Annotated in this window: 51 protein-coding genes (1 of these 51 running past the window's edge); 26 read left to right on the top strand and 25 right to left on the bottom strand. The window is 41.3% G+C overall.

Annotated elements, in window-relative coordinates:
* From H6G08_RS16550 to H6G08_RS16535, 4 genes are all read right to left on the bottom strand, one after another.
* On the bottom strand, positions 1-346 hold the start of the coding sequence (locus H6G08_RS16550) for a serine/threonine protein kinase (protein WP_190544759.1). The gene continues 362 nt to the left of window position 1, outside the view; the window shows 346 of its 708 coding nt (coding positions 1-346); its start codon is at positions 344-346; its stop codon lies off the left edge, out of view.
* Positions 347-562: 216 nt separating this feature from the next.
* Positions 563-811 (bottom strand): type II toxin-antitoxin system Phd/YefM family antitoxin, encoded by a 249-nt coding sequence (locus H6G08_RS16545; protein WP_190544755.1) that lies wholly within the window; start codon positions 809-811, stop codon positions 563-565.
* 208 nt (positions 812-1,019) lie between these two features.
* Positions 1,020-1,895: a metal ABC transporter permease gene (locus tag H6G08_RS16540; protein ID WP_190544754.1), complete on the bottom strand. Its 876-nt coding sequence runs from the start codon at positions 1,893-1,895 to the stop codon at positions 1,020-1,022.
* 131 nt (positions 1,896-2,026) lie between these two features.
* Positions 2,027-2,854, bottom strand: a complete 828-nt coding sequence (locus H6G08_RS16535) for a metal ABC transporter ATP-binding protein (RefSeq protein WP_190544751.1) — start codon at positions 2,852-2,854, stop codon at positions 2,027-2,029.
* Between the two features lie 291 nt (positions 2,855-3,145).
* Between H6G08_RS16535 and H6G08_RS16530 the strand changes: the two genes are divergently transcribed.
* From H6G08_RS16530 to H6G08_RS16520, 3 genes are all read left to right on the top strand, one after another.
* Positions 3,146-4,066, top strand: coding sequence for a metal ABC transporter substrate-binding protein (locus tag H6G08_RS16530; RefSeq protein WP_190544868.1), 921 nt, complete (start codon positions 3,146-3,148; stop codon positions 4,064-4,066).
* Between the two features lie 526 nt (positions 4,067-4,592).
* Entirely contained in the window at positions 4,593-5,207 is a 615-nt protein-coding gene (locus H6G08_RS16525; RefSeq protein WP_190544748.1) for a hypothetical protein, read from the top strand.
* A 290-nt stretch (positions 5,208-5,497) separates the two neighbouring features.
* Complete coding sequence (locus H6G08_RS16520; protein WP_190544745.1) at positions 5,498-5,968, top strand: hypothetical protein; 471 nt, start codon at positions 5,498-5,500, stop codon at positions 5,966-5,968.
* An 85-nt stretch (positions 5,969-6,053) separates the two neighbouring features.
* Here the strand turns inward: H6G08_RS16520 and H6G08_RS16515 are convergent, their stop codons facing one another.
* Positions 6,054-7,475 carry an MFS transporter gene (locus H6G08_RS16515; protein WP_190544742.1) on the bottom strand — a complete coding sequence of 474 codons (1,422 nt, stop codon included), beginning with the start codon at positions 7,473-7,475 and terminating at the stop codon, positions 6,054-6,056.
* Positions 7,476-7,544: 69 nt separating this feature from the next.
* On the opposite strand from H6G08_RS16515, the gene H6G08_RS16510 reads away from it, so the two are divergent.
* Entirely contained in the window at positions 7,545-8,081 is a 537-nt protein-coding gene (locus tag H6G08_RS16510; protein ID WP_190544739.1) for a phosphoribosyltransferase, read from the top strand.
* A gap of 88 nt (positions 8,082-8,169) precedes the next feature.
* Here the strand turns inward: H6G08_RS16510 and H6G08_RS16505 are convergent, their stop codons facing one another.
* Positions 8,170-9,087 carry an AEC family transporter gene (locus H6G08_RS16505; RefSeq protein WP_190544736.1) on the bottom strand — a complete coding sequence of 306 codons (918 nt, stop codon included), beginning with the start codon at positions 9,085-9,087 and terminating at the stop codon, positions 8,170-8,172.
* Between the two features lie 210 nt (positions 9,088-9,297).
* On the opposite strand from H6G08_RS16505, the gene H6G08_RS16500 reads away from it, so the two are divergent.
* Positions 9,298-10,140, top strand: a complete 843-nt coding sequence (locus H6G08_RS16500; protein ID WP_190544733.1) for a M15 family metallopeptidase — start codon at positions 9,298-9,300, stop codon at positions 10,138-10,140.
* Between the two features lie 684 nt (positions 10,141-10,824).
* Here H6G08_RS16500 and H6G08_RS16495 read toward each other — a convergent pair.
* Positions 10,825-11,217 (bottom strand): carboxymuconolactone decarboxylase family protein, encoded by a 393-nt coding sequence (locus H6G08_RS16495; protein WP_190544730.1) that lies wholly within the window; start codon positions 11,215-11,217, stop codon positions 10,825-10,827.
* Positions 11,218-11,379: 162 nt separating this feature from the next.
* A complete protein-coding gene (gene shc / locus H6G08_RS16490) occupies positions 11,380-13,299 on the bottom strand; it encodes a squalene--hopene cyclase (RefSeq protein WP_190544727.1) in 1,920 nt (639 codons plus the stop codon).
* A 241-nt stretch (positions 13,300-13,540) separates the two neighbouring features.
* Between shc and H6G08_RS16485 the strand changes: the two genes are divergently transcribed.
* Entirely contained in the window at positions 13,541-14,707 is a 1,167-nt protein-coding gene (locus H6G08_RS16485; RefSeq protein ID WP_190544724.1) for a glycosyltransferase, read from the top strand.
* 488 nt (positions 14,708-15,195) lie between these two features.
* Here H6G08_RS16485 and H6G08_RS16480 read toward each other — a convergent pair whose 3' ends face one another.
* Positions 15,196-17,991 (bottom strand): CHAT domain-containing tetratricopeptide repeat protein, encoded by a 2,796-nt coding sequence (locus tag H6G08_RS16480; protein WP_190544721.1) that lies wholly within the window; start codon positions 17,989-17,991, stop codon positions 15,196-15,198.
* Positions 17,992-18,098: 107 nt separating this feature from the next.
* On the opposite strand from H6G08_RS16480, the gene H6G08_RS16475 reads away from it, so the two are divergent.
* From H6G08_RS16475 to H6G08_RS16465, 3 genes are all read left to right on the top strand, one after another.
* A complete protein-coding gene (locus H6G08_RS16475; protein ID WP_190544718.1) occupies positions 18,099-18,275 on the top strand; it encodes a hypothetical protein in 177 nt (58 codons plus the stop codon).
* 1,156 nt (positions 18,276-19,431) lie between these two features.
* A complete protein-coding gene (locus H6G08_RS16470; protein ID WP_190544715.1) occupies positions 19,432-20,169 on the top strand; it encodes a 2-phosphosulfolactate phosphatase family protein in 738 nt (245 codons plus the stop codon).
* Positions 20,170-20,797: 628 nt separating this feature from the next.
* Complete coding sequence (locus H6G08_RS16465) at positions 20,798-21,124, top strand: hypothetical protein (protein WP_190544712.1); 327 nt, start codon at positions 20,798-20,800, stop codon at positions 21,122-21,124.
* A 72-nt stretch (positions 21,125-21,196) separates the two neighbouring features.
* On the opposite strand, the gene H6G08_RS16460 is transcribed toward H6G08_RS16465, so the two are convergent.
* Positions 21,197-22,819, bottom strand: coding sequence for a cyclic peptide export ABC transporter (locus H6G08_RS16460; protein ID WP_190544708.1), 1,623 nt, complete (start codon positions 22,817-22,819; stop codon positions 21,197-21,199).
* 304 nt (positions 22,820-23,123) lie between these two features.
* Between H6G08_RS16460 and hpnI the strand changes: the two genes are divergently transcribed.
* The 8 genes from hpnI to H6G08_RS16420 all read left to right on the top strand — a co-directional run bounded on the left by hpnI (position 23,124) and on the right by H6G08_RS16420 (position 36,907).
* The gene (gene hpnI / locus H6G08_RS16455; protein ID WP_199322619.1) at positions 23,124-24,272 is read left to right on the top strand and encodes a bacteriohopanetetrol glucosamine biosynthesis glycosyltransferase HpnI; all 1,149 of its coding nucleotides are present in this window, start codon (positions 23,124-23,126) and stop codon (positions 24,270-24,272) included.
* Between the two features lie 801 nt (positions 24,273-25,073).
* Positions 25,074-27,602, top strand: a complete 2,529-nt coding sequence (locus H6G08_RS16450; RefSeq protein ID WP_190544703.1) for a GTPase family protein — start codon at positions 25,074-25,076, stop codon at positions 27,600-27,602.
* Positions 27,603-27,708: 106 nt separating this feature from the next.
* Positions 27,709-30,666, top strand: coding sequence for an acetate and sugar kinases/Hsc70/actin family protein (locus H6G08_RS16445; RefSeq protein WP_190544700.1), 2,958 nt, complete (start codon positions 27,709-27,711; stop codon positions 30,664-30,666).
* Between the two features lie 208 nt (positions 30,667-30,874).
* Complete coding sequence (locus H6G08_RS16440; protein ID WP_190544697.1) at positions 30,875-31,960, top strand: hypothetical protein; 1,086 nt, start codon at positions 30,875-30,877, stop codon at positions 31,958-31,960.
* A 318-nt stretch (positions 31,961-32,278) separates the two neighbouring features.
* Positions 32,279-32,623: a hypothetical protein gene (locus tag H6G08_RS16435; RefSeq protein ID WP_190544694.1), complete on the top strand. Its 345-nt coding sequence runs from the start codon at positions 32,279-32,281 to the stop codon at positions 32,621-32,623.
* Positions 32,624-32,639: 16 nt separating this feature from the next.
* The gene (locus H6G08_RS16430) at positions 32,640-34,841 is read left to right on the top strand and encodes a hypothetical protein (RefSeq protein ID WP_190544690.1); all 2,202 of its coding nucleotides are present in this window, start codon (positions 32,640-32,642) and stop codon (positions 34,839-34,841) included.
* On the top strand, positions 34,834-35,484 hold the full coding sequence (locus tag H6G08_RS16425; RefSeq protein WP_190544686.1) for an OmpA/MotB family protein: 651 nt from the start codon (positions 34,834-34,836) through the stop codon (positions 35,482-35,484). The genes H6G08_RS16430 and H6G08_RS16425 overlap by 8 nt, the downstream gene beginning before the upstream one ends.
* A 13-nt stretch (positions 35,485-35,497) precedes the next feature.
* Entirely contained in the window at positions 35,498-36,907 is a 1,410-nt protein-coding gene (locus H6G08_RS16420) for an EH signature domain-containing protein (protein WP_190544683.1), read from the top strand.
* A 215-nt stretch (positions 36,908-37,122) separates the two neighbouring features.
* Here H6G08_RS16420 and H6G08_RS16415 read toward each other — a convergent pair whose 3' ends face one another.
* Positions 37,123-37,302: a CAB/ELIP/HLIP family chlorophyll-binding protein gene (locus tag H6G08_RS16415; protein WP_190544681.1), complete on the bottom strand. Its 180-nt coding sequence runs from the start codon at positions 37,300-37,302 to the stop codon at positions 37,123-37,125.
* Positions 37,303-37,516: 214 nt separating this feature from the next.
* Here H6G08_RS16415 and H6G08_RS16410 point away from each other — a divergent pair, with 214 nt between their 5' ends.
* Together H6G08_RS16410 and trpD are read left to right on the top strand one after the other, a co-directional pair.
* Entirely contained in the window at positions 37,517-38,332 is an 816-nt protein-coding gene (locus H6G08_RS16410) for a DNA adenine methylase (protein ID WP_190544677.1), read from the top strand.
* A gap of 303 nt (positions 38,333-38,635) precedes the next feature.
* The gene (gene trpD / locus H6G08_RS16405; protein WP_190544673.1) at positions 38,636-39,727 is read left to right on the top strand and encodes an anthranilate phosphoribosyltransferase; all 1,092 of its coding nucleotides are present in this window, start codon (positions 38,636-38,638) and stop codon (positions 39,725-39,727) included.
* Here trpD and H6G08_RS16400 read toward each other — a convergent pair.
* Positions 39,657-40,712 carry a retropepsin-like aspartic protease family protein gene (locus tag H6G08_RS16400; protein WP_190544669.1) on the bottom strand — a complete coding sequence of 352 codons (1,056 nt, stop codon included), beginning with the start codon at positions 40,710-40,712 and terminating at the stop codon, positions 39,657-39,659. The genes trpD and H6G08_RS16400 overlap by 71 nt on opposite strands.
* A 309-nt stretch (positions 40,713-41,021) precedes the next feature.
* Here H6G08_RS16400 and carA point away from each other — a divergent pair, with 309 nt between their 5' ends.
* The 5 genes from carA to H6G08_RS16375 all read left to right on the top strand — a co-directional run bounded on the left by carA (position 41,022) and on the right by H6G08_RS16375 (position 45,156).
* Positions 41,022-42,188, top strand: a complete 1,167-nt coding sequence (gene carA / locus H6G08_RS16395; RefSeq protein WP_190544665.1) for a glutamine-hydrolyzing carbamoyl-phosphate synthase small subunit — start codon at positions 41,022-41,024, stop codon at positions 42,186-42,188.
* Positions 42,189-42,295: 107 nt separating this feature from the next.
* Positions 42,296-42,754 (top strand): STAS domain-containing protein, encoded by a 459-nt coding sequence (locus H6G08_RS16390; RefSeq protein ID WP_242046175.1) that lies wholly within the window; start codon positions 42,296-42,298, stop codon positions 42,752-42,754.
* Between the two features lie 360 nt (positions 42,755-43,114).
* Positions 43,115-43,594: a Mini-ribonuclease 3 gene (locus tag H6G08_RS16385; RefSeq protein WP_190544661.1), complete on the top strand. Its 480-nt coding sequence runs from the start codon at positions 43,115-43,117 to the stop codon at positions 43,592-43,594.
* A gap of 98 nt (positions 43,595-43,692) precedes the next feature.
* Positions 43,693-44,757 carry a 23S rRNA (guanosine(2251)-2'-O)-methyltransferase RlmB gene (gene rlmB, locus H6G08_RS16380; protein ID WP_190544657.1) on the top strand — a complete coding sequence of 355 codons (1,065 nt, stop codon included), beginning with the start codon at positions 43,693-43,695 and terminating at the stop codon, positions 44,755-44,757.
* 96 nt (positions 44,758-44,853) lie between these two features.
* The gene (locus H6G08_RS16375; RefSeq protein ID WP_190544654.1) at positions 44,854-45,156 is read left to right on the top strand and encodes a DUF1816 domain-containing protein; all 303 of its coding nucleotides are present in this window, start codon (positions 44,854-44,856) and stop codon (positions 45,154-45,156) included.
* Between the two features lie 327 nt (positions 45,157-45,483).
* On the opposite strand, the gene H6G08_RS16370 is transcribed toward H6G08_RS16375, so the two are convergent.
* The 4 genes from H6G08_RS16370 to H6G08_RS16355 all read right to left on the bottom strand — a co-directional run bounded on the left by H6G08_RS16370 (position 45,484) and on the right by H6G08_RS16355 (position 48,874).
* Positions 45,484-46,326 (bottom strand): alpha/beta fold hydrolase, encoded by an 843-nt coding sequence (locus H6G08_RS16370; RefSeq protein WP_190544863.1) that lies wholly within the window; start codon positions 46,324-46,326, stop codon positions 45,484-45,486.
* A 44-nt stretch (positions 46,327-46,370) separates the two neighbouring features.
* Positions 46,371-46,943: a CAP domain-containing protein gene (locus H6G08_RS16365; protein ID WP_190544651.1), complete on the bottom strand. Its 573-nt coding sequence runs from the start codon at positions 46,941-46,943 to the stop codon at positions 46,371-46,373.
* Between the two features lie 117 nt (positions 46,944-47,060).
* A complete protein-coding gene (locus tag H6G08_RS16360; RefSeq protein WP_190544647.1) occupies positions 47,061-47,768 on the bottom strand; it encodes a CAP domain-containing protein in 708 nt (235 codons plus the stop codon).
* A 347-nt stretch (positions 47,769-48,115) separates the two neighbouring features.
* Positions 48,116-48,874, bottom strand: coding sequence for a DsbA family protein (locus tag H6G08_RS16355; RefSeq protein WP_190544644.1), 759 nt, complete (start codon positions 48,872-48,874; stop codon positions 48,116-48,118).
* Positions 48,875-49,927: 1,053 nt separating this feature from the next.
* On the opposite strand from H6G08_RS16355, the gene H6G08_RS16350 reads away from it, so the two are divergent.
* On the top strand, positions 49,928-50,779 hold the full coding sequence (locus tag H6G08_RS16350) for a universal stress protein (protein WP_190544860.1): 852 nt from the start codon (positions 49,928-49,930) through the stop codon (positions 50,777-50,779).
* 78 nt (positions 50,780-50,857) lie between these two features.
* Here the strand turns inward: H6G08_RS16350 and psbM are convergent, their stop codons facing one another.
* The 5 genes from psbM to H6G08_RS16325 all read right to left on the bottom strand — a co-directional run bounded on the left by psbM (position 50,858) and on the right by H6G08_RS16325 (position 53,662).
* On the bottom strand, positions 50,858-50,974 hold the full coding sequence (gene psbM, locus H6G08_RS16345; RefSeq protein WP_096604004.1) for a photosystem II reaction center protein PsbM: 117 nt from the start codon (positions 50,972-50,974) through the stop codon (positions 50,858-50,860).
* A 121-nt stretch (positions 50,975-51,095) separates the two neighbouring features.
* A complete protein-coding gene (locus H6G08_RS16340) occupies positions 51,096-51,392 on the bottom strand; it encodes a 2Fe-2S iron-sulfur cluster-binding protein (RefSeq protein ID WP_096641834.1) in 297 nt (98 codons plus the stop codon).
* A gap of 183 nt (positions 51,393-51,575) precedes the next feature.
* Entirely contained in the window at positions 51,576-51,713 is a 138-nt protein-coding gene (locus H6G08_RS16335) for a photosystem II reaction center protein K (protein WP_006195022.1), read from the bottom strand.
* 190 nt (positions 51,714-51,903) lie between these two features.
* Positions 51,904-53,007, bottom strand: coding sequence for a tRNA guanosine(34) transglycosylase Tgt (tgt, locus tag H6G08_RS16330; protein WP_190544641.1), 1,104 nt, complete (start codon positions 53,005-53,007; stop codon positions 51,904-51,906).
* A 202-nt stretch (positions 53,008-53,209) separates the two neighbouring features.
* Positions 53,210-53,662 carry a hypothetical protein gene (locus H6G08_RS16325; protein ID WP_096641836.1) on the bottom strand — a complete coding sequence of 151 codons (453 nt, stop codon included), beginning with the start codon at positions 53,660-53,662 and terminating at the stop codon, positions 53,210-53,212.
* 223 nt (positions 53,663-53,885) lie between these two features.
* Between H6G08_RS16325 and cobS the strand changes: the two genes are divergently transcribed.
* Positions 53,886-54,659 carry an adenosylcobinamide-GDP ribazoletransferase gene (gene cobS, locus H6G08_RS16320; RefSeq protein WP_190544638.1) on the top strand — a complete coding sequence of 258 codons (774 nt, stop codon included), beginning with the start codon at positions 53,886-53,888 and terminating at the stop codon, positions 54,657-54,659.
* Positions 54,660-54,739: 80 nt separating this feature from the next.
* On the opposite strand, the gene H6G08_RS16315 is transcribed toward cobS, so the two are convergent.
* The 4 genes from H6G08_RS16315 to H6G08_RS37525 all read right to left on the bottom strand — a co-directional run bounded on the left by H6G08_RS16315 (position 54,740) and on the right by H6G08_RS37525 (position 57,515).
* Positions 54,740-55,201 (bottom strand): PPC domain-containing protein, encoded by a 462-nt coding sequence (locus H6G08_RS16315; protein WP_190544857.1) that lies wholly within the window; start codon positions 55,199-55,201, stop codon positions 54,740-54,742.
* Positions 55,202-55,284: 83 nt separating this feature from the next.
* Entirely contained in the window at positions 55,285-55,956 is a 672-nt protein-coding gene (locus H6G08_RS16310) for a ComF family protein (protein ID WP_190544635.1), read from the bottom strand.
* Between the two features lie 38 nt (positions 55,957-55,994).
* Entirely contained in the window at positions 55,995-56,498 is a 504-nt protein-coding gene (locus H6G08_RS16305) for a GNAT family N-acetyltransferase (RefSeq protein ID WP_190544633.1), read from the bottom strand.
* A gap of 48 nt (positions 56,499-56,546) precedes the next feature.
* Positions 56,547-57,515 carry a DUF6745 domain-containing protein gene (locus tag H6G08_RS37525; RefSeq protein WP_190544630.1) on the bottom strand — a complete coding sequence of 323 codons (969 nt, stop codon included), beginning with the start codon at positions 57,513-57,515 and terminating at the stop codon, positions 56,547-56,549.
* Positions 57,516-57,671: the final 156 nt, after the last annotated feature.

The following is a 57,671-nucleotide window of genomic DNA, read 5'->3' as shown; positions in this document are numbered from 1 at the left end:
GTTGAATTGCATCATACAGCGTTACACCGTATAAACGCTTAAGAATTAACACGCCATTTTGAGCATAAAAACATTCCGAGAAAGCCGGGTGAGAACCTAGAAGACGGTATACTTCTACTTCTTCCTCAAAACCAGGGCGTCCCGGTGCGTAAATTTTTACTACCCAGTGAGGATAATCTGGATGGTAAACCACTGCGGCGTAATTTCCTGCGCCTAATTTTTGCCAAGGTTGGGGAAGATAGGTAAATACTACTGGATCGTGAGGATCGATACTCTCTATCTTGAGTTGCGGAATTAACTCTTGGCGAACAGTCTGTATTAGCTGATCTATGAGCGCTTTATCCATACTCAATCCCGTGAGAGTAGTTCCAATGTCCGGGATTATACATTATATTAGTGACCTTGGCACTGTTTTTGTAAGCGATCGCAAAGCCTTATTGTTTTTTTACTCAGCCTGATTATCCAAACTATAAAAGTTGATTGGCGATCGCGAGTTATGATTTGGAACAAGCTTTAGTTAGGCGATCGCATTTTGTCTGGGTATCCAGTAAAGCTCTCATTACTAAATAATGTGAGAATTTTCAAAATCACTCAAAATTTCTTCTGGTAAAGGTTCGTTGAAATCGGATGTCATAAACACTTTACCTTTATCTAAGCCAGGAATGCGAGGAGAACTATTATTTGCGATCGGGACTAAACGTGCAAGGGGAATACCCTGTTCTGCAATTACAACTTCTTCACCTAGCAATACTTGACTGAGAAGTTCAGCAAATTTTGTGGTTGCTTCAGCCGCGTTGACAGTGATAGTCATTTGTTTTGGTTTTGGTAATTCTTAATTCCAAATATTTCTTAAGATAACACTAGTGCTTTGTCTCATTAATTATGTATGGTAAGTTTCTTCTTCTTTTCTCTTCCTACCCTGCGGGAACGACTTCGTCGAACGAGTAATTCGTGTCTACCCTGCGGGAACGACTACTCTGGGAGTTCTCCTTTGGAGTACGTCGAACGCGGTTCGTTTTTTACTCCTCAGAATTTACGCGATGAACCACTAGTTCTTTTTTCTGGGGTGCAAATATCCCATGTCGCGGACTAAATAATAATGCTAATACAAATAACCCCGATACTACTAACACAATTGCGGGGCCGGAGGGTAAATTATAAAAGTAACTCAGGTACATACCGCTAATACTAGAAGTTACGCCGATAACTGCACCCAAAATCATTACTTGATTGAGCCGTTTTACTAATAAATAGGCGGTAGCACCGGGGGTAATTAATAGAGAAAGTACGAGAATTACACCTACAGCTTTCATGCTGGCGACAATTGTTAAAGCAATCAGCAGCATTAAACCAAAATTGAGGCGATTAACTGGTAAACCTGCGGCTTGTGCGCCTAAGGGGTCAAAGGTGTAAAATAATAGTTCTTTGTAGAGTAAAACTACTACTATCAACACAACTGCGGCAATGATAGCTGTATCGCGTACTTCATCAATGGTAACACCAAGAATATTACCAAAGAGAAAGTGATTCAGGTCGATTTTATTATCTTTTTGAATGACCGTAATTAAGGTAATTCCTAAGGCGAAGAATGCAGAGAAAACTATTCCCATTGCTGCATCTTCTTTAATTGGCGATCGCGTTCTAATAAGTGCGATCGCCATTGTACTGACAACGCCAGCAATAAACGCACCAACAAATATATTAGCCCCCACCATAAAGGCGATCGCTAATCCTGGCAAAACTGAGTGACTGATGGCATCACCCAGTAACGCCAATCGTTGTACCATCAAGTAACTGCCCACAACTGCACACAATAAGCCGACTAATATCGCGATGGCTAGCGATCGCTGCATAAAGCCATATTGTAATGGCTCAATTAATGATTGAATTGTCATATTTGTTATTTGTCCTTTGTCATTTGTCCTTTGTCATTTGTTCTTTGTCATTTGTCTAATAAATCCCTTCTGCCATCTGTCTTTCTTCTATCGCCAATGACTAATGACTAATGACTAATGACTATGAACTATTAAGCCGCATCAGAAAAGTACATAACCTTACCACCATAAGCACGGTTTAAGTTTGCTTCGGTGAGTACTTCTTGCCGTGAACCTGTGGCCATTAATTCTCGGTTTAATAATATTAAATCATCAAAGTGAGCGATAGATTCGCCTAAGTCGTGGTTAACTACTAAGACAATTTTACCTGCGGTTGCAAGTTCCTCAAAGACTTCAAAAATAACTGTTTGAGTCTTTTGATCGATACCTACTAAGGGTTCGTCAAAACAAAATATATCGGCTTGCTGCGTTAAAGCACGGGCTAAAAATACTCGCTGCTGTTGTCCTCCGGAAAGTTCGCCAATCGGGCGATCGCGAAAATTATTCATTCCCACTCTTTCCAAAGCATTATTTGCTACTTGGCGGCTAACTGCGGAAAAGCTACGCAACCATCCAGTCTTTTTTACTCGCCCCATCATCACCACATCCCACACTGTCGCCGGATAAGTCCAGTCAATTTGGCTACGCTGGGGAACATAGGCAACTTTTTCTAGTTGCTGCATTAATGGCTTGCCTTGGTATAATGCATTACCGCTACTTTTGGGAACTAAGCCCAACATCGCTTTCATTAAGGTACTTTTACCTGCACCATTGGGGCCAAAAATACCTGTAAGTTTACCTGGTTCAATATAACAATTAACGTCTCTTAAAGCTTCTTGGCTGCGGTAATGTACCCCTAAATGGGCAATGTTAATTCCTGCTGTGGATTTCATATCATGAGTATGTATAACTTGTGCCGATTGTTCCCTGGTATTTCTCTGTGATTTATTAAACTTGGTGTAAAAAGAGACGTTTATCATAATGGTGTTTTATATTTCATTAACTTGAGCTTACTATAAAAATGAGAAAATTATGAAAAAATCTATAGAGAGGAATAATGTTGTAAATAAGTGAAACTAATGCTGAAGATAGATAAGGGTAAGAGTCAACAGTCAACGGTCAACAGTCAACCGTCAACCGTCAACCGTCAACAGTCAACAGTCAACAGTCAACAGTCAACAGTCAACAGTCAACCGTCAACGGTCAACAGTCAACCGTCAACCGTCAACAATCGCCAATTGAAGAATATTGTTTCGCAGATATGCCTGGGAATGCTTCTGCCTATGGCTTTATTTGGGTGCAGTCAGCCGAATGGTGGTAATAATTCTCAAGGCGATGGTAAACCGCAAGTTGTCGCCACTAGCACAATTATTGCCGATCTAACTCAAGAGGTTGCTGGTGATGAAGTTAAGGTAACGGGAATTCTCAAACCGGGTACAGATCCCCATGTTTACGAACCGGTACCAGCAGATAGCCGGGTGATGGAAACAGCAAACTTGATTTTATATAACGGCTACAATTTAGAACCTGGGCTGATTAAATTAATGAATGCTGCGGGTGGAAAGGTAAAGCGGGTAGCGGTGGGAGAAGTTGTCAAACCCTTGCAGTTAGATAAGGGTAAAGGTGAAATAGTACCCGATCCTCATGTTTGGGGGAGTGCAGAAAATGCGATCGCAATGGTAAATGCGATTCGCGATGCTTTAATTCAATTATCGCCGGAAGATAAAGAAAAATTTACTCAGAACGCAAAGGAACTTACCACTGAGCTAAAACAGTTAGATAAGTGGATTAATCAGCAAATTCAAACGATTCCCATTAATAAACGCAAACTTGTGACTACCCATGATGCGTTTCAATATTATGGACAAGCTTACCAAATTGCGATCGCGGGTACATTAATTGGCATTAGTACCGAAGAACAACCAAGCGCCCAAACAGTACAGCGATTGGTAGAATCAATTAAGAAAATCGGCGTCGATGCAATTTTTGCCGAAACTACCATTAATCCGGCATTAATTAAAACTGTCGCCCAAGAAGCAGGTGTAAAACTAGCCCCGAATCAACTCTATTCTGACTCTATTGGTGCCAAGGGAAGTGCAGGCGATACTTATATTAAAATGATGCAAGCTAATACCCGCACCATAGTAGAAGCCTTGGGGGGTAAATATACACCTTTTCAAGTCAACAAATAAATTGAGAAATGCGATCGCATTTCTCACAACCTGTAGGGGTGGGTTCACAGATATAATCCAATGCACGACTATCTCGCTTAAGTAGCCCCTACGACCTATAAATAAAGAGAACGCTGAAGTTTGAAAAATTTTGTGAGAAATCCAGGGTAGAGTACATCAACACCAATACCTGGTTTGCAGAAATTCCCTTTGATGAAAGTACAGGTAAGTTAATTAGTTATAAATAAGGTACTGTGAAGTGGCGTGATACCTGAGCTTCATGAAGAAAATCTTAGGAAGGATGAAAAGTGAATGTGATTGTTACTCCCCTTGATGAGGTTTTTCCACCTGAGCAATGAAGTAACGCAAATGTTGGGTTTCGTTCCTCAACCCAACCTACTGCTAAATGTATTGCAAAAGAATAAATATTATTTTTTACGTAAATTTTCTTATTGCCACTGTTTTATATTCAAGATTATCATGAATATGATATTGATTATTTATTATTTGGTTCTTTCATATGTTTTATCTAAAATTTATTATAGCTTTGTTAATAGATGTTTTAGGTTATATATTAGGTATATATGTATGGGGTTATATATTTGATCGAATACTTAGAAAGTTTTTCAAAATTAACATTAGTAACTATTTAAATGAGTTTGATCAATTAAAAATTGTTTTGGGTATTGCCTTAATTATTGTATCAATTAAAACCTGTTATTACTATACTAGACATAACAGTAAAAATCAAACAGCAATTAATAATGCAATTACATTAAATTCTCTATCATCAAATCATAGTACAAAAGGACTCATGGAAGGTTATCCAACCTTGAGAATATATAGTGTAATGTACCGAGTTGGGGATCAGAAAAATTGCATTAATAAACTTAAAGGTAACATTGTAGATGCATTGATAAAAGATAAAAATTTCAATGGGTTTATCTGTGTTTCTAAGAACTTTGAATATATAGGTAAAGAAGATACAATAGGTATTAATTTTAAAGCCAATGATTTAGCTGAATGCCAAAAAATTGTTGCGAACTATTGGTTAAATTCTCCTAATAATCGTTATTCTTGGTATCCAAACCCACAAACACGAGAACGAAAGCTGTTTAATGTACAAGATAATACTTGTAGTGTTGAATATCCAAGCTCATAAAATGTGTATCCTGGTATAGCGCGATCGCCTGAATTTAATGATGGAAGCGAATACCCGCATCATAATTGAAGCACTGGGGGGTAAATACACAGCCTTTCAACTCAAGAATTGAATTGAGAAATGCGATCGCATTTCTCATCTTCTGGCATTTCTCACTCGCCCTCATGATATCTGAACAAAGACAACAGTTACATCAGCTGTTAGAGAAGTTACTGTCAGGGGAATACTGCAAGCAATACCCTGTATTGAAATATGTAATCTGGGTTTTGCAGACAGTAACTTAAAGCATTATGAAACTACTACCTTACGATCGCTTTACGATTTGCACGCCTGATATAGTACCTGTAGTTTTACAACGTTTGAGTGCCAAGATTGAAACAGCGAAAATTTTGCAATTTCCAGATGCAAAATTACCTTATTACGGAACCATCTCCGCAGAAAGCTTTAATATTACTCGCAACGTCTATCGCAAATTATTTATCCCCGTAATTAAAGGTAGCTTAGAAACACAATCTCAGCAAACAGTAGTGCATATTCAAATGAGTTTACATCCTGCTGCTATTGGTTTTTTAATATTCTTATTTTGGTTTTGGCATGGTGGTTTTCTACCAATTATGCTGCAAGATGCTTTACCTATTTATTTGAGATTTCTATTTTTATCTACACCTTTCGGAATACTATTTATAGTTTGGTTAGTTTTTTGGTCAGAAGTAAAGAAAACTCGGAGTGAATTGGCTGATATTATTCAAGGGCAATTATAATTCATTGGTCATGAGAGACGGATAACCCTTGTCTGTACAATAGTCATTTGTCATTTGTAGGGTGGGTAATTCCCCACCTTTTTTATTACTCAATCTTTTCTTTTCGCTGTTGCAGTTTCAACATAATTTCGGCGTGCATTTCCCTGGTAATTGGGTAAAAGTAGGTTAAAAATAAACCAGCAATTAAACAAATTGTCGGTAAAGGCCCAACCGCAAGACGTATTGCTAATAATGCTGATTCCGGTTGTGTAGGAAGTACTGTTTGTCCAGCAACAGCTTCTTTAAAACCGTAAGCTTGTAAGGCATTTCCTACTAAAAATAACCCAAAAGCTAAACCAAACTTTTGCAACAACACCATGAAACCATAAAACACACCTTCGCGGCGTTGTCCGGTTTGCAGTTCATCTAATTCAATCACATCGGGAATCATTGACCAAGGAACAAGGTAAGCTGTAGAGACACCAAAACCTGCCATCACCGCCATAATATACATGACAATTATTTGACCGGGTTGTAAAAAATATAGTCCGGCGGCGGCGATTATCCATAAAATCATTCCCAGAAAATAAACAACTTTCTTGCCAACTTTTTTACTTAAATTACTCCAAAAAAATAGCATGATTAAAGCTGTTCCTTGGACGGCTATCATAGTTGTAGGTACGTCTGCTTCTGGGAGACGCATACAGTAAACGACAAAATAAGGAATAATACTGGCTGTAATTTGTACGCCTAACCAAGAACAAAGATATATACCAATAACAAATAAAAAAGGTCGATTGCTAAAGACAATTTTTAATTGGTCGAAAAAAGGAATAGATGGCGGTGCTTCTAATTGGATACGTTTAGCTTCAAATTCTAAAACGCGATCGCGCGTACCGTAAACGCACCAATATAAGCTGAAAACAGAAATTATAGTACAGATAGCGGCTAAGACTACATATTGTTGAGCGCGATCGCTAATTTGAGAAAAGACAATCTTCGACAAAATCAACGATAAAATACTGCCACCAATCGAAAAAGTAAAGCGAAAACTATTGAGGCTAGTACGTTCATCATAATCTTGCGTCAGTTCTGGAGTCATTGCCGTATAAGGCAAATTGACGACGGTGTAAAACACCTGAGATATCAACCCAATGACTACGTAATACCAAAATAAACCCCAGACACTAAACGGTGGTACAATCCACTGTAAGAAAAAGAAAACTCCAAAGGGAATAGCCCCATATAATAGCCAAGGTAAACGACGACCCCAACGCCGAGATTGAGTTTTATCTGTGAGAAACCCGACAAATGGATCGTTGACTGCATCCCAAATTTTACCAATCATCAAAATGCTGCCGGCTAAACCAGCTGGAATCCCAGCAACATTAGTAAAGAACACCAATAAAAAAAACACCGAAATATTGGCATTAATCGCGGGGCCTAAGTCACCTGCACCGTAAGCTAGTTTAGTTTTAAATGATAGCTTTTCACTTTTGTGAGAGTCATCAGCAACAGAATCATTCATAATATTTAGCGCTCATATTAAAATAAAGAATTTGCAATTCCTTCAGTATTCACCAAAACCCCTTGCTTTATGCCAGACCTTTACGTTTCTTGGTCAGATTATCACCAGAAAATCGAACAACTGGCTGCTCAGATTTATCAATCCGGTTGGGAATTCAACCAGATTGTCTGTCTAGCCAGAGGTGGACTACGGGTGGGAGATATTCTTTCCCGTATATATAAGCAACCTCTGGCAATTTTAGCAACATCATCTTACAGTGGCCCCGGCAAGCAAGAAAGGGGATCGTTAATCTTGTCACGTCATTTAACAATGACTAGCGAAACTTTAGGTTCGCGGATTCTATTAGTTGATGACTTAGTAGACTCTGGTATCACAATTCAAGAGACTATTCCCTGGCTACAGCAACATCCTGAATTTGAGATTTCCGAAATTCGCTCTGCTGTAATTTGGTATAAAGCCTGTTCAGTTTTTGAGCCAGATTATTATGTTGACTATCTCACAGATAATCCTTGGATTCATCAGCCTTTTGAACCTTATGAATATACAAACCCAGCAGATTTAGCTGCAAAGTTTAGCCCACGGAGCGAGGTATCATCTCGTTTATAGGTATTGGGCATGGGGCATTGGGCATTGGGCATGGGGCATTGATTATTTTTTCTTGTCTTCCTTGTCTCCCTTGTCCTCCTTGTCCCCTTTAAAACAGCCACAGCCAAAAGGGTAATGTAATCAGTAGTATAAAAGCTCCGGCGGCTAGGGCAGTGACGGCTAAATCGCGGTCGAGATTGAAGGTTTCCGCTAGTACCAGGGTAGCAAATGCAGGTGGCATAGCCATTTGCAAAACAATGACTTTGGCGGCTGAACCTGTGATGCCAAACCATCCTAAGGTACTGCCGAGAATGAGGGGGACTAAGATCATTTTAATTGCCAAGCTAATGCCTACCTGTGGCAAGCTTCTCCAAGATTTTAGCTGTGACAATCGCATTCCAATTAAAACTAGGGATAAGGTTAGGGCAATCCAAGCTAATTTATCCATGTAGAAGGCGACTAAGTGGGGAATTTTTACTTGGCGCAAAAGTAAGCCAAACGCGAAACTCCACAAAGCAGGATTAATTAAGATTGCTTTAGTTATGTGCTGATGGTTGTTAATATTGTTGCCAAATCTTGCTGCTAGGGCGACGCCTAAGCCGTAAGCACCAAATACTGTGCCCAAGAGATCGTAAAATAAAGCCCAAGCAAAGTATTGTTGTCCTACCATTGCTAAGGTAATGGGAAAGCCGAGGTAACCTGTATTACCTACCATCGCAGCTAACAGCAAACTCCCTTGCGTTGGTTGTTGGGGCATGGTATTTGTCACATAGGTTTGTCCTTTAATTGCTAACCAAGCTAATAATGCTCCTAGTAAAATGGCGAGGTATGCGATCGCAGGTGCAATCCAAATCTGTCCCGAAAGGTCAGCTTGATATAAAAAAGATACTATGCTTATCGGTACTCCCAAATAAAAGAGGAAATGACCTACAACTGAGGGAACCGTGCTTGGTAGCTTACGTCCCAAAATGAATCCTAACAGGACTAGTCCCACTAGCTTGACATATAGCTCGAAAAGATTTGTCAAGATATCACCTAAAAATCATCTAAAAATATAGATGTAAAATGCTAGCGCTTGCATTTATTTTTTTCCAGTCTAAAATCTGTTATGGCTATTGAAACAAGGCAGCTAATCACGAGAAAATCTCAGCACCAAATATGAAAATTTTTCTTAAGAGTCAACCGTCAACAGTCAACAGTCAACAGTCAACGCTATTTTCAAGCTAGGAGAGAATTCTTGAATAAAGCTGGGTTTTCTGGAGAACCTCAACACTCTTCGGCTGCTTCTGGGGATGATATTCCAGCAGCTTTACGCGATACTCCCGATCCAAAACCGAAAATGCGCGTCCAACCTCTAGTTTTGCTGATTGGTGGAGCATTGGCTTTTGTCCTGCTTGCTGTCAGTAGTGGCTTTGTATTTTTTATCCTTTCACCTAAAAGAATCACTAGTTCTCAACCTTCTCCGACTATTTCACCCACAGAAACACCAATATCTGAAAATTCTGGAGAAGCGCAAACTAATAATAGCGATACTATATTAGGGCATTTAGCATATACAGAAGCGCCAGAATCTGATTTAGCAGTAGTTTCTGGACGCATTAAAATGCGCACAGCAGCTGCGGAAAAGTTTCGCGAGATGGAAAGAGCCGCACGCCAAGCTGGTGTCAATTTAGTCCCGATTTCTGGCTTTCGCTCTGTGAAGGAGCAGGAACAGTTATTTTTTGGTGTGGGTGCGCAGCGCAATCAAACCCCCGCCGAAAGAGCAGCTTTAAGCGCGCCTCCCGGTCATAGCGAACACCACACTGGCTATGCTGTAGATATTGGGGATGGTGCTGTTCCAGCCACAAATCTGCAAGCTAACTTTGACAATACCAGAGCTTATAAGTGGTTAGAAGAAAATGCTGCCCGTTTTGGGTTTGAGATGTCCTTTCCTAAGGATAATCCCCAAGGTGTGAGTTATGAACCTTGGCACTGGCGTTTTGTAGGCGATCGCGATAGCTTGGAAACTTTCTACAAAGCCCAGAATCTCAAACCTACACCGATTGCTAGTCCTAGTGTTGCACCGGAATCAACACCTTAGTCAATGGTCAATGGTCAATGGTCAATGGGATTGACTATTTGCATAACAACTGACATCTGTAGACGCGATTAATCGCGTCTCTACAATTAATTGCGTCTCTAACAATTGGCAAAAATAAATACAGAGTAAAAAATCTGCTTTTTACTCTGTTTTTACCTATGTATCTGCACCCTCAATATTTGTGATGCCTTTTGCTTTCTATCTAATAGTTTAAATTTATTTAGTAATCTTCTCATCTGTCTTACGATAGGTTTCAAAATATCTCTCTTTGTTTAATTATCTTCTTATTTTTGTAGTTATTGAAACTGAGTAATAACCTCTAATTTATCAAGAAACATTTAGCACAGTTTTAAATTTTGCTTTTGTAGAATTCCATACTTAATATCAGTTAAATAAAGATTGTTTAAAGTAATAAATAAGTCATCTATTTATCGTGATTTTTGCGTAAGCTGATTTCATATTTAAACTCAGAAACCTGATTAAAAGTAGTTTTCAATGTCATTTGAATTCCAGGGTAAAGAAAGATGTAAGAGTTAAAATAGGATAAATTACTTAGAAGCGATCGCTCTTTTAACTCAGCAATTTTCACAAGAGACAGGCAACAAATCATCAAAATGTTGCCTGTGCCCTATGTTTGAGCCGCATCTAAGACCAGATACGGTCAATTAGACAATCAGATAATGGTTAGGTTTTAAATTGCTCATCCACAGGGATTTTATAACCATCAGCTAGGCGATTGGTAGAGTTTGCTGTAGCAACGATCGCCAAAAGTTCGCCAAACATTGTATCAGTCATGCCCTTGGCACGGGCGGAGGCTGAGTGTGAGGATATACAATAATCACAGCCATTTGTCACGCTCACGGCGATGTAAATTAATTCACGCATCAGTGGATCGATTTCTCCCGGACTCGTCATCACTTCCTTGACAGCTTGCCAAGTGCGTTGCAGAGTTGGCGGATGATTAGCGATCGCTTTCCAAAAATTGTTGATATATTCAGTCTTGCGGGTAGCGCGGATGTCGTCATATACAGCCCGCACTTCATCAGAGGCTTGTTCGTATTCGATTAGATTGGTCATTTGTCAGTTGTCAGTTGTTATTGGGCATTGGGCATTGGGCATTGGGCATTGAGCATTGGGCATTGGGCAGAGACGCGATGAATCGCGTCTGTACAAGAGTCAATAGTCCAAAGTGATTTCTTCCCCCTGCTCCCTGCTCCCTGCCCCTCTGCTTTCTAGCCCCTAGCCTCTAGCCCCTAAAACAGAACGATAGCGACCGAGGGCGATTAGGGGGAAGTACTGCTGATACATGTGATATTTGAGGTAAAAATGGCAGGGAAAGCCTGTGCCTGTGAAATATGCTTCGTACCATGTACCATCGGGCTTTTGGGTGGTCAAAAGATAGTTAATTCCTTTTTCAATGGCTTGATGGGCAAATTTACCTGTGGCTTCACCAGCAGCTATCAGTCCAATTAATGCCCAGGCTGTTTGGGATGCGGTGCTGGTTCCTTGTCCTTTGAGACTAGGATCGTTATAGGTGCGGCAGGTTTCACCCCAGCCACCGTCAGAATTTTGACATTGGACTAACCAAGCTGCGCCGCGTTCGATGCTTTGCTGCTGGGTTTTGGGTGCAACTAAGGCTAGGGCGGAAAGTGCGCCGCTAGTACCATAGATGTAATTTACGCCCCAACGCCCAAACCAACAACCTTCTGATTCTTGTTCGTTCAGTAAATAGGCGATCGCTCTTTCAAAGTTACGATTATCTATAGCAAGGTTACAAGCACCGAGCATTTCTAATACTCTGGCGGTGACATCGGCGGTGTTGGGATCAATCATGGCTTTTAAGTCGCCATAGGGTATTGCATTCAGCCATTCTTGATCGTTGTCGATGTCAAAAGCTGCCCAACCACCTGGTTTACACTGCATGGTCGCAATCCAGTTTAAAGCACGAGCGATCGCAGCTTGTTTTAATTTTTCGTTGGGGAGTTTGGTTTGATGTAGCGCCATGACGACAACCGCAGAATCATCGACATCGGGGTAAAAGCGGTTATCAAATTCAAATGCCCAAGCACCTGGTTTGCCTTGGCGATTTTTGACATACCAATCTCCGTAGTCGAGAATTTGCTTGTCAATTAACCATTCTGCCGCCTGTACTACAGCCGGATGATCGGGGGCAAAACCAGAATCTATTAAGGCGCGAATTGCCCAGGCTGTATCCCAAACCGGTGATACACAAGGCTGAACGCAATAGGTAGTTTCCGTCTCAATGGCAAAGTTATCAACAGCTTTCAATCCCCGTTCTACAATGGGGTCGGCAGCGTCATAATTGAGACAGCGCAATGCTAATAAAGAATTGAGCATGGCGGGAATAATCCCACCCCAATCACCGGTGGCTTCTTGGCGGTCTAAAATCCATTTTTCGGCGGCTTTGATGCTTTCGTCGCGGAAGGGTACTAAATTCAAGCTTTCGGCTAATTTGAAGCCTCGATCCAAGGTAAGAAATAAATCAGTCCAATCACCACTTTTAGGTAATTCCCACTGGACGCGATCGCGTCCTTCGGCGTAGAGTTCATCAACAGTAATAGCTGGCTCAATTTGAAAAACAGGTTTGCGATCGCAGACAATCAACAACGGTACAGTACTGGATCTCGCCCAACTCGACATTTCATAAATGTTGATAAAGAAATTATCGGGCAAAAGCATAATCCAAGGCGGGAGGGAAGGAATACCGCGCCAGTCGTAACAGCCAATCAGGGCGAGGTGTAGTTTAGTAAAGATGCGAGTTTTACTGATGCCGCCCCGTTGGAGAATAAAAGCTTTAGCCTTGAGCATGGCGGGATCATCGGCGGGCACACCTAAGAGCTTCAAAGCCATGTAAGCTTCTACTGTAGTACTCAGTTCGCCGCCATCATCACAATACAATTCCCAACCCCCATGTTCTCGTTGTTGAGAACGCAGGTAAGTTTCAGCTTTGTGCAAAGGCCTGGTGCTATCTGTACCCCAAATTTTATGCAGCAGCACAGCTTCAGCCGTAATCGTGACGTTAGATTCTAACTCAGCCCACCAGTAACCTGCTGGCTTTTGAATTGATAGCAGATATTTTTGACTAGCCGCGATCGCTTCTGCGACTTGATTAACCGTGACTCTATCTTGAGTTTGCATCAAATACCCTTGAACCTCTACACCACAGGGACTTCTAACTAAAAAGATATACTATCACTGTGTAGGCAGGGGGCGGGGAAGAAGGACAATCAATTCAAAATTCAAAATTCAAAATTCAAAATTAAGAATTTTATTTGACTTTTGCCCCATGCCCAATGCCCAATGCCCCATGCCCCATGCCCCATACCCCTGAAATATGCTGTAGTATTCTCTCTGAGATATTGAGAATAGGCGACAGCTAATGGCGGCAGTTGTATTAGTGTTAACAGTGTTTTCTTTAGTGATTTGGATAGGATTACTGACTTTACGCGGACAGTTTTGGCGTTGCGATCGCCAATTAGAAGTTGCAGAAATTCCTTTGTCATCTTTACCCAGGATTTGTGCAGTTATTCCGGCGCGTAATGAAGCTGATTTACTACCTATTAGTTTGCGATCGCTGCTTCTGCAAGACTACCCTGGCGATTTTAACGTGTTTTTGGTGGACGATCGCAGTAATGACGGTACAGCAGACTTTGCCCAAGGGGTAGCTTACGCTTTAAATAAAGCCAATCAATTACATATTATCTCTGGTAAATCCTTGCCTGCTGGCTGGAGTGGTAAACTTTGGGCGGTAGAACAAGGCATTCAATTAGCGACAGATTTTGCACCAGACTATTTTTTACTCACAGATGCAGATATTGAGCATGATGTCAGCAGTCTCCGCCGATTAGTTGCTAAAGCCGAACAGGAAGATTTAGACATGGTTTCGGTGATGGTGCGCCTGAGATGTCAAAGCTTTTGGGAACAACTTTTAATACCAGCTTTTGTATTTTTCTTTCAAAAACTTTATCCTTTTCGCTGGGTGAATAACCCGAAAAATCCTACAGCTGCGGCGGCTGGGGGTTCTATTTTAATTCGCACAGCCGCTTTAGAAAAAATTGGTGGAATTGGGGCGATTAAGCAAGCTTTAATTGATGATTGTGCTTTGGCGAAAGCTGTTAAGGGACAAGGAGGACAAGGGAGAATTTGGTTAGGGTTGAGTGCTTTAACTCGGAGTTTGCGTCCTTATCCTGATTTAGAGACGATTTGGCAGATGGTGGCGCGTACTGCTTATACTCAACTGAATTATTCGCCTGTGCTGTTAGTTGGTACAGTCTTGGCGATGACTTTGATTTATTTGATACCACAATTTGCAACTATTTTCGGTTTATTAAGTCTTAATTGGGCGATCGCTCTTTTAGGTTTATCAGCTTGGTTATTAATGTCTGTAGCTTATTATCCAACTATCCGCTTTTATAAATGTCCGCCTTGGCTCACCTTTTGTTTACCTGCGATCGCTTTTCTTTATACCCTGATGACTGTAGATTCCGCTATTCGCCATTGGCAAGGGCGCGGTGGTGCGTGGAAAGGGCGCGTTTATCCAGGGTGAAGGAATTGCCTCATGATATGAATACGGTAGGGGCATTGGCACTGCCATGCCCTCTAGAATACATCAACGCGCCGCCAACATTATTTAAATTGGTATTAGACCAAAAATGCGATCGCATACCCGAAATAACGCCTGCAGGCTCAAAGCCTGGGGCTAATAGTACGAAGCCCACCTGCGTGGGCTAAATTTCTTGAGCCTGCTTGATTTGGCTTTGTTCGATTAGCCGTACCATTCTATGGTGAAGGCAAGATTTCGGCGCAATGTAATAGATTAGGACTTACGCACTGAAGCCTGAAACCCCGATCCCCCCTTAAAAAGGGGGGAAAGTCTAAAGCCCCCTTTTTAAGGGGGTTGGGGGATCTGAGTGCGTAAGTTCTGTAGGTTGACAACTATTACCAATGACTAATGACTAATGACTAATGACTAATGACTAATGACAGACTTCGCCAGTTATTTTGAATTCCGCCGCCTACTTATTTAAATTGTTATTATTTCGCCTCGCCAATTAAAGTAAACGCCGCCCAAGCGCTAGGATTTGGATGCTGTTTCATCGTCACCAACATCGCTTGACGCAAAGCCCAAGCTTTATCAGGATTCTTCTGCAACTGACGGTAAAATTCCCCCATTAATAATGCGGAAGGACTATCGGGAATAGACCATAATGTGACAATCACACTCGGCGCACCCGCAGAAATTAAGGCGCGAGATAAGCCAATTACACCATCGCCTGTAACTTTACCTTGTCCGGTATCGCAAGCACTTAAAACAACTAATTCGGCGTTAATTTTTAAATCTAAAATTTCATTGGCAGTTAGCAAGCCGTTATCTTTACCATCAGGGGCGAGAGCGACTGCACCAGGGACACCCAAACCTTTAAAATCGTCAAGTAAGCCGTGGGTAGCTAGATGAATAAATCTCGCTTGGGGTAATCTTTGCATAAAAGCGGCTTTGGTTGCTTCTTTACCTGTGATGGCTTTGGTGTTTAACAGTTGGGCGATTTCTTTAGCTTCCTTTTCTGCACCTGGTAAGGGAGTTAATTGTTGCGGTGCTTCGCCAACTTTGGGGGAAACGCTGGGCATGATAGGATTGCCCACAACTAGAGCTTGATTACCAGAAACTTTCTGCCGTTGTTTGCGAGTTAAATCTAATACTTGAATTGCTGGGGCAGTGAGGATAGTGTGTTTTTCAATGAGGTATTTACCTTGCTCATCTTGTAACGCGGCGAAGGGAACAAGGAATAAAGATGATTGGGGTATAAATGTAACTCGCTCATCAGGATTTTTTGGTAGCAAGTCAGCAATGGGATTAATTAGTAGTTGGTGAAGTCGTTGAAATCGTTGTTTTGCTAGGCTAGGATTGGGTTTGTAACTGGACTCAAAAATACCCCGACCTCTGACACCAATTGACTCACGGCTGTTGGTGACTAATTGAGCTAAAGTTGTATTTTCTTTTTGCCATAAAGGTTTAAGGTCAACTTTGCGGAAAGTAACTTCGCCTGTGGGTTTGATTACCCAAATGTAGAGTTCTGATTCCTTACCTTCTTGTTTACCCTGAATTTTGAATTCATCATAAATAATTGAATATTCAACAAGGGTAGCGTTTTGTTGTTTGGCGATTTGTTGCAGTAGGGATAATGTGGGTTCTACATTTGCCAGGGCATTTTTAGCAGACAAACGTAAATTTAACAAATCCACCAGCGCCCTACTACGTCCTTGCTCGGAGATTAAGAGTGCATCGTTGATTTTATTCTGAGCAATCAGCACTCGTTGCAATATACGGTAGGTGCGAGCTTGTTCTTCAAAAATTGAGATTTTATAAGCATCGTTGTTACCCAAGTCTCCTCGGATAGATTTTAATACTTCAATACCAGCAAGCAGGATTTTTTCAGCTTCTGGGAGTTTGCCAGATTTTTGGTAAGCTAATCCCAGATTGTTCAGAGATTCCCATTCCCCTAAACGGTTTTTGATTTCCCTAGCGATCGCCAATGTCTGCTGCTGGTAGTCAATGGCTTTGGTGTAGTCTCCTAGTGCATAGTAAGCAACTCCCAGATTGCCCAGAGCTTTTCCCTCCCCTAAACGGTCTTTGATTTCCCTAGCGATCGCCAATCTTGAGGAGTGGTAGTCAATGGCTTTGGTGTAGTCTCCTAGTGCATAGTAAGCAATTCCCAGATTGCCCAGAGCATTTCCCTCCCCTAAACGGTCTTTGATTTCCCTAGCGATCGCCAATCTTGAGGAGTGGTAGTCAATGGCTTTGGTGTAGTCTCCTAGTGCATAGTAAGCAAGTCCCAGATTGCCCAGAGCAGCACCCTCACCTTTACGGTCTTTGATTTCCCTAGCGATCGCCAATCTTGAGGAGTGGTAGTCAATGGCTTTGGTGTAGTCTCCTAGAGCATCGTAAGCATTTCCCAGATTGCCCAGAGATTGTCCCTCACCTTTACGGTCTTTGATTTCCCTAGCGATCGCCAATAACTGCTGCTGGTAGTCAATGGCTTTGGTGTAGTTTCCTAGAGCATAGTAAGCATTTCCCAGATTGCCCAGAGCAGCACCCTCACCTTTACGGTCTTTGATTTCCCTAGCGATCGCCAAACTCTGCTGCTGGTAGTCAATGGCTTTGGTGTAGTTTCCTAGAGCATAGTAAGCAAGTCCCAGATTGCCCAGAGCAGCACCCTCACCTAAACGGTCTTTGATTTCCCTAGCGATCGCCAATAACTGCTGCTGGTAGTCAATGGCTTTGGTGTAGTTTCCTAGAGCATAGTAAGCAAGTCCCAGATTGCCCAGAGCATTTCCCTCACCTTTACGGTCTTTGATTTCCCTAGCGATCGCCAAACTCTGCTGCTGGTAGTCAATGGCTTTGGTGTAGTTTCCTAGCGCATAGTAAGCAATTCCCAGATTGCCCAGAGCAGTACCCTCACCTTTACGGTCTTTGATTTCCCTAGCGATCGCCAATAACTGCTGCTGGTAGTCAATGGCTTTGGTATAGTCTCCTAGAGCATCGTAAGCAAGTCCCAGATTGCCCAGAGATTGTCCCTCACCTTTACGGTCTTTGATTTGGCGATAGATAATCAATGCTTGTTGCCAAGACTGTAATGCTGCTTCAAATTGACTGGTTTGATATTGCTCAATACCTTGCTGTAACAATCTATCTGCTTCGGCTTTGCGGTCGGCTGATGTTTGCGCCAGTACTCGTAACTCTCCTGGTGAGGCGAAAAGGCTGAAAGTTATTGGTGTGGAAGCTGTGGCGATAATTAGGGCGAGGAAACTTAGACCAATGTTGGAAAAGCGCATAGGGAATGATGAAATTAAGATTGGGTGGGGAAGCAGGAGGCTCAAGTAATTAAGTTAAGCTGTTTTGTCAAGGAATATGCTAAAGAGTTGGTGAATTTGGCTAAATTGTGCATAATTTAACCGCAGCACCAGCGTTATTTGCTGGCTTATTGTTATATAGTTCTGAGCAGGGTGGGGGTTATGCAGTTTTGCGGGGAAGAAATTCACTAAATTGCCAATTACATAAAAAAACACCAATGCACCGTAGGGGTTTGGTAATGCCCATTGGTGTCAACTTAAGCTAAAAATAGCCTCTGTCTTAGCTTTGTCCCCCGCCTGAGAATGAATTCTCAGGCTCATAGCCAAAGTCTACTAAAGTAGACTCAAGATTTTGAGGATATGTAGGAATCTGACGATGACTTTGACTATTAGCAAGGAACTTCAGTTCCTTGCGGTGACTGGGTTTCGCGTTAAGGTGACACCAATAAGTAATGCCAAACTAATTCGTAATTCGTAATTCCCTGGGGTAAGGCTTGCGTCTATCTAATTCGTAATTCAAAGAATAGTGAATGTGTGGTACCAATTCATACCAATATAAAAAATCATGCAACAGGTAGGGGCATTGGCACTGCCATGCCCTCTAGAATATATCAACACGCCGCCAACATTATTTAAATTGGTATCAAATAAGGTTGGCGATACCTAAATAATTTTCAGGTCAAGGCAATGCTAAAACTCTACTGCTTGTATTTGCGGCTTTGTTGACTTTGGCTGATGCTCTACCCAAGGATTACAAATTGTGAAGGCGTTGTATCAATTTAAACAAGCTTGGCGATACCTAAATCATTTTTCGGGGCAAGGCAGTGCCTTTCCCCTACGGGTTTATCTCATTGTTGGTATAAATTGGCATAAGTTCTAATTCATTCACGAGTATTAAAGACTCATTAACCAGTATCAAAGACTCATTAACCAGTATCAAAGACTGATTAATCAGTCTCAAAGACTCATTAATCAGTATCAAAGACTCATTAACCAGTATCAAAGACTCGTTAACCAGTATCAAAGACTCATTAACCAGTATCAAAGACTCATTAATCAGTATCAAAGACTCAACGACGAGTATTCAAGACTCGCTGACGAGTATCAAAGCCTCATTAACCAGTATCAAAGACTCAACGACGAGAAAAAAAGCCTCATTAAGGGACTTCCAAATAAAAATCTTGCGATCTAGAACTTACCAAAACCGCAACTCGTAAGGGCGGGGTTACCCCGCCCCTACAATTTGGCATAATTTATTTTTTAGAGTTCCCTAACGCCCCATGCCCCATGCCCCATGCCCCATGCCCCATGCCCAAACCATAGAGCATCCTCTGTCTTAACCTTTGAGAATTCTTACTTACTTTATATGTCATCAACTGGTTAAAATGTTTCTCGACAGCATTAATCAGGCTTATCTATAACGTGAAGCTTTTTGTTTACCATACCCCGGAATTGACTCCAACCGATCAAGCCCCAGAATGTGCGATCGCAGTCGATGTTCTGCGGGCTACTAGCACAATGGCCACAGTTTTGGCGGCTGGGGGCGAAGCTGTACAAGTGTTCAGCGATTTAGATCAACTCATGGAAGTCAGTGAAAAATGGCCCCCAGTAAAACGGCTACGAGCTGGAGAACGCGGTGGTGCAAAAGTAGCTGGTTTTGAATTGGGTAATTCTCCCCTAGATTGCACGCCAGAACTCGTAGAAGGGCGGCGCTTATTTATTAGTACCACCAATGGCACTCGTGCTTTAAAGCGGGTACAAGATGCCCCTACTGTTTTAGCAGCTGCTTTAATCAACCGTGCTGCGGTGGTTCAATTTCTGCTAGAAAAGCAACCAGAGACTGTCTGGATTGTTGGTTCAGGTTGGGAAGGCAGTTTTTCTTTAGAAGATACTGTATGTGCAGGTGCGATCGCGCATAGTATTGTGCAACAAACTCAGTTATCACCGGAGGAAATAGCTGGTAATGATGAAGTGATTAGTGCGATCGCGCTCTACTCTCAATGGCAAGATAACTTGTTAGGACTCTTACACCAAGCCAGTCACGGCAAACGTCTGCTGCGTCTAGAATGTGATGAAGATCTAAAATATTGTTCCCAAACCGATATTTTAGATGTATTACCCATACAGCAAGAACTTGGTGTTCTCAAACGCCACCATTAATTATTACAAAAGCCTATAGCAAATTATGAAATAAAGGGACATTGCCGCCAATGTCTCTTTATTTTTTTGGTGACGGTTGACGGTTGACTGTTGACGGTTGACTGTTGACTATTGACTGTTAATTGTTAATTGAGTCAAAGCTCAAAATTCAATATATTTTGATGCATAAATATAATACCAATTTGAAATAAGAATGCAACAAATTGTAGGGGCAAGGCAATGCCTTGCCCTCTAAGAATATATTGATATATCGCAAATAATATTTGAATTAGTATAAATTTGTATGGTGTGTTAATGCTGAGGTTACGGGCTTTGCTGTAATGCAATCTATATATATAGGACTCATATTTGATTTTTGAAATATACGTAGGGTGCGTTATGCCGGAGGCTAACGCACCGTCCGAAGGCTTTGGTGCGTTACGCTACGCGATAACACACCCTACAAATACATATATTTTTTCAGAAATCAAATCGGATTCCTATACTACTCTTAATTGCTGCGTAACATTATAGATGTGCTTGATATCAAGCTTTTGACTGAAAATAATTAACCCATTTGTAGGAGGTAATGAGCAAATTAATTGTTGTACCTTTCTAGTAGTTAAAAGCAGCAAGAGAGGTATAAACCATGTTGTTACTCAGATGTTCTCGTTACATTAAAACTACAGTGTTTGGTTTCTCCACTGGTTTATTTATGTTGGGAAACACTGCTGTGAATGCGCAACAACAGCTACCTAGCTTGACTCCTGCACAAACTCAACAGTTATCTCGTGATTTAGTTCCCCATAGTTCTCAAGACTTTTTCCGCCAAGGACAAGAATTAATGGAACGAGAAATTAAACTTCTCAGACAAAGACAAATTTCCAATAATGAACCCGTCCTCAAGGTTAATCCTCTACAACCAATTAAAGAAAATAGTCCAGTCAGAAATAATTCTCAGCCGCAACCCAATTAAAGCCTAAAGAGACAAAAGACACACAAGGAAGAAACAATAAATACTCAATGCCCAATGCCCCATGCCCATTACCTACTGACTATTTTCATACTCAACTTTACCGTAGTCTAATTTAACTATTCGGTCTGCTAAATGAAAATAGCGATCGTCGTGGCTAATGACTATTACCGTTTTTCCTTGGGCTTTCAATTCTGCTAATAATTGGGTGTAAAATATATCTTTGAAAATAGGGTCTTGATCTGCTGCCCATTCATCAAATAAATAAATCGGTCTATCTTCTAAATAAGCTGTGAGTAAAGCCAATCTTTTACGCTGTCCTTGAGAAAGCGCAGTAGTAGAAAGTTTACCATTTTCAATTTTGACTTTATGCTCTAGCTGAAGTTGTTTGAGGTACTTTTGGGCTTTATTATCTAAATCAGCATTTTCTAAACCTAAAAGTTCCTCAAATAAGTAAAAGTCAGAAAACACCACAGAAAAATGTTGACGATACCATTCACGATTACTGTCTGTAATTAGCTCTTTATCCCAAAAAATATCTCCTTTTTCAGGGATATACAAACCAGTAATTAGTTTAGCTAAAGTCGATTTACCGCTACCATTACCACCAACAATAAATACTATTTCTTGCTGATATAATGTCAAATCAATAGGGCCAAGAATAAAGCTATTATCTTCTTGCTCTCTGTAATAGGTGTGAGTAATACCCTTGAGTTGTAAACTCTGCCAAATCGGGTTAATATTTGGCGGGACTGTGGAAGTTTCTTCTTTACTAGCCAGAGCTAAACCTAATGATTCTATCTTTTGAAACGAAACATTAGCGCGAATAATTTGCGGTAGGTTATTAACTATATTGTCCATTGGCAACATCAAATAAGTAAATGTCAAGATGAAGCCTGAAAGTGTATGGGGACTAATAGTAATTAAATTTGGTAAGGCGAATAACAGAAAACCCACCGCGAAAAAAAAGATAAATCTACCCCAGCTTGTAGTGACGGCAAATAAAGTTAAGCCTTTAACATTATGATTTCGGTATCTAACAGCCGTTGATTTAAGTTGGTTTTTTAAGAAACTTTGACGGCGTTGATAATTAAGTTTTAGTTCTTTAATCCCTTCGGTAACTGTGCGAAAATGCTGAAATAATACATCTTGATCGTCACGCGCTTGAGCTAGTAATTCTCCCCCACCGCGTAACAGCCAGTTACAGCTACCCAATGCGACTACCATTAAGATGACAACTAGTAAAAATACTAACCAAGAAAGCCAAGTTATATACACTAAGCAACCAGCAACCATCGCTAAATCAATGCAGAGAAAGGGAATTAAATATACAGCATTAGCGACAGCTTGAACATCTTCGGTGAGGGTGGCTAAGATGCGGGGATTACCTAAGTTTTCTAGATGACTTAACTCAGAAGCGAGGATTTGATTACTTAAACCCATCCGTAATTGTAAGATGGCGTTTTGGGAGAGGCGAACTAGCATCACTTGGGAGATGATGCTGGTAATTAATGCAACTATGACTAATCCGACAAACCCCCAAGCGATAGATGTCAGGGGTGATTGGTTGCTAGGATTTGCGGCTGAACTAATGAGCGCAATTAGTCCCGCACTGCTCCCACCACTCAGGAATCCGGTAACGATCGCGATCGCTACCATCCCCCATGCCGAACGTAAAAGAAAGTAAATCAGATTCATGAAGATGTATTAAAAGGGAACAGGGAACAGGGAATAGGGAACAGAGTGTTACAAGTGGGGATTTATACCCCAATTGAAACTTGCTACGAAAAGAAACAGGGGTATCTAACTCCCCTGACGGGAATAGGGAACTCTTAACCGTTCCCCGTTCCCCGTTCCCTATTCCCTTCTTCGATGAGCAATTTTACTGAATGCGCTCGTCTAGGGGTCAGAAAGAACTTATCAGCTCTATGATTATTATCCCATTGTATAAGTAGGATTTATCAGCGTTTGAGTCCAGCAGATATTTACCAAAGTGAGCATGATGTTAGTCATTGAGTGGTTGCTGTTAATACTGTGTCTAGTGGCTATCTGTTTCTACTGTTACAGCATATATGCAGCGATCGCCTTTTTTACCCAACCCCACACCATAGATCCTGCATTCCTTCCCCCGGTAACGATTCTCAAACCGATATGTGGTGTGGATCGAGACGCTGAGGAAAATTTAGCTTCATTTTGTCAGCAAGATTACCCAGCATACCAAATTATCTTTGCAGTGCGCGATCGCGAAGATCCAGCGATCGCTATTATTGAACAACTAATTCAGCAGTTCCCCAATGTAGATATTCAGCTTGTGGTGAGCGATCGCATTATTGGCGCTAATCTAAAGGTGAGTAATCTCGCCAATGCTGTCACAGCAGCTAAACACGAAATTCTTCTCATCGCTGACAGCGATATTCGCGTCGGTAAAGATTATTTACAACGCATCGTCCAGCCGTTGCAAGATGAAAAGGTAGGTGTGGTTACCTGCTTATATCGTTCCTTAGCTCAAGGATGGGTAACTTCTTTTGAAGCGCTGGGGATTGCTACCAGCTTTCATCCAGGGGTGTTAGTCAGCAATCAATTAGAAAAAATAAAATTTGCTTTCGGTTCTACTATTATTATTCGCAAACAAGCCTTAGAAGCAATTGGTGGATTTAATGCGATCGCAGATTATCTCGCAGATGACTTTCAACTCGGCTATTTACCTGCTCAAGCTGGCTATCGCGTCTTTTTATCTAACTATATAGTTGATCATATTTTAGATGAAAGCACCCTAGCAGATATCATTCAACGCCAAATCCGTTGGCTGCGTTGTATTTGGGTTTCTCGTCCTTGGGGTTATTTAGGATTGCTATTTACCTATGGAACAGTTACTAGTTTACTTTTATTGTTAGTGACAAAAGGCTCAATCTTAGGTTGGACTAGCTTAGTTATTACTTGGATATTGCGGTTAATTATGGCTTGGGTAATTGGCGTTAGCGTATTCAACGATACCGTTACCAAACAATATTTTTGGCTAATCCCTGTCCGCGATTTAATGCATTTTGCAATTTGGTGTTATGGCTTTTTTGGTAAATATATTACCTGGCGAGGGCAACAATTGCAGCTAATTCCAGGAGGGAAGTTAGTTTTGCAAGAAAACGCCGACTAGAGACAAGGGCGAAATAATCAATACCCAATGCCCAATGCCCAATGCCCCAAAATAAAGAATCCCCTCAATGCCTGCAGAACAGGGTGTTTGAGGGGTTCAAATGTTGCAGCAAAAAGTGAATTACTATTCAGTAAACAGCTTTCTGGTTATTTTTTCAATAAAGTTTAGTTAAGTTTACGTAAAGAATCTGTCAAAGATTCATAAACCCCAACTGGTAAACCAGTATTCTCCACATAGAATACATGGCAGCCAGGGGTTTGAGGAATCTTCGACTCCGTATAAATATGTAGAAACTGATTTTCACACGGATAACTATAGCTGTGGAGAGGGTTTACTCCCCTCATTTGCGGACAAGGGAGACGACAATTGTATAGACGCGATTCATCGCGTCTCTAACGACAAACATAAATAATCGCGATCGCACTCTTCTGCGCTAAGAGCGATCGCGAAACTCACCAATCATGTTTGCCAAATCAATCTCTATACAGCACCTTAATCTATCTTTCTGCCTTTTATGCCACTATGAAGCAGTTATGTGAGATGCACTTAATTTTTGAGAATGCTGGAGTTTAATTATCTGATATGTGATCCAGAAAATCATTAACAAAAAGCACAATTTTATAGTTTATTAAGACAAATCTTTTTATTAAAAAATAGTTAATTTTTTTATTGACGTTGGGAAGCATGAACGGGTTTCGTGGCGATCGCTACCTGTGGTGAGTTGAAATTTACCTACGGCGAAGGTCAGGTTTTTTGTGTTATAAAACTCACAGCAATTTATCTTAGAGCAAAAAATACTCTATGGAAACAGAACAACTGGAGCGTTATAAAAAATATGGCGAATTCATCCTCCAGAAATTAGACTCTGTGCCTGAATATCCCTCCAAGCAAGAAGATTGGGTACCAGCTAGTCTTGATGAGAGTCTGTTTCGCCTCCGGGAAGCTGCGGAGAAAACAGTAGAACTTGCTACTTCACCAGTGAAAATCGGGGTGATGGGTGAATTTAGTAGCGGGAAAACTTTGCTGTTAGGCAGCTTGATTGGCTACGCTGATGCTTTACCAGTGAGCGAAAATCCTACGACGGGCAATGTTACAGCGATTCACATCATACCCCAGGATGGGTTTGCCACTACACAGTTAGGCAACTTTACAGTTGAGTATCTTTCCCATGAAGGGGTGAGTGATTGTCTGCGGTTCATGATTGGGGAAGCTAATCGGCGCACAGTCGCGGCTGGACTTTTACCTGCGCTGGTGACGAAGCTGAAGGAACCAAAGGATATACTCAATTGGTGCGAGGAAACCTGGAAAAATAGCAATAATTTAGAGTTGCGTTACATTTTGCGTGAATTAGTCATCTTTGTTCGCGCTTACCAAGCCTACGGCGAAGTCATGTGTGGCGGTTCCTATCAAATTGATGCTACCACCGCCAGGGAAGGATTAAAGCTGGTCGAGCAACCAATGGCGATTCAAACCATTAGCTTTGACGATTTACCGCCAGCACATATCAAGTTACCCAGTCCCCCGCAAAGATTACCAGCTAAGTTATTACAGAATAGTTTCCCCCTAATTCGCCGTGTAGATATTGATGTGAAAATCTCGCGGGAAATTTGGGATGTAAATGGTGCATCGGAATTTATCTTGCTGGATTTTCCCGGATTGGGTGCGGCGAATTCTGGCGCAAGAGATACCTTTTTATCACTGCGCGAATTAGCGGAAGTTCAAACAATTTTAGTGTTGTTAAATGGTAAATCCCCAGGAAGCGATCGCGCCAATAAAATCTTTACCATGATGCAACAACAGCGTCCGGGACAAGACCTCAAGGATTTAATTTTAGTAGGTGTGGGACGCTTCGATCAACTACCTCTAGATAGTGAAGGAGGAGAACGAGAATTAGACCAATTAATTCAAGATAGCATCGATAATCCTTTACGTGAAAGTCAGGTTTTTCAAAAGCTCAAAGTTCTGCAAACTACCCTTGATGCTGCTAATGCATTTACCAGCCAAAAAGATAGAATTGTTTTACTATCACCACTTTTAGGGCTAGCAGATTTAGCGAAACGTTCCACTTCCGTCAAAGCAGGTTCGCCAGAATTTCTCGCTAATCTAGATTATCCCGATTATTTAGATCGTTCCAAGCGCTTACAAGATAAATGGGGACAGTTAAGCGAGAATTTATTAGCAACCGATGCGCGTAATTATTTAGGTAGACAATTAGGCTACTTTGCTCAAGACGGGGGGATTAGTAAGCTGCGAGAATTAATTCAAAAACACGTAGCTAATCACGGTTTAAAGCAACTCCATGAAGATACGAAAAGGGCTGCTGATAACGTGCGTCAACAACAGGATAATTTAAAAAATATCCTGGATGAAATGCAAGAACAAGGTATGCCTACCGCCGATAGCCCAGCTTTGCTAGAATTACGAGCAGCAATTGAGAATTTAGATAAAACCTACAGAAATTTCCAAAAAGATTTAGGTAAGGAACCACTCAAAGATAGAAGGGGAATTGGCGTTAGCGATGTTGTTAAAGATGAGCTAACATACCGCATTCTCAATTGGAATCAGTGGACTTTACTATTTAATAAAGCGAACAACGGCACAATTTCCTTAACTGAATCTAAAGGTGCAGCCGGGAAATTATTTGATAGGGGTAATAGAGTAAATACAGCGATTCCTACCAAAAGCGATGATTTTTATCCCACCTTTGCTAAGACAGTTCAAGAAGTAGAAGAATTCGCCCGCGATCGCATTCGTCAAGCCATTGGAGATTTATTGAGTAAGTTATCAAATATTGTTGCCAGAGAACGAGATTATTTACAAGCCAATCTCAACCCAGAAATAGAAGCCGAAATAGAAGCTAAATTTGGCATTGAAGAAGCCGAGTTATTTTATAAACTGCTGTTAGGTTGCGATCCAAATAAATGGCAAGAAGCAATTATTTCGGAAATTGAAAGTAGAGAGAAAAATATTGTTGCTGAAGTAATCTTTCCCTTAGCGCATCAAGATGAAAAACATAATGTAGGGCAAATATTTGATTGGGCACCTGAAAGGAATGGTTTAACTAAATCGAACAATCATCAGCTTTTTGTATTGCGCTTGCGGGATGAAATTACTGCTAGTGCGAGTCTGCATTTAGTGCAATATGTGAGTGAAGTTAATCAGCAAGTGAATGGGGAATTAGCTGGGGTTTTGGATCAAATTATTCCCAGTTTGCAAAATCTTTCTAAAAAGGAAGAATTGCTGAGGTATTTAGCTGCTGGTGAATCCTCACAACTAGCAATTCCTACCTGGTTGCAAATTCTGTCCGATGTTTCTGAGATTAACTATTAGGAAAATGAACCGCAGAGACGCAGAGAACACAGAGAGAAAACTTTGCGAACCTCCGCGCCAACCTTTGCGCCCCTTTGCGTTAAAAAAAAATTAACCCTTCAACACCATGAACTCCTCCCAAACCAATAGCCAACAACAAAAAAGATTCCCCGGATGGTTTGCATTAGACTTTGGCACATCCAATTCTACAGTCACACTTTTCGATCCCATTGAAGTCCCCATCGCCGAAGTATTACCCAAAGAACAAGAAATGCGACTGCGCGATCGCATGGCACAATGGTTAAGTTCCCCCGCTACAGATGCTTTACCAGATGTCAGCGCTAGCGACTGGGAAAAGTTTATTGCTGACATCAGTAAAAACCTCGAAATAGAACCCAGCCGCTTAAGTGAAGTGTTTGAAAGCGATAACCGGGAACGATTTTTAGAAGCACTGCGCCAAATTGAACTATGCTTAGGAACAAGCGATCGCTTTCGGCGTGCTGTGAGTAAAAAGCTTTATCAGATATATCATGAAGTCTTCCGCGTTCCCACTCTCGAATCGCAAAATCTCATCCCCGTCGTTTTAGATATAGATAGGCGCAGCACCGAAATTAAAAGCGAGTTAGAAATCGCTAAATTAGCCGCTTTAAAACTGAAAATGGGCAGAGAAGCCAGCGATAATCGAAAAAAAGCGATCGCCCAAGGAACAAGCAGCGCTTTAAAAGAAATTATTAGCCGCTTTCATCACTCCCCCAAACGCTATTTTGGCCAGGATCGTTCCTTTCCCGTTATCTTAGATGAGGCGGAAGAAACAATAAATGTAAACCAATTAGTACAAGCAGCTTGGGGACATTTAATTGAATTAACCGAAGATTATCGCAAACGCGCCAGACGCAGATTTTCTGAAGGTGATTTTCTCTCCGCCGTTGTTACTTATCCCACCGTTGCGCCGCCTGTAGTGCGGAAAGAAGTTAAAGAATTAGTTGAAAAATTAGGACTTGATGATGTCCAAACCGCTTATGACGAAGCCGTTTCTGTAGCGATATTTTTCCTCTGGCGAGAATTTGGCGGTAATCTGAATATTGGAATTGAATCTTTCAAAACTCGCTGTCGTCAAGTCGGGAATAAATGGTCACAAAATGTTTTAGTTTTAGATATTGGTGGGGGAACTACAGACTTAGCTTTAATTGAATTAACTCTAGAAGATAAAACCCCATTCTTTGCCGATAATGAAGACAGAGGTTTAGGCGGACGTTACTATAAACTCACACCTAAACTATTAGGTTCATCGGGACATTTACAGCTAGGCGGCGAATTAATTACCCTGAGAATATTTAAGCTGTTAAAAATTGCGATCGCCGATTTTTTATTAACAGCAGTTTCCACCGGAAATTTAGAAAGCGACAAGCTAGAAGACTTAATCAACTCCGAATTAAACGAAAGATTTCTCGAAAACGGACAATTCAAAAGTGGCAGTATTTTGAAATGTTTAGATAAAGAAAACCCCGAAGGCGACGCCGCTTATAAAGACGCTTTAGATACAGCCGAAAAAGTCTTACCTACTCGCTGGCAACAAGCACCCCAACGCCTGCAAACATTTTATACATTGTGGGATCATGCCGAAGCTGCCAAAATCAAACTCGGACAAAAGCCAGCAGACGCTTTACCCATCACCTTTACCCTCTCCGAACAGCAGATTTCCGAACTACTCAACCAAAGTGCTATTAGATACCAAGTAAAAGACCCCAGTAGTATCTGCGTCACCATCGATAGCCAACAATTCGATCGCGCCGCATCATCAGCCATCAAAGAAGCGATCGGTATTGCCCAAGGACTCATGGATAGCCGCCTCCGTCCCCAGGATAGCACCATAGACCCCTGGAATACCCACAAAGTAGACTGGCTAATTTTATCCGGTAAAACTTGCAGCCTCGACCTCGTACAGCGTTCCATCTACCAAGAATTTAGCAAATCTCCCTACTTCGTCTGGAACCCCGAACGCATCACCTTTGTATTAGAATTTACCAAACTAGCCACCTCAGCCGGTGCTTGCTACGCCGAGAAACTACGTAGATTAAGATTCGACCCCGAAGAGTCAAAAGGATTACTTCGTAAAGGTGCAAATCAACTAGAAATAGATGTCAAAAACCTGTTTTATTACTTACCTTGCAACTTCAAACGCAAAACCCAAAGCAACGAACTCCTAACAATATTTAAAGCCGGACAAGAACTTTATCAACTAGCAGCAGATGAAAACGTCGCCAAAGTCCGCACAGAATGGCAAGGGATACAATTAACAAACATTATTTATCGCCAAGACTACGAAGACGGCGATTTAAGGTTATGGGGTAGCTTTGACGGTAAAACCTTAATGGAGAAACTTGGATTTTTAGAACCCGACTTTCTCAAAAAAATCAAAGTTCAATTTGAAATCGATCAAACCCTGCAATTTAGCGTTTTACTATGCCAAGGAAACCCCCATTACCTAATAGATGTTCCCGGTATTGATGTCACCTCCGTCATCTCCGCCGCCTCAGAAACATTTACATTATTTGCTGATGGTAAATTGAAATGGAATATAGCCGTTGAACGTCCCAACAAAGACTTAAACGATGGCGATATAGCCATCAACGTCATCGAATCAGCCACCGTAGATCAACCAGACGCTTATCATTTAGTCTTTGAAGCCGACAAAGATATTAGTAAATCCCTGCAAGAATTTCATTACATCCGCGATGGTTCACCCGAACCAGGAAAAGGATTAATTAGTAATCCCTTACCACCCTTCCCTAAAAATGGAGAACATACCTTTTATGTAGTACAAACAGATGCAGAAACCAACACAAAAAAATGGATACGTATCGGCGCATTAACTAAACCCGATGTCACCACAGATTACCCTTGCCAATATCGCGTCACCCTCGACAACAAAGGTATTTTAAGAATGCACGCCGGTGAAGTACCTTACTGGACATCAAACATCCAAGAAAGCCTCAAACAACCAGGATGTGTTTATCGCGCCGAATTAGAACTGCAACCCAACGAAGTAGATAAAGAACGCGATCCCTTCTGCGGAATTCATTAGGAATTACCTCACGCAGAGACGCAAAGACGCAGAGAGAAAACCTCTCAAAACCTCTTCTCTGTGTCACGCCAGTGGCTACAACGCGGGGAACCCGCGCAACGCACTGGCTCCTCTGCGTCTCTGCGGTTTCATCTCTCTTCTCTCTTCCTTGGCGTCTTGGCGTCTTGGCGGTTAATTAAAAAAAATAAATAACCTGGAGGCGACACTCATGGAAAACCTACGCCAACTCTTACAAACAGAAAACTCCCAACTAGCCCAAATATTACGCTATAGCCTCCACGGAATCGCCGCCACATTACAACAAGCCCAAACAGAACATCCCCTAGATCCAGGCGCTAAATTATGCGAAGAAATACTCCAAGAAATCCATAACTTATTACAACCCAAATCTCCCCAACCCAACCCAAATAATGAACTAAAACTCAGCCAACTTAAACAAGAATTCGACGCAGATAAAGACCTCAAATTATATCTAGGAAATAACCCCCTCCAAAGCCAAACAGACGCAGAATTATGGAACGAAATACAACGTAAACTCCTACGAATTCCCGAAGAATTAGCAGCAACTTGGCGTCAACGCGCCTTGACTTTAGCCCAAGAAATTGGTGCAGTAGAAGACACTTCCAACCTCTACCCCTTACCCTTCATCCGCGACGAAATTATTTACCCCGGACTTAGCGGTACAATTCAAACCAAAGGTTTAAGCCTATCCCAAAAAGCATTATCTTATACCCAAACCAAACAAAATACCGATTCAAAAGATATAAACTTACTCGCAGGTTACTTATTTTTTTGTATTAATTTTATTGAAATAGAACCAGACTTACATCATGCTTTAAAAAGCGTTTTCAGCTTCGATATCGTCTCCTTACACGCCAAACCAGAACAGCAAAATCAATATATTGAAGCCTTAACAGAACGCTTTCAACGCACCCAAAAAGCTGTAGAAAACACTGATGCCTTATTAACTCTACGTGCTTGGATTGACATAGATGAAGCCATCCATTCCTTAGTATTTATTCCACCAAGCGATCGCTATTCCTGGTGGGGTAAACTACAACAAGAATCACGGCGAATGCTAAAAAAATTTGTTGATATGGCGAATAATGCAGGTAATGATGTCCGCATTCGCCAATTATCAGGACTTTACGCCGATATTTGCGCCTTAACCAAAGACGACTTGCAACTTGATTGTGGCGGTAATCCTGGGGAAGTCTTAGCTTGTCTGCGAGTCTATGCGCGAATTAATCAAGAAGAATCACCAGGGCGCGTAATATTTCGCTCATCACGGTAATTTGTGCTTATTTTCGCCTAAATTTACCGCTAATTCCTGAACACGCCATAGAGAGTTAGGTTTTTCGTAGGCTGTTCCACAAGCTCCAATACGGTTCAATTAAGGATAATAGTAGGTTGGGTTGAGGAACGAAACCCAACATTTTGGGGGTTTGTTGGGTTTTCACACAGTAAGCCCAATCTACACAGCATATTGAGATCAGATCCTGAGTCCTATTTTACGTTCAATAAAACGATATTTTGAGAAAAAATTAAATTATTCTTTAGATTTGGGAATAATAAGTATGTAGAAAAATAGGTAAATAATAAAACTGCAATTATGCATGAAAATACTGATGCATGGAATCCCTCTGTTGAGCAGATGGTGAGGGAGATTGTCGCGGTTAATCACGCTTGGAAAGTGGCTTGTGAATTATTTGGCGAAGATTCGCCTCTATCAACCTCATCACGAGATTTAAAAACCTGTTTACAAGTGCGTTTGTTGCGAAGCTATGCACCAAAACAGGTTTATTTAATAGAAGACAAAAATGTAGAAGGTGAGCGTCTTTATAGCTTATATCTCCGCGAACATATAAACAACCGTCAGTATGCAGAACATCTTCCTGTACGGGTAGCAGAAGATGTTCTTTCTTCTCAAGAATTAGCGCAATTTAAGAAGCAATAAAAACAGGGGTGTTGTTGTGGGAATAGCAAAAATTTGGGACATTATTTGGGATAACGGGCCTTTTCATTGGGCTACTGCTTTTGTGCTAATAGTTGCAGTAATTGTAGAGTTTTACACAGTATGGCAGTATTGTAGTAAAACTCAAGCTGCAATTAAATCTTTAGAAAATCCAAAAAATAGTCGGTTGCAAGAAAATTCCAATGTTCGCAGATGGAAAGACAGGTATCTACAAACAGATACTAAAGGTGATTTCAAGAAACCGGATGATAAATTTTTACTAATAAAGTACCCCTCTGTTTTATCTCGTCCAATACCTCGTAGTTCCCTACGTTTTGTGACTACTTTGTGTACTGCTATTGGTGTGTTGGGAACATTTTACGGTATTCAAGACGGATTACAAGGTATCAATCTATCTTCCATAAATAACTCTAGCGAACTAATGGAAGCTAGTACTGGTTTACTAGAAGGAATGAAAACAGCATTTTCTACTTCCTTAATGGGCTTAGGTTCTGGTAGCTTGTTCACTTTAGTTTTGTTTATCAGTGATTCGCTAAAACAGAAACGACGTGATAGTTTACGTGAAAGACTAGAAAAGATTGCAACTTTACCAACAACAGATAATGCTAATGCTGAAGTAGTTCAAATTCTGAGTCGTGTAGCAGATACATTCACAGGGCTAAACCATCTGAGTGCTGAAGCCATCGGTCAAGCGGTCGGACAGCAAATGCTAACTCTAATTCTACCAGGAATGAAAGCAATTTTTACAGAGCAAAGACAACTTCGAGAACTTCAACAAAATCCAGGAGAAAAAGTTTTAGAAGAACTGATCAAAAATTTGCGAATTCAGGTAATTGAACCAATTGCAGTTCGACTAGATAAAAGTGCTGAATTAACTCAGCAAGCTTCTAATGCAGTGCTAACTCTGCATAAGGAACTGGGTGGTATTTCTCAAAGTTTGGCAAATTCTATCCAGAAAATGCAAGACTTTCAACAAGATACTTTAGTAAAGCTTGAAGGTTTTGCTAACAATTTAGGAGAAACTTTAACTCAATTCCAAACAGATACAAAAGATGTTTTGCAACTCACATCTCAGGAAATTAATCAAGCTGTACAGGAAAGTATCCAAGGAATGACAGCCCAGCGCAGTGCTTTTGAAACCAGCGCACAACAAGCTGCTGCTACCTTCAAGGGAATTCGCCAGGAACTTGAGATAGCACTAGAAAAACGTGCAGCAGTAGAAACAGATATGTTGCACACATTTGCTAACAATTTGGAAACAACTTTCAGTAGATTAAAAACAGATACAATCGATGTTTTACAACTAACATCTCAGGAAATTAATCGATCTGTACAAGAAAGTATCCAAGGAATGACAGCCCAGCGAAGCGCTTTTGAAACCAGCGCACAACAAGCTGCTGCTACCTTCAAAGGAATTCGAGAGGAACTTGAGACAGCGCTAGAAAACCGTGCAAAAGTAGAATCAGAAATGCTGCAAGATACTCAGGCGAGAATTAGTGAAATTCTCTCTGAAGCCAATACAGCATTTACAAAGCAAACTAATAATCTCAAAAAAGTGGGAGATGATGCATCTAACTTGATGAATGATGCGAGAAATAATCTCTTAGAAGCTTTAGGAAATATTGATAGAACCTTGACTGCTACTCGCGAAACAGTAGAGCATGATTTAACAAAATTTCGGGAAGAATATCAAGGAAATCTCCAAGAATTCTTTAGACAACAAAATAACCTATTAGAGGGGACACTAGGCGAACATCGGGATGGATTAACTAGCGTAGTGACGAATTTGGATCGCGTTTTCAAAGAAGAAGCTGAAAGGCGAATTAAATTAACTGAAGAAGTAGACAGGAGTATGAATAAAATTCAGATGTCTGTCGAACAAATCCATAAATTAGTGAGTGCGGCTGGATTACATGATGCACAAAGACTCATACAACTAGAAAAACTTGCCATTGGTATTGGTCAACAAGTGCAAATTGTAGACAATTCATACAAGAATTTGAATGATAAATTTGACCATAGCCTTGAGTCTTGGCGCGATCACCTAGAGAACTCTATGAAACAAACTGTTGATTTACAAGAAAGCTTTTTTCAAAAAGCTGATGAGGCTATGACTAAAGTTTGCGATAGAGTACTTCACACAGCAAGTGTACTGCTAGATGCCAATGATAATGGTAATGGGAGAAATCATCATGGATGATTTTATCAGAGGCGAAATTGACGCAGAAATTACAGAAGATGAAGACTCTAGTATCTATCTGTCTATTGGCGATTTAATGTCTGGATTGCTGATGTTTTTTGCTCTATTATTCATCACCGTCTTACTTCAGCTTGCAGAAAGAGGCGCTCCAAAAAATGATGTAATTGAAAACGTTATGCAACAGATGAAAAGCAATAATATCAATGTCAAAGTTAACCCGGACACTGGAGATGTAAGTATCGAAGAATCAATTTTATTTGCTAAAGGAAGCGCTGAACTTAAACCAGAAGGTAAAGCTTTCCTACGCCGATTTATCCCTGTTTACAGTGGGGTAATTTTTTCAAAGCGAGAATTTGATAAGGAAATTAGCCGCGTAGTGATAGAAGGTCACACTAGCTCAGAAGGCGATGACAAAACCAATTTACAATTAAGTGTAATGAGGTCTTCATCAGTTTATAAATACATTTTTTATGACATTGATTTTCCAACTAAATCACCTTTAAATCAAAAAATTTTGGCAGCAGGTCGTGGAGAAATTGAAGCTGACCAGACACTTGATAACCCAGGCGATCGCAAAGTGGTTTTCCGCTTTCAGTTTCGCAGTGATGAGTTAAAGCCAGATATCACCAAAACTTCTCATTAACGGAGTAATAATCTTGAATTTTCAGTTCTCTGTTCCTCCCCAAACTGAAACTCCCAAATTTAGTCCTAATAAACTTATTCAACTTGCAAGCACTTTACCAAATACAACAATATCTATACCAACTGTTGATCAAGTATTGGCAGCAATTGAACAGGGTAAAGCTGATAAAGTAAGTAAGTTAGAATGGGTTTACTGCATCCATAGCAAAGCACAATGGGATAAGCAAAATATTGGCCGTTCCAGAAAAACATCAGCAGCTATTTGGAAGATAGCAATTTCTCACTCATGGTTGCAACATCATTTGCTTTGGCGTATCGCTATTTATTATAGTTTTCAGCCAGAACAGAATTTCGCACAATCTCTAGCTGAATCTTTTGATGTCTTTGCTAATTATCACTCAGTTAGCCAACTGCTATCGGTTAAAATTATTCAGGCACTACGCAGTAAACAACCTGGTAGTAAATTAGCAAAAATCGCTTGTGAACAAAATGTAAATCGCACTCAATTGCTAAACTTAATCCAAAATAATTTACCTATTTGGCTGCCATTATTTAGCCATTTTTTAGAGGATATTAGTCCCTATTTCTCTAAAATAATTTCTCCAACCCAGCAGCAGGTTAAATGGCTATTAAGATGTTTAGATGAGATGTCGGATAAGCAGCAGTTAAAAGCAGTTGATCATTTACTAAACAATGTTACCAATCATGTAGCAAGTAATAACCCACCGCTAGTTGAATGGTTGCGACAACATTATCGAAATGCTGATAGATGGTATCAGCTTTCTGAGCCAGCAAGGAAGCGACTTAGAGAGTGGATTGGGGGGATTAATTATGGTGATTTCCAAAAGTTAGTAGATGTAATATTGAACAGACTTCACATACAACAGTTCGAGTCAGATCGGTTACAAAGTCGCAGGGAATTCTGGGCTAATTACAGTAACCGTTTTGAAAGGCTTCGCATCCTGCTACCCAAAACATCACAACTTGCTATAGGGACACAAATTAAAGGAGATGCTGATCTATTAGAAGATGATGGTAGCGACTCCACAGAGGTATGTATATTTGATTTTGGTGAGTGGTTCGTAGTCGAGTTTTTTCGTGGACGAGGTAGTGAGACACGCCTGCTTCCTAACAATTCCAGAAATCAGCAAATTCTTTTTGGTGAATCTAGACTTTCAGTGAAACGGATTCGTTGTTTAGGTGGCGATAGACACGATCATGTATTTCTTTGGCAATTCTTTTGCCGTCAATGGCTAGCAAGGAAGGGAATCAACCCAAACCCTGGTACTAAACCTTACCCAAACCCTAAAGCAGATAAATTGCAACAACGTCAAGAAAATCTTAGATGGTGGCAAAATGAGATTGAAAGCTTGGAACGCGAAGCTAGAGTCTACTGTAACAAGATTGGTTTTTTAACAAACTGAATCTAAATATAAGAAAGGCAAAGCTGAACAATTAATGTTCAGCTTTGCCTTTAAGTAAAAAATGCATAAGCTTGCATTTTTTACAACTATCGAAAGAATGATATTTATCTAAATGTATTGCAACTGCGATCGCAGTCCGAATGAGTTTTGATGTCAAAAGAAGCTAGACGACTCTACACATCGCAGTCTTCCCAAAACATCAAGCCTAGCTGAATCTAGAGGATACCCCAGAAGTGTAAAACTCCTTGTCCCGAAAAAACTTCCACTAGAATCGCCGCTATAAAACCAATCATTGCAAAACGACCGTTCCAGTTTTCGCTCTGAGGAGTGAAGCCCCAGCGTAAAGCGTTAGGATCTTCAGAAACTGTAGTTGTAGGATTCTTCGTGTCTGCCATAAATAACACTCCGAGCTTTTATGTGATGACAGTTGTAACTGCCTGTAAAGTAATGTAACAGATTTTTATCGAAATGCAACATTTTCTTGACAAAGGTAGCATAAATGTAATTTGCACTCACCCATAGAGATTTTGCATCAGTCGTTTTTATGGTTTACTGGATGCATGAGTATTTTTATACTTACAATAAGATTTTTGCGATCGCCAGAAAATCATGCTTAAAAGTCCCCTCCGTTATCCCGGCGGTAAATCAAAAGCAATCAATCAAATAATTGAATACTTACCAGAAAATTTCTCAGAATTTAGAGAACCATTTGTAGGCGGTGGTTCTGTATTTATCTATTTAAAACAAAAATTCCCACATTTAAAAATTTGGATTAATGATTTAAACCGTGAATTATATCTATTTTGGAAATTTGCCCAATCTGATATATCTCAACTAGTCACAGAAATTCGTGGGATTAAAAAAGAATATACAAATGGTAAATTACTATTTACAGAATTGACCAGAATAGATATCAATAAATTATCTTATTTGGAAAGAGCAGTCCGTTTTTTTGTACTTAACAGAATCACATTTTCGGGAACTGTAGAATCTGGTGGATTTTCCCAAGAAGCTTTTTATAAACGTTTTACCAATTCATCTATAGACCGATTGGAAAAATTAGAACCTATTTTATCAAAAGATATTTTGATAACTAATTTAGATTACAGTGAATTATTACATGCGCCAGGAGAGCAAGTATTTTTATTTTTAGATCCACCTTATTTTATCGCCACAAAATCTAAGCTCTACGGTAAAGATGGTAACTTACATACCTCTTTTGCACATCAAAAATTTGCTGAATTATTAAAACAATGCCATCACCAATGGTTAATTACCTACGACAATTCCCCCCAAATCCGAGAAAATTTTAATTGGGCAAATATATTTGAGTGGGAATTACAGTATGGAATGAATAATTATAAACAGACTAATGCTGCCAAAGGAAAAGAGTTATTTATTACTAACTATCAAATTTCCTCGTAGTGAGGACTGAATTCCTCAAATTACAACCCTCGGCAATTCCACAATCCCGCCGTCACCCTAGAAGGGTGCGGCTAATCTTACAAAGCCCACCTTCGTGGGCTTCGTACTTATAGCTCCAGGCTTCTAGCCTGCGAGCGTTATTTCGGGTAGGGGAGAGAAATTTTTTTATTTGAATTGAGGGAACAGATGCACATTTTATCATCAGTATCCTCAAATATATAAAGACTAAATTCCTGACTACGAACTGTTTCCATTTTCCGGTAGGATAACTCCCAGACACTAGCGCACACACAAAACTTATCTATGACAACTTCCCCCATCTCTACGCCAGAAATCTCAACTAGCTGGTATCTCCTGCTGCAACAATTAATTGATGGTGAATCTTTAAGCCGCAATCAATCGGCGGAATTGATGCAAGGTTGGCTGAGTGAATCTGTTCCCCCAGAATTATCGGGAGCAATTTTAACAGCACTGAACTTTAAAGGGGTTTCGGCTGATGAGTTGACTGGGATGGCACAAGTGCTACAGTCTCAATCCCTGGGAGGATACGGAAATGGAGGAACTCAAGGAGTTGGGGATCTTTCCTCACCTTATTCCCTCATTGATACCTGTGGTACTGGTGGAGATGGTTCATCAACTTTTAATATTTCTACAGCCGTTGCCTTTGTGGCTGCTGCCTATGGTGTACCTGTAGCGAAACATGGTAATCGTTCAGCATCCAGTCTCACAGGAAGTGCGGATGTTTTAGAAGCTTTGGGTGTTAATCTCAGCGCACCTAGTGAAAAAGTCCAAGCCGCAGTCAAAGAAGTGGGGATCACTTTTCTGTTTGCTCCTGGTTGGCACCCTGCACTCAAAGCAGTTGCGAGTTTGCGCCGCACTCTCAAGGTAAGGACTGTGTTTAATTTACTCGGCCCTTTAGTCAATCCTTTAAATCCGACTGGGCAGGTGGTAGGGTTATTTACTCCTAAATTATTAGCAACAGTTGCCCATGCTTTACAAAATTTAGGTAAGCAAAAGGCAATTGTTGTACATGGGCGGGAAAAACTTGATGAGGCGGGATTAGGAGATGTAACCGATTTAGCCGTGTTATCAGATGGGGAAGTACAGTTAACTACTATTAACCCGGAAGAGGTGGGTTTAACACCAGCAACAATAGGCACTCTTAAAGGTGGCAATGTCCGAGAAAATGCGGAAATTTTGCAAGCGGTACTTCAAGGTAAGGGAACTCAAGCGCAGCAGGATGCTGTGGCGTTAAATGCTTCCTTAGCGCTACAAGTGGCAGGTGCGATCCCGTTGTTAGACCATGCTCAAGGTATTAAGGTAGCTAAGGAGATCCTAAATAGTGGCGCTCCTTGGGTGAAATTGCAGGAGTTAGTCCGGTTTCTGGGGAATTAACTTCCGTGTGGGATTGGGGGCGAAATTCTACGACGTTGCGCTTGATGGTGACATCGTAATTACCAAAAAAGTCATGACCTAGCAATCCTGTTTCTAGGTCTGAACCTGCGATCGCTACTGGTACTTTATTCACCATTACCCCAGCCGCCGCCATCGAGTCAACATAGCCAATGGTAAATTCCACCTGTTTGGAACTGGCTGTGTTGGCTTTAGTTTTACCTACAGGGACGATACCCAAAGCATTAGCCATGTTTTGAGTAATCACAGTGCCACTCGCCCCAGTATCCACAATCATCTCAAATCGACGCTCGCCATTAAAGGTAACTTCAATAATTGGTGTCCCCCCAATGCGGCGTTTAATTGGGGCAATAAACACATCTGACTCTTCGGTATCTTGTGGCGATGGCATTAATACCGATTGGACGGCTGGTTGTTGTGGTTTTACCACCTGTGGCGCTGGAGGTTGAATAGGGTTAGACGGGGTTTTTTGCGCAGGAACTACAACAACCACACTTTGGGGTTTAGCCGCAACTGGTGTGACAGGTTTAGGACTAGCCTTGTCTAAAGCATACTTAATCTGACGCTGATATTCAGAGATTTTGATTTGCGCGACCGTGAAATTGGGACTTTCTTGCTGGACATTTTGCATCAGCGCGATCGCATCTTGGAACTGAGTCGCCACCAATTTCCAATCATCAGAAGACTGGGCAGATTGGCTGATCGTCATCGCACCAGCCGCCTTGTCTAGCGCCAACTCAAAAGAATTCAGTTCAACTACCGACGAAGACTGTGCCTGAGGTTCTGGGCTGGATAATGGTGTTGCTGCTTCGACAACAGGCGTTTCTGCTACCTTGTCCACGGGCTGAGACTGCTCGCGATCGCGATAAGCATTATTCTGTTTGTCTTGACTACAGGCAACACCCAAAACCGCTAGCGCACTTGTAACAGCAACCAGGGTTGCACGGGATAAAAAAGACTGGAGCATAATTAACTTCGATTTTACCCGCCCTTTAGGGAGGAAATCTACATCTTTTGCAGGAAAGTTAAGAAATGGGCATGGGGCATTGGGCAGGGGACAAGGGGGACAAGGAGGACAAATGACTATTGACTATTGACCATTGACTATTGACCATTGACCGTCCCCTGCCCTAACCATCTTCTCGCTAAATTACCCAACTCATGGGATAATTAACATTCGCAGCTGACTAGGGAATAAAGACTAAGGCTAAACAACAAGAAACACCTAACCCCTAGCCCCTAATCCCTAGCTCCTAAACCCTAATCATGATTGCCTATGTCTCTGTCTGACACAATACCTGCTCTACTTGTCCTAGCGGATGGAACTGCTTATCGTGGTTGGTCTTTTGGTGCCACGGGAACCACAATTGGGGAAGTAGTGTTTAACACTGGTATGACTGGATATCAGGAAGTGTTAACAGATCCCAGTTACTGCGGTCAAATAGTTGTTTTTACTTATCCTGAACTGGGTAACACTGGGGTCAATCCCGAAGATGAAGAATCGGCTAGACCACAGGTAAGAGGTGCGATCGCGCGCAACATTTGTCAGCGCCCTAGTAATTGGCGTTCTACACAATCTTTACCTGACTACCTCAAACAACACCAAATCCCAGGTATTTATGGTATTGATACCCGCGCCCTCACTCGCAAAATTCGCATGTTTGGAGCGATGAATGGTGCGATTTCCACAGCTATTTTGGATGAGGCTGAGTTACTTGAGCAGGTGCAGGCAGCACCTAGTATGCAAGGATTGAATCTGGTGCGGGAAGTAACTACACCAACGGTTTATGAATGGTCAGAGCCTACTATTCCAGCTTGGGAATTCAACGCCAATGCACCGGAAAATCATGGCGAATCCTTCACCGTTGTTGCCCTTGACTTTGGGGTGAAACGTAATATATTACGTCGCCTCGCCAGCTATGGTTGTCAAGTCATTGTTGTACCAGCCAATACACCACCAGAGGAAATTCTCAAATATAATCCAGATGGTATCTTCCTTTCTAACGGGCCTGGCGATCCCGCCGCAGTGACAGAAGGGATTGCCACGGCTAAAGCTCTGCTAGGCGCAGAAAAACCCATTTTTGGTATTTGTATGGGGCATCAAATTTTGGGTCATGCCTTGGGAGCAGAAACCTTTAAACTCAAGTTTGGGCATCGGGGATTGAATCAGCCAGCCGGCTTACAACAACGGGTAGAAATTACTAGCCAAAACCACAGTTTTGCTATTGACCCGGATTCTTTACCTGAAGCAGTTGTGGAAATTAGCCACCTAAACTTGAACGATCGCACTGTTGCCGGGGTACGTCACAAATCTCTACCTGTATTTTCAGTACAATATCACCCAGAAGCTAGTCCTGGCCCCCACGATGCTGATTACTTGTTTGCAGAATTTGTCAAAGCAATGCAAGCAGCACGCCAATTAGCCGCAACTGGGGTTAAATAAAATAGGGACTAGGGACTAGGGACTAGGAACTAGGATAAGGAGCAGAGGAAGCAGAGGAAGCAGAGGAAGCAGAGGAGAAAAAATTAATTCTCAATGCCCAATGCCCCATGCCCCATGCCCTAACCCAGCAGGTTGTAGACAACTTGCACCAAAACCAATTATACTGGAGCGTTCACTTTCACCATGAGGAGGGAGTTATTGCTGAGCCACTGAATCTAACTGTGAGCCTAAGGGGTACTCGTGAAACCCGGGATAACTGTCAGCTATTCCGCCTCACAGGTTTATTAGATGCTTTTTCTGAGCCGACATTTCGCAAGGTACTCAGTAGCAAAATTGATGAGGGCCCAAAGAATATTATTTTGGATCTCTCACAAATTGACTTTGTTGATAGCTCTGGCTTAGGTGCTTTGGTACAACTAGCCAAGCAGGCTCAAACCGCTAATGGCACCTTGCAAATTGTCACCAATGCCCGTGTAACTCAAACGGTCAAGCTTGTTCGCTTAGAGAAGTTTCTCTCCCTGCAATCATCCGTTGACGCGGCTCTAGAAAACATCAAGCCGTCTTGATTGCTTGACCAAAAAACAATCTAGCTATCCGATGCTTTATCTGGATAGCTTAATTTTTAGCCCAGTTGGCTAGCAAACTTCTCTGGACTAACGAGCGTCTAAATTGTTGATTTTTTCGCTCAGGTTGTCAATAGTCATTTGTCTTGTGTCATTTGTGTTGACAAATGACCAATGACTAATGACAAATGTATAGATAATTAGCTCAAGTGATAAATATTTATTAAAATTATTAAAATTTTCAGTTCTCAATAAAAAGATCAAATTTATTCAGTAATTTTTGATAGTGTAGATAATGCTAAGTATGTAAACACAAGAGCAATGATGGCTGCCAAATATAGCACAAGAAGGAATAGTTAACTTGTGAAGCCCAAGGAGGAAGAGTTATTAGATGGACAAGATGAACCTGTGTCACAGAATTCATTTTGGACTGAATCGCTCTTGGCAAACAAATTTCAACTACCCCAACAAATTTCTGTTTCACAAGTGCAACAAATCTCTCCTGCTGCATTAGCATATGTAGGAGATGCAATTTATGAGCTATATGTTAGAATGTTTTATCTAATGCCATTGCAGCGACCAGACACTTACCATCGTCTGGTAGTGGCACAGGTAAGAGCAGAACAACAGGCGCTACATTTGCGATCGCTAATACCTCATCTGAGGGATAGTGAATTAGATATTGTCCGACGGGGTCGTAATGCTGCCGCAGGACGCTCTAAACGGGTTGATCCAGAAATTTACCAGCAAGCAACTAGTCTAGAAACTTTAATTGGCTACCTTTATCTCACAGACTTTACCCGCTTAACCGAACTGTTACAGAAACTCCATCTAGAAAAATAGTGGGCCGTTAATCTCACGCTAGCAAAATCTAGGCCGAGTAAGCTTCGGTAAGTTTAGTAAACAGTATGCCCACCTTATAAGTAATAGCAAATACTTCTATGTCATCAGATAAACCCAGAAAAATCAAAACTGCTGGCGAACCTAATCGCGGCCTACCTGTGAAAGTCAAAGGTAAAAAGCGCGTTCTCGCTAATCCCATTCGCAAGTCCCGTCCTGGTGATGCTAAACCCGTGCGTCATCATCAATCTGGTGATGCTAAACCCGTAACGGTAAGAACTGGTGATGCTAAACCCGTAACGGTAAGAACTGGTGATGCTAAACCCGTAACGATAAGAAGTAACCAGCAGCGTCACTTACCTCATCCCAATACAGATATACACCCAGCATCAGAAGAGAGTGATATCATCTATGGCCGTCATCCAGTCTTAAGTGCTTTAGAAAGTCAACGCGGGCTTAACCGCATCTGGATTACTTCTCGGTTACGTTACGATCCCCGCTTTCATCATTTGATTTTACAAGCTAAAGATAATGGTGCAGTCATTGATGAAGTAGAACCTAAGCGCTTAGATCAAATCACCCACGGTGCTAATCATCAAGGGATAGCTGCACAAATCGCACCCTATAGCTATATTGAGTTACCAGATTTAATTGCCAAAGCAAAATCTGTCAGCGATCCTGTAATTATCGTTGCTGATGGGATTACCGATCCCCATAATTTAGGTGCAATTATTCGCACAGCAGAAGCCATCGGTGCGCAAGGATTAGTTATTCCTCAAAGAAGGGCTTCCGGGATCACTTCAACTGTGGTAAAAGTGGCAGCAGGTGCTTTAGAAAACTTCCCCGTTGCTCGTGTAGTAAATCTGAGCCGTTCTTTGGAAGAACTCAAGGAAGCTGGCTTTTGGATTTATGGCACAGCAGCTACCGGTAGTGAACCCCTGCACACAGTCAATTTCAGAGGCCCAATCGTTTTAGTGATTGGCTCAGAAGGTGAAGGACTCAGCATGTTAACACAACGCTCTTGCGATGTTTTAGTATCCATCCCCCTACAGGGTAAAACCCCTAGTCTGAATGCCTCTGTAGCCGCAGGAATGGCGCTTTATGAAATTTCTCGCCAGCGCTTGCTCAACACACACTACCTGGATAGATTACCAAAACCTCTTTGAAATTTCAGAATAACAGAGTATAAAGAAATGTAAAGCAAAACAAAAAGCAAAAAACAGTTTAATATCCAGTACCTCATTCATAAATTGGCAACTACCATGAAAACCATTTGGGATGATCTCAAGGAAAAGCTGATTAGCACAGTCAATAATCTAGGCATGGCTTGGTGGGTAGAGATTGTGACACAGAATCCTCGTTGCACTTACTACTTCGGCCCCTTTATTAACTCTGTCGAAGCCAATCTGTCTATTAAGGGTTATGTAGAAGATTTGGAGTCAGAAGGCGCACAAGGAATTACTGTGACTGTCAAGCGTTGTAAACCAGATTCTTTAACAATTGCTGAAGACCTGGGGGAACGGATTGACCGCAAAGTAACGCCTGCCTTTAGCGGTCAGATTTAATTTAGGCAACATTCACTATCAAATGCTGAGTATTGAGGAGCCAGTTGCTTGCTCTAGTTTTGAGAGTAGACCACCTGGCCTTGCTAATTCCTGGTAGAACCAATCAAATTTGCTTTTAGATTTGCTGGTGGGAATTATTAGCTACGCCAGATTGAAGAAATCTGGCGGCTCAATTTCAATAATTCCAACCGCTACTATCAGCATTAGGGACTTCCAACTAAAAAAATATCCCATCGCTACGTAGGCAGGGGGGCAGGGAGCAGGGGGCAGGGGGAGGAATACAAATATTATCTGAGTAAATTGGATAATTTATTTTCTGGAAGTCCCTTAGAGAATTTCTGAAGAATTTGCTTCCAGCCAGTAGTCAATGTCTCTCAATACCTGCTGGGGAATTTCCCAAGGAAAGAGGTGAGCCGTATTGGCGTAAGATTCCCACTGACAGTTTTTCAGGTGACGAGCTGTTTCTAAACTAGCATCAACGGTGATGTGCCGGTCTTGGGCACCTGCAAGTACTAAGCTAGGGCATTCTATTTGCTCCAAGTCTGTTAGCCTGTTGTAGCCAGCGCGAATGGCAGTATAAAGGGCACGAGTTGCCGCAGGAGAAGTTTGTAAATAAGCGGGGACGGCATCTTTGGCAAGATAACTATAAGCTGTAGGTGTATGTTGTTGGATTAAGTAACGAAATAGCGATCGCTTGCCAAAAGTTTCAATATTCCATCGCCAACCTGGTTTAATATAATTCAGGATTCCCGCTACACCAGTATAGAGATTATCCTGCCAAGTAATCGGGGGATGATTACCACGAGGTCTGGCTGCTGTCGCTACTAAAATCAGCCCTGTTACCCGTTGTGGTAAACGTAACGCCAGTTCCATCGCCAAAATCCCACCCAGCGACCACCCTAGTACTAGACATTTTTCAATTCCCAAGCGGTCTAAAAGCGCTTCTAAGTCATATATATGGTCTTCCATGTCAAAATTGCCCTGAAAGCGACTTTTGCCATAGCCACGCAAATCAGGAGCAAAAGTTTGATAGCGCTGGGATAGGTGATTTGTAAACACAGAAAGACTGCGACCGGAACCAGGATGGCCGTGTAAAGCCAGGATGGGGAAGCCTTGACCTTGAATATAGACATTTAACTTTGCCGCTTTAGCACTATGGCGATCGCCCATTAGTCCCCGTTCTCCTGGTGTCATAGCAAATATTGATATCTTGCTTATAATTGTGACACCGATTTTTCTCGATAGCCGCCAGCGTAGGTGATGACACACATTTGTCTATATTTCGGGTGAACGCCAAAAGCCACCCCGGTGACTTTAAAAGCAGAGTTAAAAATATTTTGGCGATGACCGCGATCGCGTACTCCATCATCAATAATTAATTGCATGATGATATCTTGAGCCAGATATGAACCATAGCTAATATTTTCACCTGCGGTAAATTGCCACTCACCATAGCGATTCATGCGGGTAAATGGATTGCTACCATCACTACCAGTGTGACCCATCGCCCCTGTAACTCCTTGGTCTTGTACGTGATCTTTTGCTGCTAAAGACATTCCTTGAGATGTACTCAAAGCGGCTACAGGACGCACTGAAGAAAGAAAGGAAATTGCTTCATCAACTGCTGTGACGCCTTCTTGAGTCAGCAAGTAAACCCCCTCAGCGATTTTGACTTGTAATCCTTGAAAACGCTGTTTCCAGTTCTGTAAAACTGGGAGATACGCAGTGGGATTTGTCCGCACTTTGTTCATTTCTATAATTACTTCTTGTTCTAAACTTGATAGCATCACTGATTAATTAGAATTAATAAAAAACTCTCACCAACTCCTGCGGGAAATTCAAAATGAATTCCCCTACAGGAAAAGACGCTTTCCTAAATTAATTACTGAATTCCTGGTGAAAAATTATGATTTTTCTTGATAACCACCAGCGTAATTAATCACGCAAATAGTTCTATATTTTTTGTGAGTGCCGTAAGCCACACCCGCAACTTTAAAAGCACCATTAAAAATGTTGGTGCGATGACCGCGATCGCGTACACCATCATCGATAATTAACTGCATAACGATATCTTGGGCGGTGTTTGGGCCATAGCTAATATTTTCGCCTGCTGTCACTTGCCATTGACCATAGCGACTAATGCGAGTCACCGGGTTACTACCATCGCTACCATTATGACCTGTTGTACCTTTAGGGCCTTGGTCTTTGACATGATCTCTCGCCCCTAAAGACATTCCTTTTGATGCTGTTAATGTTCCCACAGGACGAGCCGACTTGAGAAATGCGATCGCTTCATCAACTGCTTTTACCCCTTCTTGAGTCACTAAATAAGTATTCTGGCCAATTTTCACTTTATTTCCTTGAAAGCGCTGGCGATAATTTTCTATGATGGGAAGGTAGGATTTAGGATTTGTCCGTACCTTGTTCATCTCCACAATTACTTGTTGTTCTAATGGAGAAAGATAACTCGCCTTGGCTAACAGAGTCGGGCTAGATTTTGCCACTGGAGACTGGGGCGATTGTGCTACAGACTGGTTATTGGGTATTAATTGTTGATAACAGCTAGCTATCAGGGCTAGGGGCAAAAATAACCAAATTCCAAAGCGATTCATAAATTATCTCACTAAGTTATTTATACGGGGAACCTTTCTGAATTTTAAATACATTAAATAACAGTATAATTCCGGTAGATTTACCTGATTTTTTCAGAAAAAAAGCGCAGAGTTACGCCTAGTAGTACAGACAACTCTCAAATACCCGGCGTTAAACCTCTGCGTTATTACAATTCTCACTCAAAGTATGTTGTAACCTTTATTACCATAAACGTAAAGAGTGAGTAGACCCTGTAGGGGACAGAGCGATCGCAAAATAGACACAGAGAAAATTCCGATCTCCGTGTCTATTTTTCAAATATTCTATGTACCTTTGTTTTCAGAAATTTTTAGCTAAATGTCTGCATTTACTGAGCATCAGCTAATATTTTCTCGATATTTGACAACTGCACTACACCAGAGAACTTTTGGCTATTTATCACAAAAAATGGTGTACCATCAATGCCTAAATTATCCGCTAATAGAATATCTTTAGCTATGGCTTTTTCCGCCAGATTATTGGCACCAAAAGCATCGTTTTTAAATTTCTCCAGATCCAGCTGCAATGATTTGGCGGTATCTATATATAATGCTTCGCCCAGTTGTTTTTGATTGGCAAACAAAGCATCGTGATATTCCCAAAATTTACCTTGTTGACTAGCAGCCCAAGCTGCTTTCGCTGCGGGTAGTGCTTGATCGTGAATAGAAATTAAAGGTAAATGTTTGTAAACTAGTGTAATTTCATTTTGATGCTTGGCTAACAACTGCTTTAAGGTTTTATGGGCTTCACTACAGTAGGGACATTGAAAATCGGAAAATTCTACTAGCAAAATCTTTGACTGATTCGCGCCTGTAGTGGGAGATTCGCCAATTACTGTTTGAGGATTGAGTTTTAAATCTTGTAAAAATGCTTGGCGTACTTGTTTTAGTTGCTGTTGCTGTTGCTGCTGGTATATTTGAACAGATTCGATAATTACCTCCGGGTGTTCGCGGAGGATTTGTAATACTTGCTGTTCTAGTTTGGGACTGAAGGAAGTAGCAGCTTGTGCGGGAAGTGACCAGCTGACAACTAAACACAGTAAGCTGATGAATACCCAAGTACGCATATACCGAAACAATTGACGCATATCAAAATACTCGCTCAGTAAACATCCTCATAGTATTGCCTTAGATGAGTGAATGCGATCGCTTTTCGGAATTAAATTGCATTTAATCGATGATTTAACGGGGTTGGGTGCGGAGATTATTTATATTACAAGGGCGCGGAGATTATTTATATTACAAGGGCGCGGAGACCGCGCCCGTACAGGGGGGGATGGGTTTTAAAAGGGTAAACCGGGGATTGATACCGGAATTCGATTGTGAATTTCGTTTTGAACTCTATCTTTGAGGATATTAGTTACAATTTACGCTAATTAATGAAAAATTCTTCAGTATATACGCTTAAATAGCGATCGCTTGCCAGCGCGATCGCTATTTAAGCGTAATTATGCATATTTGAGCCGACAAGAAAATGAAAATAAAATGAAAATAATTTGCAGTTGTGATTTATCAGATGACAATTAATAGTCAAGTGCACAAATACAGTATTTACAAAAAATTAGGGATTTATCTGGCAAATTTTTTTGACACTAAACCCAAAAAATTTCTAAAAAAATAGCTTAATGATTCTCAAAAATTATTGCAAAATGCTGAACATAGCATAAAAGATGCTATACAAATCTTATTTAATATCTAAATATAAGAAATCTCTAACCCCCAATATTGCAAGCATCCTGCTAATTTGCGGCTTATACATAAATATTAGATTCACATATAATTCATTTACTTTTTTTAGAGCATCGTTGCAATACTTAACTCTGTTTTAATGAACAAAAGTAAACATAGATTAAAAATAATAAATACCATCATATTTTAGTAAATTGTTCAGGCTAAATTGAAAGTAAGCTTAATCATTAGAGCCTAGTTAAGTACTTACTTCAGTGAAGTGCAAATCACCTTCACAATCCCAACTGTAAAGTTCATCTTCTCGTTCCCGAAAAATCATACTGTGGATCGTTTGGTTGTGATGGAATGAGTACAAAAAACTTACTAGGTAGTTCAGCAAGCTTGTAACCAAGCCAAGTTGAGTCAAATCACTAAGAGCAGAAACCAAAGCAATCTTAACAACAAGACGTATGATGATAGATAAAATTTTGCTGGCTGTGTCTGGATTGGGACATGCGGAAGAGATGCTCAAGGCGTTGAAAGAAGTGCCATCAATCAAAAGCGCAAAAGTCACAGTATTGCATGTAGTTCCTTCTCAATCTACTGCTAACGCTATGACCGAAAAGTGGGAGGAAGGTGGCAAAATTCTAGCGAATGCGATTCAAACTTTGAACTTAGATCCAAGCCAGGTTTCTTCTATCTTGCGCCAAGGCGATCCCAAAGATGTGGTTTGTCAGGTAGCTGATGAAATTGATGCTGACTTGATTATTATGGGTTCACGCGGACTCAAACGCCTACAATCTATTTTATCTAATTCCGTTAGCCAGTACGTATTCCAACTGTCATCTCGTCCTATGTTGCTGGTCAAAGATGACATTTATGTGAAACGAATTAACCGCGTGATGGTGGCAATGGATAACTCTGAGTCAGCAAAACACTGCTTGAGTTTAGCTTTGTTCCTATTGCGTGGTATCGAAGGCGGTCAGCTAATCTTAGCAAATGTGAATACAGATTTACGTGGTAAATCTTCTGAACTTAACGAAGTTACCCCAGATAAAAATCCCGTTTTAGCCGCAGCTGTTGCAGAAGCTACCAGACAAGGGGTAAAAGCACGCTGTTTCAGCAGTTCGGGTAAACCAGGTGAAGAAATCTGTCGTTTAGCAGAAGAGTTGAGCGTAGATTTATTATTACTGGGATCTCCCGATCGTCGTCCATCGGTAGCTAAGAGTTTTGTCGATATAGATAGGCTCATTGGCTCTTCTTTATCTGACTATGTTCGCGTCAATGCTACTTGTCCTGTACTGTTGGCACGAACCACTAGTTAACAGCTAAATAGATTTAGCGGTTGATAAACAAAAACCCCTGCACCATTGGTGTAGGGGTTCTTTATTTTAAAAAAGGTTTTAGCTATCTTTTTTACCTTCGCGGCTAGCAGTCTGAATGTAAAGAACTATCAAAAATACAGAGGGAACTAGTACGAACAGAATGCTCGCTACAAACCCCAGGTCATTAACTTGCATGGCAAGAAAGCCTCTCCTAGATTTTCCGGTCAACAACATTAGAATAGCATCATCGATGACAGAGTTTGCCCAAATTTTCTGATGCGGCAAATGCTTACAAATAGGAAATGGATTTCCCCGGCTAAGGCTTAGTCACGACGCTGACAGGCCCGTTAACGAGAGTTTGACAGGCTAGGCGGTAATTTGCAGGTTTTTTCTTTAATTTGCGGTTTTCTACATCTGTACGGGGGGAAAGATTCTCCAATCCTTCTGTAATTTCGACTATGCAAGTACCACATTGTCCATAGCCGCCGCAATTTGTCATTTTGCCGAACAATGTATAGATATCAATGCCATTTTGCATGGCTTTCAGCCGGAGATTAGCACCATCCGCCGCTATTACTTCTTTATCTTCTTTAACAAATTTGATATTACCCATAACTAATACCTGAGAATCTTGCAGCGTGGCTTGGATATTTTTTTAACCAGGCTTGATATACTAACTTAAGTCTATATTAAAAGATTACATATTATTAAGAAATATCAAGTTTTGCAAAATTAATCTCACCAAAAAATAGGACAGGTATTTTCAACCTGTCCCAGAGATGAAAACTTAATTAACTTACCTAAATCCAACTGCTGCTTGCCAAACGAAAGCAAGTAACAAGAAGAAAACGGGAATAACTGGGAGAACATCTACCAAAGGATCAAAAATTTGGTATGCTTCCGGCAATTTTGCTAACAACAGTGCTGCTTCCATATTCGTTTAAATCCACCTATCCAACACAGCTTTCATAATTGATAGGTATCTTAACATGCTTTGGTCATTGGTCAGTTGTCAATGGTCAATGGTCAATAGTCATTAGTCATTAGTCATTAGTCATTTGTTTCCTCCTTGTCTTCCTTGTCCCCCTTGTCCCCCTTGTCCCCCTTATCCTCCTTGTTTCTACTCAATCTAGCCAGTGAGCAAATTCTGTGGCGAAGCGATCGCTTAATATAGCTTCACGGATACGTTGGGTAAAGCGTATGAGTTCTGTGATGTTGTGAATGCTCAATAAGGTATAGGCTAAAATTTCTTGCGATCGCACTAAATGAGATATGTAAGCACGGCTAAAGTTTTGGCAAGCGTAGCATGTACAAGTTTCATCTAATGGTGCAAAATCTTCACGAAATTTAGCATTCTTTAAATTCCAGCGTTCGCCTTGAACTATTGCTGTACCATGTCTCGCCCAACGGGTGGGAATGACGCAATCAAATACATCGACACCAGAGGCGATCGCGATCGCCATTTCTTTATATGTACCCACACCCATCAAATAACGAGGCTTTTCTGGTGGTAATAATGGTGCAGTGTTTTGGACAATCTGCGCCACTAGTTCTGGCGGTTCGCCGACACTGACACCGCCTATTGCATATCCTGGTAAATCTAACTCAGCTAAAGCTAAAGCTGCTTGCGATCGCAAATCTAAATACACCCCACCTTGGACAATTCCAAATAGCGCCTGATCGCTGCGTTTATGGGCTGCTATACAGCGTTCTAGCCAGCGATAGGTACGTTCAGTAGCCGCTTCTACTTCTTGGCGAGTCGCTGGGTATGGCGGACATTCATCAAAGGCCATAATCACATCCGCCCCTAGAGTATTTTGAATCTCAATTGAGCGTTCTGGCGTTAATTTAATGATTTGTCCATCATGGGGAGAACGAAAAGTTACGCCTTCTTCCGTAATTTTGCGCATCTCGCTCAAACTAAAGACCTGAAACCCACCGGAATCTGTGAGCATCGGCCCGTTCCAACCCATGAATTTATGAAGTCCCCCACCGCCCGCAACAATTCCTTCCCCTGGTTGGAGGTGGAGATGGTAAGTATTCGACAATACCATCTGTGCCCCAGTATCCTTAAGTTGGGCTGGAGTCACAGTTTTTACATTTGCTAGTGTCCCCACCGGCATAAATCTAGGGGTTTCCACAGGGCCGTGAGGGGTGAAAAATACGCCAGCCCTAGCTTTTGTCTTACTACAGCAAGCAAGACATTGAAAAGAAAAATTAGCGCTCAAGGCAAAATTAATATGATTTCGTTAATTTAAAGATTGTATGCCCTTGGGTCTTTGTGGTAAAAGATTATTTTCCACCACAAAGGCACAAAGGCATAAAGAAAAATTCATCTAGAAAGATTGGTAAACTAGACAGTCTTGAAAATTTCTCTTTCCAGTCAACTGTCAACCGTCAACAGTCAACAGTATTTTCAAGCTAAATAATTTAAAATGAATCGGTCGTATCGTCATCAATTTCCGCATCCCATCTGGCGGCGAGTACTTGCTCCATCATGGCTTCGATGGCGCTAACATTCAAATTGCGCTCTCTGCGCTCTTGTAAAGGCGTTGAGAGGGGAATCAGCCGCAAACACATGCCTTCTTGGATTAAATCAAAGTAGGGTTCCTGTTGCTCTGACTGTTTGAGTTCCAAATAGTCAAAACTATGAACATTCAGGTAAAGTGCATGGTTAGCAACTAAAGTAGACCTTTGCGGGTTGGCAAACACTTCCATCACATCCCCATCACCCTCACTTTGTAATTGTCCGTCTTGGGTGTAGATGTAGTGGACTCGACCTAAGTCAGCCAACAATCGCCGGATGTCGAGCTTATTCACAATAATGCCCGTGTTAATAATGCACGGAGCTGGTATCTTGGTGTCGGGTAGATGGTGACTCATAAGGAAATGGGGTATGAGCGTAAGTGAGGTGCAACAGCGCAATACTTTGAGGTCAACTGTCTGTTTACTCCCTACATTTAAAAAATATCAACTTTCGTGAGCGATCGTCCAACAAACTAAATTTTGTCATTGGTTATTGGTCAGAGACGCGATGAACCCTTGTCTGTACAATTGCTTTCTAATCCGTAGCCTCTAGCCCCTAGCCCCTCATCCCGTAAATTCTATGACTGACCAGCTTCGTTTTGGGAAAAAGCTGCTGCTTGATTTGGTAGCTGCTGTAATATTTTATACTGTGATTCCGTTGCCAATTGTCAACGGGTTGGTATTTGGACAAGTTGCCCGGATGGCTCCACTAATTGGGCTGTTGATTGGGGGAATTTTAGGATTATGTGATATCGGGATGAGTTATTTGGGTATACCAATATTAACTCGTAGCGCCTTAGTAGTCAGTATGGGTATCGCCATTACTGGAGGGCTGCATTTAGATGGAGCAATGGATACTGCTGACGGTTTGGCGGTAGGTGACCCAGAAAGAAGGCTAGAGGTGATGGCAGATAGTGCTACGGGTGCATTTGGCGCAATGGCTGCGATCGCTCTATTATTGCTAAAAACAACAGCCTTAACAGAGATAGAAACAAACCGTTGGTTAATTTTGATGGCTGCTTGTGGTTGGGGACGCTGGGGACAACAGCTAGCGATCGCTTGTTATCCTTATCTTAAACCAACCGGTAAAGGCGCAATTCACAAACAAGCCATTCAATCTTATAAAGATTTGCTACCGGGACTGTTGTTACTGATTAGCATCAGTGGATTACTTTTTTTACTATATAACCAGCAGAGATTTTTGGCATTAGTAATGGTAGTTGCGGGAATAGCGATCGCTACTGCCACTAGTGCCTGGTTTAACCACAAATTAGGTGGTCACACTGGGGACACCTATGGCGCAGTCGTAGAATGGACTGAAGCCCTATTTCTTTGCATTCTCACTCCTTTTTGAAAGAAATCAGAACAAGCAGAGGGGCAGACGAAGCACAGGAGAAATAGCTATGCCCAATGCCCCATGCCCCATGCCCAACATCACTTAATCGGCTGTAGCTTTGTGACTTTTAATTTAAAGTTACCAACGCCAGTTTCTCCGAAAGAACGGACGCGAATTATATAAGTTCCTGTTTCTGCTATGCGGGTAAACAATAGGGAATTACTGCTGCCATCAGGGCCGTCATCATTTTCGGCTAAGGTTGCACCATTGGGCGAAAGTAGGGTAATAATGCAGTCAAAGTTATCTGATGACAAATCGACGGCTAAATTATCGCCTTTATTGAGCTTAACGGCGTAATCGCGAGCGTATCCGCCCTGACCTGTGGGAATATCTTTATCTGAGAGCGTATCTGAAAATTCAGAACTGCTGGTAGTTAAAGGAATTGGACTGTATAACTTATTTTGAGCCAAGGCAGCATTTGTACTGATGCTCATTGCCAATAAGGTGGCAGGAAGAATAATTACCCGTTGCAAACCCGCTACAAAAGCTTTACCGATCATCAAAGTAAAATTTCCATAAAAACAGGATAATATGGTCAATTCTAGAGTTATTTAGCAGAATAGTTTTCCCTGGCGTTGTTGAGTTATTGATTTTTGATGGCGGTAGCCAGGGCTACCAAACCTACAATCGGAATTTGCCACTCACGGAGTGTTTGCACCGCAGCTGCGACGGTAGCACCCGTAGTGTAAATATCATCTACTAACAACACTGGTACAGTGGGAGGATTGCGGCGAAATTCTTGCCCAACAGCAAAAGCTGCTGCCAAGTTTTTTTCGCGTTCAGATGCCGATAAACCAAATTGCGCTTTAGTTTCTCTAACTCTTTCTAGACCATTTAGTTTGAATTTTAACCCAGCTGTTTGAGAAAAGCTTTGACCGATGAGTGCGGCTTGATTGTATCCTCGGATTTTTTGTTTACTGGGGTGAAGTGGTATAGGTACAACTATTAAATTTTGATGAAGAATTGGCGAATTTAATAACCATGTTTCACCTAACCACTGACCTAAAGGTTTAGCAATTTGTGGTTGATTTTCATATTTCATCACAGCGATCGCTCTTTTTAAAGCACCACCATAAACCCCCCAGCTAAACACGGGTATAGGTTGTTGCCAAAACCTTTGCGGGTCTTGAATGCGACATTGTTGCAGCTGTCTTTCACAGTATTCACACAGATGGCGAGAAGTACTGCGTTGACACAAAGGACAATGGGGCTGGAGAAAAAGATTAAGTAATTCTTTAATTAGGGCATGGGGCATTGGGCATGGGGCATTGGGTATGAGTCAACAGTCAACCGTCAACCGTCAACCCTTGGCGATTGATTGAGGTATTTAACATAAACGCGATCGCACCTTGGGGTTTCTACTCCTGTGGCTGGTTGATAGCCGTTGCTTTCGTAGAGTTTGACTGCTTCTACTAAAACGCTGGCGGTTTCTATCCAAATTTGCTGGAAGCCACGGGCGGCGATCGCTTCTTCTAGTTGTTGTAACAAATATTTCCCTAATCCTATACCTCTAATGCTGGGTAATAAATACATTTTCCTTATCTCTACGGCTTTTTCACCGCGATTTACCGGATAGTATGCCCCGGTTCCTACTAGTTGCCCTTGGTGTTCAATTACCCAAAACTCGCCGCCTGTGGCTAAGTAGCATTCTTCAACTTGTACCACATCGCGATCGGCTCCGTTTGGTTCCCAGCCCAAACCGTATTCTGATAATACATAACTGATAACTGCGGCAGTGCTAGTGCGATCGCTCTGCTCCCAGTTACGAATCAAAAAGTCTCGATAATAATCTCTCATCGGAAAATTTTCAATAATTTTTAATTTTGAATGGGAGCAAAAAGAGAGTCAAGTTTGCACAGAAAATTCTTCTGGATCTATATCCCAATTTACCCAACGAATCGCAACTCTGGCAGAGTTGATCAAAGGCGGTACTCTTAATGTATGAATTTTTGCCGTACTAGGGCAAGTCATTTTTAAAAGATGAATTGGCTCGACATCAACATCAGCATCAATGCGAAGTAGGGTGTATTCTTGCCAAGAATCGATGACTTGTGCTTGTAGTTGCTCACAAATGCGATCGTAGCCTATACCTTGAATTAATATGCGTCTAAGTTCAGCATTGTCTTCTTGTAAAAGCCATTGTGCTTCCCATTGCTGGGGGTGAAGTTTGCCGTATTTCTCTGGTAGTTTCACTCCGTGATAATAGTATCCAGGATGCCCGCTATCAGCAAATTCAATGGCTGGTTCGCCTTCTGCGTGTAAGCGGTTCTCCGTATCTAGAGATATTTTACGGGGGCGATCGCACAATGCACAGACTTTTTCACCGGGAAATATCCAGCCGCAATTTTCAAATAGTTGATTTAGGCATTGCCAAGCCTCTTTTTCTTTATCATCTAGTACATAATTAAATTTACTCATCGATATTTGCCCCCTGCTAATCATTATTAGCATTTCGCTGGGAGTAATATAATCTGATTCCCATTTTGGATCGAAGTCTGTATTGAATTCCTGTAATAATGGTAATTTATTAGCAATTTCATTGTATAGAAAATCTTGCAACCCAGAACTTAATCTGTTACAGATATTTTCACAAAATTTATATATTTCGTATACTAATGGTTTTCCCCATAGAGGTTGCTTGTTAGCGTTAAATTCATCCAGTTTATTCCTAATTATATAAGGGTCTGGATAAAAAATCACTTCTGGTTCTTGAAGCCCAAGAACTGCATAGGTTGATTTGATAGCTGATGCAGCTTTTTCTCTATCAATTGGTACAGTGAAATATGAATAGTACTGTTTCCAAATAGATGACAAGTATGTATTGTCAATTATTTGTCTGGTTGCATCGGTAGTAAATTTAGTTAGAGGGTGTTTGAAAAGTTTTTAGGGGTCAAATTTTATGCTAGCCGCCTCACCATAATACGGATCATAGCAAGGTAGATAAAGGTTTCTGAAGTTTCGGGTAATAAC

Source organism: Calothrix anomala FACHB-343, from assembly GCF_014696435.1.
GTDB classification, from domain to species: Bacteria; Cyanobacteriota; Cyanobacteriia; order Cyanobacteriales; family Nostocaceae; genus Aulosira; species Aulosira anomala_A.
The sequence above is the reverse complement of the archived record's forward strand: the minus strand, read 5'-3'. Positions and strand labels throughout refer to the sequence as shown.

Excerpts from the sequence above, each read along its gene's own strand:
- H6G08_RS16545 (WP_190544755.1), bottom strand. The coding sequence starts at position 811 with ATGACTATCACTGTCAACGCGGCTGAAGCAACCACAAAATTTGCTGAA.
- H6G08_RS16540 (WP_190544754.1), bottom strand. The coding sequence starts at position 1,895 with ATGACAATTCAATCATTAATTGAGCCATTACAATATGGCTTTATGCAG.
- H6G08_RS16535 (WP_190544751.1), bottom strand. The coding sequence starts at position 2,854 with ATGATAAACGTCTCTTTTTACACCAAGTTTAATAAATCACAGAGAAAT.
- H6G08_RS16530 (WP_190544868.1), top strand. The coding sequence starts at position 3,146 with ATGCTTCTGCCTATGGCTTTATTTGGGTGCAGTCAGCCGAATGGTGGT.
- H6G08_RS16520 (WP_190544745.1), top strand. The coding sequence starts at position 5,498 with ATGAAACTACTACCTTACGATCGCTTTACGATTTGCACGCCTGATATA.
- H6G08_RS16515 (WP_190544742.1), bottom strand. The coding sequence starts at position 7,475 with ATGAATGATTCTGTTGCTGATGACTCTCACAAAAGTGAAAAGCTATCA.
- H6G08_RS16510 (WP_190544739.1), top strand. The coding sequence starts at position 7,545 with ATGCCAGACCTTTACGTTTCTTGGTCAGATTATCACCAGAAAATCGAA.
- H6G08_RS16495 (WP_190544730.1), bottom strand. The coding sequence starts at position 11,217 with ATGACCAATCTAATCGAATACGAACAAGCCTCTGATGAAGTGCGGGCT.
- shc (WP_190544727.1), bottom strand. The coding sequence starts at position 13,299 with ATGCAAACTCAAGATAGAGTCACGGTTAATCAAGTCGCAGAAGCGATC.
- H6G08_RS16485 (WP_190544724.1), top strand. The coding sequence starts at position 13,541 with ATGGCGGCAGTTGTATTAGTGTTAACAGTGTTTTCTTTAGTGATTTGG.
- H6G08_RS16480 (WP_190544721.1), bottom strand. The coding sequence starts at position 17,991 with ATGCGCTTTTCCAACATTGGTCTAAGTTTCCTCGCCCTAATTATCGCC.
- H6G08_RS16465 (WP_190544712.1), top strand. The coding sequence starts at position 20,798 with ATGTTGTTACTCAGATGTTCTCGTTACATTAAAACTACAGTGTTTGGT.
- H6G08_RS16460 (WP_190544708.1), bottom strand. The coding sequence starts at position 22,819 with ATGAATCTGATTTACTTTCTTTTACGTTCGGCATGGGGGATGGTAGCG.
- hpnI (WP_199322619.1), top strand. The coding sequence starts at position 23,124 with ATGTTAGTCATTGAGTGGTTGCTGTTAATACTGTGTCTAGTGGCTATC.
- H6G08_RS16450 (WP_190544703.1), top strand. The coding sequence starts at position 25,074 with ATGGAAACAGAACAACTGGAGCGTTATAAAAAATATGGCGAATTCATC.
- H6G08_RS16445 (WP_190544700.1), top strand. The coding sequence starts at position 27,709 with ATGAACTCCTCCCAAACCAATAGCCAACAACAAAAAAGATTCCCCGGA.
- H6G08_RS16440 (WP_190544697.1), top strand. The coding sequence starts at position 30,875 with ATGGAAAACCTACGCCAACTCTTACAAACAGAAAACTCCCAACTAGCC.
- H6G08_RS16435 (WP_190544694.1), top strand. The coding sequence starts at position 32,279 with ATGCATGAAAATACTGATGCATGGAATCCCTCTGTTGAGCAGATGGTG.
- H6G08_RS16425 (WP_190544686.1), top strand. The coding sequence starts at position 34,834 with ATGGATGATTTTATCAGAGGCGAAATTGACGCAGAAATTACAGAAGAT.
- H6G08_RS16415 (WP_190544681.1), bottom strand. The coding sequence starts at position 37,302 with ATGGCAGACACGAAGAATCCTACAACTACAGTTTCTGAAGATCCTAAC.
- H6G08_RS16410 (WP_190544677.1), top strand. The coding sequence starts at position 37,517 with ATGCTTAAAAGTCCCCTCCGTTATCCCGGCGGTAAATCAAAAGCAATC.
- trpD (WP_190544673.1), top strand. The coding sequence starts at position 38,636 with ATGACAACTTCCCCCATCTCTACGCCAGAAATCTCAACTAGCTGGTAT.
- H6G08_RS16400 (WP_190544669.1), bottom strand. The coding sequence starts at position 40,712 with ATGCTCCAGTCTTTTTTATCCCGTGCAACCCTGGTTGCTGTTACAAGT.
- carA (WP_190544665.1), top strand. The coding sequence starts at position 41,022 with ATGTCTCTGTCTGACACAATACCTGCTCTACTTGTCCTAGCGGATGGA.
- H6G08_RS16390 (WP_242046175.1), top strand. The coding sequence starts at position 42,296 with ATGCCCCATGCCCTAACCCAGCAGGTTGTAGACAACTTGCACCAAAAC.
- rlmB (WP_190544657.1), top strand. The coding sequence starts at position 43,693 with ATGTCATCAGATAAACCCAGAAAAATCAAAACTGCTGGCGAACCTAAT.
- H6G08_RS16375 (WP_190544654.1), top strand. The coding sequence starts at position 44,854 with ATGAAAACCATTTGGGATGATCTCAAGGAAAAGCTGATTAGCACAGTC.
- H6G08_RS16370 (WP_190544863.1), bottom strand. The coding sequence starts at position 46,326 with ATGGGCGATCGCCATAGTGCTAAAGCGGCAAAGTTAAATGTCTATATT.
- H6G08_RS16365 (WP_190544651.1), bottom strand. The coding sequence starts at position 46,943 with ATGCTATCAAGTTTAGAACAAGAAGTAATTATAGAAATGAACAAAGTG.
- H6G08_RS16360 (WP_190544647.1), bottom strand. The coding sequence starts at position 47,768 with ATGAATCGCTTTGGAATTTGGTTATTTTTGCCCCTAGCCCTGATAGCT.
- H6G08_RS16355 (WP_190544644.1), bottom strand. The coding sequence starts at position 48,874 with ATGCGTCAATTGTTTCGGTATATGCGTACTTGGGTATTCATCAGCTTA.
- H6G08_RS16350 (WP_190544860.1), top strand. The coding sequence starts at position 49,928 with ATGATAGATAAAATTTTGCTGGCTGTGTCTGGATTGGGACATGCGGAA.
- psbM (WP_096604004.1), bottom strand. The coding sequence starts at position 50,974 with ATGCAAGTTAATGACCTGGGGTTTGTAGCGAGCATTCTGTTCGTACTA.
- H6G08_RS16340 (WP_096641834.1), bottom strand. The coding sequence starts at position 51,392 with ATGGGTAATATCAAATTTGTTAAAGAAGATAAAGAAGTAATAGCGGCG.
- H6G08_RS16335 (WP_006195022.1), bottom strand. The coding sequence starts at position 51,713 with ATGGAAGCAGCACTGTTGTTAGCAAAATTGCCGGAAGCATACCAAATT.
- H6G08_RS16325 (WP_096641836.1), bottom strand. The coding sequence starts at position 53,662 with ATGAGTCACCATCTACCCGACACCAAGATACCAGCTCCGTGCATTATT.
- cobS (WP_190544638.1), top strand. The coding sequence starts at position 53,886 with ATGACTGACCAGCTTCGTTTTGGGAAAAAGCTGCTGCTTGATTTGGTA.
- H6G08_RS16315 (WP_190544857.1), bottom strand. The coding sequence starts at position 55,201 with ATGATCGGTAAAGCTTTTGTAGCGGGTTTGCAACGGGTAATTATTCTT.
- H6G08_RS16310 (WP_190544635.1), bottom strand. The coding sequence starts at position 55,956 with ATGCCCCATGCCCTAATTAAAGAATTACTTAATCTTTTTCTCCAGCCC.
- H6G08_RS16305 (WP_190544633.1), bottom strand. The coding sequence starts at position 56,498 with ATGAGAGATTATTATCGAGACTTTTTGATTCGTAACTGGGAGCAGAGC.